The sequence below is a fragment of the Bradyrhizobium sp. 41S5 genome, from assembly GCF_011516665.3.
Taxonomy (GTDB): domain Bacteria; phylum Pseudomonadota; class Alphaproteobacteria; order Rhizobiales; family Xanthobacteraceae; genus Bradyrhizobium; species Bradyrhizobium quebecense.
Window position 1 is genome coordinate 5,304,003 of record NZ_CP083721.1, and the last position, 57,671, is coordinate 5,361,673.

At 63.0% G+C, this 57,671-nt stretch carries 49 protein-coding genes and 4 pseudogenes (1 of these 53 only partly in view); 28 read left to right on the plus strand and 25 right to left on the minus strand.

Annotation, left to right across the window (positions count from 1 at the left end; translation table 11 throughout):
• The first annotated feature begins 120 nt into the window (after positions 1-120).
• Positions 121-1,045, plus strand: a pseudogene (locus tag HAP47_RS25890) (alpha/beta hydrolase family protein).
• Between the two features lie 455 nt (positions 1,046-1,500).
• Here the strand turns inward: HAP47_RS25890 and HAP47_RS25895 are convergent.
• The 6 genes and pseudogenes from HAP47_RS25895 to HAP47_RS25920 all read right to left on the minus strand — a co-directional run bounded on the left by HAP47_RS25895 (position 1,501) and on the right by HAP47_RS25920 (position 6,416).
• Positions 1,501-1,859, minus strand: a pseudogene (locus HAP47_RS25895) (cupin domain-containing protein).
• Positions 1,860-1,917: 58 nt separating this feature from the next.
• On the minus strand, positions 1,918-2,127 hold the full coding sequence (locus HAP47_RS25900; protein ID WP_173642175.1) for a DUF2934 domain-containing protein: 210 nt from the start codon (positions 2,125-2,127) through the stop codon (positions 1,918-1,920).
• Between the two features lie 528 nt (positions 2,128-2,655).
• Positions 2,656-4,041 (minus strand): glutathione-disulfide reductase, encoded by a 1,386-nt coding sequence (gor, locus tag HAP47_RS25905; RefSeq protein WP_173642174.1) that lies wholly within the window; start codon positions 4,039-4,041, stop codon positions 2,656-2,658.
• A gap of 178 nt (positions 4,042-4,219) precedes the next feature.
• Complete coding sequence (locus HAP47_RS25910) at positions 4,220-4,753, minus strand: DUF2059 domain-containing protein (protein ID WP_173642173.1); 534 nt, start codon at positions 4,751-4,753, stop codon at positions 4,220-4,222.
• Between the two features lie 23 nt (positions 4,754-4,776).
• Positions 4,777-5,475: a ribose-5-phosphate isomerase RpiA gene (gene rpiA, locus HAP47_RS25915; RefSeq protein ID WP_173642172.1), complete on the minus strand. Its 699-nt coding sequence runs from the start codon at positions 5,473-5,475 to the stop codon at positions 4,777-4,779.
• Between the two features lie 107 nt (positions 5,476-5,582).
• Complete coding sequence (locus tag HAP47_RS25920; protein WP_173642171.1) at positions 5,583-6,416, minus strand: SDR family NAD(P)-dependent oxidoreductase; 834 nt, start codon at positions 6,414-6,416, stop codon at positions 5,583-5,585.
• Positions 6,417-6,493: 77 nt separating this feature from the next.
• Here HAP47_RS25920 and HAP47_RS25925 point away from each other — a divergent pair, with 77 nt between their 5' ends.
• From HAP47_RS25925 to HAP47_RS25950, 6 genes are all read left to right on the plus strand, one after another.
• Positions 6,494-7,174, plus strand: coding sequence for an HAD hydrolase-like protein (locus HAP47_RS25925; protein ID WP_173642170.1), 681 nt, complete (start codon positions 6,494-6,496; stop codon positions 7,172-7,174).
• A 160-nt stretch (positions 7,175-7,334) separates the two neighbouring features.
• Positions 7,335-7,820 (plus strand): hypothetical protein, encoded by a 486-nt coding sequence (locus tag HAP47_RS25930; protein WP_173642169.1) that lies wholly within the window; start codon positions 7,335-7,337, stop codon positions 7,818-7,820.
• A gap of 301 nt (positions 7,821-8,121) precedes the next feature.
• Positions 8,122-9,156, plus strand: a complete 1,035-nt coding sequence (moaA, locus tag HAP47_RS25935) for a GTP 3',8-cyclase MoaA (RefSeq protein ID WP_173642168.1) — start codon at positions 8,122-8,124, stop codon at positions 9,154-9,156.
• A 349-nt stretch (positions 9,157-9,505) separates the two neighbouring features.
• Positions 9,506-10,045, plus strand: a complete 540-nt coding sequence (locus HAP47_RS25940) for a TRAP transporter small permease subunit (RefSeq protein ID WP_097672497.1) — start codon at positions 9,506-9,508, stop codon at positions 10,043-10,045.
• Complete coding sequence (locus tag HAP47_RS25945) at positions 10,042-11,646, plus strand: TRAP transporter large permease (RefSeq protein ID WP_173642167.1); 1,605 nt, start codon at positions 10,042-10,044, stop codon at positions 11,644-11,646. The genes HAP47_RS25940 and HAP47_RS25945 overlap by 4 nt, the downstream gene beginning before the upstream one ends.
• 122 nt (positions 11,647-11,768) lie before the next feature.
• Positions 11,769-13,058 carry a M20/M25/M40 family metallo-hydrolase gene (locus tag HAP47_RS25950; protein WP_173642166.1) on the plus strand — a complete coding sequence of 430 codons (1,290 nt, stop codon included), beginning with the start codon at positions 11,769-11,771 and terminating at the stop codon, positions 13,056-13,058.
• Between the two features lie 48 nt (positions 13,059-13,106).
• On the opposite strand, the gene HAP47_RS25955 is transcribed toward HAP47_RS25950, so the two are convergent.
• Entirely contained in the window at positions 13,107-14,441 is a 1,335-nt protein-coding gene (locus tag HAP47_RS25955) for a sensor histidine kinase (RefSeq protein WP_173642165.1), read from the minus strand.
• A gap of 2 nt (positions 14,442-14,443) precedes the next feature.
• On the minus strand, positions 14,444-15,118 hold the full coding sequence (locus tag HAP47_RS25960; protein WP_173642164.1) for a response regulator transcription factor: 675 nt from the start codon (positions 15,116-15,118) through the stop codon (positions 14,444-14,446).
• 391 nt (positions 15,119-15,509) lie between these two features.
• Here HAP47_RS25960 and HAP47_RS25965 point away from each other — a divergent pair, with 391 nt between their 5' ends.
• From HAP47_RS25965 to HAP47_RS25980, 4 genes are all read left to right on the plus strand, one after another.
• Entirely contained in the window at positions 15,510-16,709 is a 1,200-nt protein-coding gene (locus HAP47_RS25965; RefSeq protein WP_231168374.1) for an efflux RND transporter periplasmic adaptor subunit, read from the plus strand.
• A 46-nt stretch (positions 16,710-16,755) separates the two neighbouring features.
• Positions 16,756-20,013, plus strand: coding sequence for an efflux RND transporter permease subunit (locus HAP47_RS25970; protein ID WP_173642163.1), 3,258 nt, complete (start codon positions 16,756-16,758; stop codon positions 20,011-20,013).
• Positions 20,013-21,608: an efflux transporter outer membrane subunit gene (locus tag HAP47_RS25975; protein ID WP_173642162.1), complete on the plus strand. Its 1,596-nt coding sequence runs from the start codon at positions 20,013-20,015 to the stop codon at positions 21,606-21,608. Before HAP47_RS25970 ends, HAP47_RS25975 begins: the two co-directional genes overlap by 1 nt.
• Positions 21,609-21,911: 303 nt before the next feature.
• Positions 21,912-22,232: a hypothetical protein gene (locus tag HAP47_RS25980; protein ID WP_173642161.1), complete on the plus strand. Its 321-nt coding sequence runs from the start codon at positions 21,912-21,914 to the stop codon at positions 22,230-22,232.
• Positions 22,233-22,282: 50 nt separating this feature from the next.
• Here HAP47_RS25980 and HAP47_RS25985 read toward each other — a convergent pair whose 3' ends face one another.
• The 6 genes from HAP47_RS25985 to HAP47_RS26010 form a co-directional block, all read right to left on the minus strand.
• Positions 22,283-22,555 (minus strand): hypothetical protein, encoded by a 273-nt coding sequence (locus HAP47_RS25985; protein WP_173642160.1) that lies wholly within the window; start codon positions 22,553-22,555, stop codon positions 22,283-22,285.
• Positions 22,556-22,695: 140 nt separating this feature from the next.
• The gene (locus tag HAP47_RS25990) at positions 22,696-23,784 is read right to left on the minus strand and encodes a TRAP transporter substrate-binding protein (RefSeq protein ID WP_173642159.1); all 1,089 of its coding nucleotides are present in this window, start codon (positions 23,782-23,784) and stop codon (positions 22,696-22,698) included.
• Positions 23,785-24,036: 252 nt separating this feature from the next.
• The gene (locus HAP47_RS25995) at positions 24,037-25,125 is read right to left on the minus strand and encodes a TRAP transporter substrate-binding protein (RefSeq protein ID WP_173642158.1); all 1,089 of its coding nucleotides are present in this window, start codon (positions 25,123-25,125) and stop codon (positions 24,037-24,039) included.
• Between the two features lie 309 nt (positions 25,126-25,434).
• Positions 25,435-25,671 carry a hypothetical protein gene (locus HAP47_RS26000; RefSeq protein WP_173642157.1) on the minus strand — a complete coding sequence of 79 codons (237 nt, stop codon included), beginning with the start codon at positions 25,669-25,671 and terminating at the stop codon, positions 25,435-25,437.
• Between the two features lie 210 nt (positions 25,672-25,881).
• On the minus strand, positions 25,882-27,012 hold the full coding sequence (locus HAP47_RS26005) for an Mrp/NBP35 family ATP-binding protein (RefSeq protein ID WP_173642156.1): 1,131 nt from the start codon (positions 27,010-27,012) through the stop codon (positions 25,882-25,884).
• Between the two features lie 56 nt (positions 27,013-27,068).
• Positions 27,069-27,506: a VOC family protein gene (locus tag HAP47_RS26010; RefSeq protein WP_173642155.1), complete on the minus strand. Its 438-nt coding sequence runs from the start codon at positions 27,504-27,506 to the stop codon at positions 27,069-27,071.
• Between the two features lie 201 nt (positions 27,507-27,707).
• Here HAP47_RS26010 and HAP47_RS26015 point away from each other — a divergent pair, with 201 nt between their 5' ends.
• Positions 27,708-28,580 carry an NAD(P)-dependent oxidoreductase gene (locus tag HAP47_RS26015; protein ID WP_173642154.1) on the plus strand — a complete coding sequence of 291 codons (873 nt, stop codon included), beginning with the start codon at positions 27,708-27,710 and terminating at the stop codon, positions 28,578-28,580.
• Positions 28,581-28,917: 337 nt separating this feature from the next.
• Here the strand turns inward: HAP47_RS26015 and HAP47_RS26020 are convergent, their stop codons facing one another.
• The gene (locus tag HAP47_RS26020; RefSeq protein ID WP_173642153.1) at positions 28,918-29,229 is read right to left on the minus strand and encodes a hypothetical protein; all 312 of its coding nucleotides are present in this window, start codon (positions 29,227-29,229) and stop codon (positions 28,918-28,920) included.
• A gap of 355 nt (positions 29,230-29,584) precedes the next feature.
• Between HAP47_RS26020 and HAP47_RS26025 the strand changes: the two genes are divergently transcribed.
• The 3 genes from HAP47_RS26025 to HAP47_RS26035 all read left to right on the plus strand — a co-directional run bounded on the left by HAP47_RS26025 (position 29,585) and on the right by HAP47_RS26035 (position 32,157).
• Positions 29,585-31,189 carry a sensor histidine kinase gene (locus tag HAP47_RS26025; protein ID WP_173642152.1) on the plus strand — a complete coding sequence of 535 codons (1,605 nt, stop codon included), beginning with the start codon at positions 29,585-29,587 and terminating at the stop codon, positions 31,187-31,189.
• 154 nt (positions 31,190-31,343) lie between these two features.
• On the plus strand, positions 31,344-31,547 hold the full coding sequence (locus tag HAP47_RS26030) for a DUF1289 domain-containing protein (protein ID WP_092125546.1): 204 nt from the start codon (positions 31,344-31,346) through the stop codon (positions 31,545-31,547).
• A gap of 25 nt (positions 31,548-31,572) precedes the next feature.
• Positions 31,573-32,157 (plus strand): TIGR02281 family clan AA aspartic protease, encoded by a 585-nt coding sequence (locus HAP47_RS26035; RefSeq protein WP_173642151.1) that lies wholly within the window; start codon positions 31,573-31,575, stop codon positions 32,155-32,157.
• Positions 32,158-32,159: 2 nt separating this feature from the next.
• Here the strand turns inward: HAP47_RS26035 and catC are convergent, their stop codons facing one another.
• Both catC and HAP47_RS26045 read right to left on the minus strand, forming a co-directional pair.
• The gene (gene catC, locus HAP47_RS26040; RefSeq protein WP_173642150.1) at positions 32,160-32,450 is read right to left on the minus strand and encodes a muconolactone Delta-isomerase; all 291 of its coding nucleotides are present in this window, start codon (positions 32,448-32,450) and stop codon (positions 32,160-32,162) included.
• Positions 32,451-32,562: 112 nt separating this feature from the next.
• Positions 32,563-34,146, minus strand: coding sequence for a 4-hydroxyphenylacetate 3-hydroxylase N-terminal domain-containing protein (locus tag HAP47_RS26045; protein WP_173642149.1), 1,584 nt, complete (start codon positions 34,144-34,146; stop codon positions 32,563-32,565).
• 275 nt (positions 34,147-34,421) lie between these two features.
• On the opposite strand from HAP47_RS26045, the gene HAP47_RS26050 reads away from it, so the two are divergent.
• From HAP47_RS26050 to HAP47_RS26070, 6 genes and pseudogenes are all read left to right on the plus strand, one after another.
• Positions 34,422-35,039 carry an FAD synthetase gene (locus HAP47_RS26050; protein WP_231168376.1) on the plus strand — a complete coding sequence of 206 codons (618 nt, stop codon included), beginning with the start codon at positions 34,422-34,424 and terminating at the stop codon, positions 35,037-35,039.
• Positions 35,036-35,560, plus strand: coding sequence for a flavin reductase family protein (locus HAP47_RS26055; protein WP_173642148.1), 525 nt, complete (start codon positions 35,036-35,038; stop codon positions 35,558-35,560). Before HAP47_RS26050 ends, HAP47_RS26055 begins: the two co-directional genes overlap by 4 nt.
• Positions 35,561-35,736: 176 nt before the next feature.
• Positions 35,737-35,850, plus strand: a pseudogene (locus HAP47_RS41635) (dioxygenase); the annotation flags it as partial.
• Positions 35,851-36,032: 182 nt separating this feature from the next.
• Positions 36,033-36,500 carry a dioxygenase family protein gene (locus HAP47_RS41640; RefSeq protein WP_371821823.1) on the plus strand — a complete coding sequence of 156 codons (468 nt, stop codon included), beginning with the start codon at positions 36,033-36,035 and terminating at the stop codon, positions 36,498-36,500.
• A 68-nt stretch (positions 36,501-36,568) separates the two neighbouring features.
• A complete protein-coding gene (locus tag HAP47_RS26065; RefSeq protein WP_173642147.1) occupies positions 36,569-37,747 on the plus strand; it encodes a muconate/chloromuconate family cycloisomerase in 1,179 nt (392 codons plus the stop codon).
• 165 nt (positions 37,748-37,912) lie between these two features.
• Positions 37,913-38,830 (plus strand): LysR family transcriptional regulator, encoded by a 918-nt coding sequence (locus HAP47_RS26070; RefSeq protein WP_231168377.1) that lies wholly within the window; start codon positions 37,913-37,915, stop codon positions 38,828-38,830.
• Between the two features lie 9 nt (positions 38,831-38,839).
• Here HAP47_RS26070 and dusA read toward each other — a convergent pair whose 3' ends face one another.
• Entirely contained in the window at positions 38,840-39,799 is a 960-nt protein-coding gene (gene dusA, locus HAP47_RS26075) for a tRNA dihydrouridine(20/20a) synthase DusA (RefSeq protein WP_231168378.1), read from the minus strand.
• Positions 39,800-39,984: 185 nt separating this feature from the next.
• Here dusA and HAP47_RS26080 point away from each other — a divergent pair, with 185 nt between their 5' ends.
• From HAP47_RS26080 to HAP47_RS26095, 4 genes and pseudogenes are all read left to right on the plus strand, one after another.
• Positions 39,985-41,082 carry a site-specific integrase gene (locus tag HAP47_RS26080; protein WP_173642145.1) on the plus strand — a complete coding sequence of 366 codons (1,098 nt, stop codon included), beginning with the start codon at positions 39,985-39,987 and terminating at the stop codon, positions 41,080-41,082.
• Between the two features lie 192 nt (positions 41,083-41,274).
• A complete protein-coding gene (locus HAP47_RS26085; protein ID WP_231168379.1) occupies positions 41,275-41,637 on the plus strand; it encodes a hypothetical protein in 363 nt (120 codons plus the stop codon).
• Between the two features lie 2 nt (positions 41,638-41,639).
• Positions 41,640-42,562: pseudogene (gene ligD, locus HAP47_RS26090) on the plus strand (non-homologous end-joining DNA ligase).
• Positions 42,563-44,372: 1,810 nt separating this feature from the next.
• The gene (locus HAP47_RS26095; protein ID WP_173642143.1) at positions 44,373-45,059 is read left to right on the plus strand and encodes a hypothetical protein; all 687 of its coding nucleotides are present in this window, start codon (positions 44,373-44,375) and stop codon (positions 45,057-45,059) included.
• A gap of 83 nt (positions 45,060-45,142) precedes the next feature.
• On the opposite strand, the gene HAP47_RS26100 is transcribed toward HAP47_RS26095, so the two are convergent.
• On the minus strand, positions 45,143-45,976 hold the full coding sequence (locus HAP47_RS26100) for a DUF1194 domain-containing protein (RefSeq protein ID WP_173642142.1): 834 nt from the start codon (positions 45,974-45,976) through the stop codon (positions 45,143-45,145).
• Between the two features lie 847 nt (positions 45,977-46,823).
• On the opposite strand from HAP47_RS26100, the gene HAP47_RS26105 reads away from it, so the two are divergent.
• Positions 46,824-48,671 carry a caspase family protein gene (locus tag HAP47_RS26105; RefSeq protein WP_210285360.1) on the plus strand — a complete coding sequence of 616 codons (1,848 nt, stop codon included), beginning with the start codon at positions 46,824-46,826 and terminating at the stop codon, positions 48,669-48,671.
• Positions 48,672-48,816: 145 nt separating this feature from the next.
• On the opposite strand, the gene HAP47_RS26110 is transcribed toward HAP47_RS26105, so the two are convergent.
• The 3 genes from HAP47_RS26110 to HAP47_RS26120 form a co-directional block, all read right to left on the minus strand.
• Entirely contained in the window at positions 48,817-49,461 is a 645-nt protein-coding gene (locus HAP47_RS26110; protein WP_173642141.1) for a DUF4384 domain-containing protein, read from the minus strand.
• Positions 49,462-49,481: 20 nt separating this feature from the next.
• On the minus strand, positions 49,482-51,260 hold the full coding sequence (locus tag HAP47_RS26115; RefSeq protein ID WP_173642140.1) for a caspase family protein: 1,779 nt from the start codon (positions 51,258-51,260) through the stop codon (positions 49,482-49,484).
• A gap of 140 nt (positions 51,261-51,400) precedes the next feature.
• The gene (locus tag HAP47_RS26120; protein WP_173642139.1) at positions 51,401-53,122 is read right to left on the minus strand and encodes a hypothetical protein; all 1,722 of its coding nucleotides are present in this window, start codon (positions 53,120-53,122) and stop codon (positions 51,401-51,403) included.
• Positions 53,123-53,277: 155 nt separating this feature from the next.
• Between HAP47_RS26120 and HAP47_RS26125 the strand changes: the two genes are divergently transcribed.
• Positions 53,278-53,559, plus strand: coding sequence for a hypothetical protein (locus tag HAP47_RS26125; RefSeq protein WP_173642138.1), 282 nt, complete (start codon positions 53,278-53,280; stop codon positions 53,557-53,559).
• Positions 53,560-53,590: 31 nt separating this feature from the next.
• The gene (locus HAP47_RS26130; RefSeq protein ID WP_210285359.1) at positions 53,591-54,619 is read left to right on the plus strand and encodes a DUF4424 domain-containing protein; all 1,029 of its coding nucleotides are present in this window, start codon (positions 53,591-53,593) and stop codon (positions 54,617-54,619) included.
• An 8-nt stretch (positions 54,620-54,627) separates the two neighbouring features.
• On the opposite strand, the gene HAP47_RS26135 is transcribed toward HAP47_RS26130, so the two are convergent.
• The 3 genes in view from HAP47_RS26135 to tagF are tightly spaced (at most 6 nt apart) and all read right to left on the minus strand, a layout consistent with a single transcriptional unit that may run on beyond the window.
• Positions 54,628-56,436, minus strand: coding sequence for a serine/threonine-protein kinase (locus HAP47_RS26135; protein WP_176396284.1), 1,809 nt, complete (start codon positions 56,434-56,436; stop codon positions 54,628-54,630).
• A complete protein-coding gene (locus HAP47_RS26140) occupies positions 56,433-57,209 on the minus strand; it encodes a PP2C family protein-serine/threonine phosphatase (protein WP_173642137.1) in 777 nt (258 codons plus the stop codon). The genes HAP47_RS26135 and HAP47_RS26140 overlap by 4 nt, the downstream gene beginning before the upstream one ends.
• A gap of 6 nt (positions 57,210-57,215) precedes the next feature.
• Positions 57,216-57,671 carry the 3' portion of a type VI secretion system-associated protein TagF gene (gene tagF / locus HAP47_RS26145; RefSeq protein ID WP_173643112.1) on the minus strand. It continues 237 nt past the right edge of the window, so 456 of the gene's 693 nt are visible here — the last part of the coding sequence; its start codon lies beyond the right edge, outside the window — the gene reads right to left on this strand; it ends in the stop codon at positions 57,216-57,218.

Genomic DNA, 57,671 nt, shown 5'->3' on the forward strand with positions numbered 1-57,671 from the left:
GACTTAATCGACGGGAAAGGTGGGCTTATACACAGCCGCCCACTCCCCCGCTAGAAGGATTCCTGCAATCCCGTCAAACTCTTGCAGGAAAATACGAACTCGCATTTGCTGGACCATACCATGAATGCCAGGGAAATTGCCGCAGCCTCCGCCGCGCTGGACGACGTTTTTAGCGACGACATCGTCGTGCCGGCTGCGGACGGCTATCCGCTCGCCGCGACGCTGTTCCTGCCGCGCGGCAGGAAGCGCCACGCCGTGCTGATCGGCGACCACCGTGCCCCGCAAGGTCTATCGCGGCTTTGCCGGCTACCTCGCCCGCCGCGGCGCGGCGGTGCTGACCTACGACTACCGCGGCACCGGCGACTCGAGGCCGATGGCGGCGACGACCGGCCTCAACAAGCCGAAGTCGCTGGCCGGCTTCAAGGCCACGATGGCGGACTGGGCCGCGCTCGACACCACCGCGGCCGTGAGCTGGATGCGCTATCGCTACCGCGACCTCCCCTTCGCCTATGTCGGCCACTCCTTCGGCGGCCAGGCGCTTGGCCTCTTGCCCAATAATGACGAGATCCCGCGCGCGCTGCTGGTCGCCTCGCAGGCCGCCACCTGGAAGCTGATGGCCTCGCCCGAACGCTACCGCGTCGTCGCCTTCATGAACGGCATCGGCCTGCCGCTGGCGCGCACGCTCGGCTATGTGCCTGGCTGGGCCGGTCTCGGCATGGACCTGCCGCGGGGCGTGTTCGAGCAATGGCGAGGCTGGGTGATGCGCGAGCGCTATCTGCTCGATGATGCCACGCTCGAGGCGCGCGAAAATTTTGCGAAGTTCAAGGGCAAGCTTCGCGCGCTCGCGATCACCGACGACACCTGGGCGACGCGGCCGGCGGTCGAGCTGTTGTGCTCCGCGTTCACGTCCATCACGCCGGAGATCATCTCGATCCGCCCCGCGGATGCCGGCGCGAAAGCGATCGGCCATTTCGGCTTCTTCCGCAGCGAACACCGCGACGCCCTGTGGCGCGGCGCCGCGGAGTGGCTCGAGGTGGAGGGGTAAGGGCCAGATTCTCCGCTGTCGTCCCTGCGAAAGCAGGGACCCATACGCCGCGGTGGATGTTGTGAAAGGGGCTCGTCGTTCCAGCATCGCGCGCCAATCAGCGTTGGTGGTTATGGGTCCCTGCTTTCGCAGGGACGACACCGAGTATGTTGCGTGGCCGGTGGACACAGACACCTGCCGCTAGGGCGTCAGGACCACACGATTTCGCCGTCCGCCTCGCACGCATGTCGTCTCGCGCATGCGAAGCGTCCACCGCATCTCACCGTAACACTCCTGACGATGCGCAGCGCCCCTCGATCGGGTGAGACGGGCCAATTGAACATCTGAGTTGGGTCAAACGCCAAGCGGAATATTTTCCGCGCGGGAACTGGACAAGGGTGATCGCATTGATTTGGCTAGGGAGTTTTGCGCTTCCGCGCACGGGAAACCCGCTAGTCTAGCGGCGTGCGCCGATCTCACACCACCTTACGCGCCGCAGCCGTCGCCGCATCGCCCGTGTTCGGCGTCCCCGTCGGCTCGATCAGCAACAGATGCACTGCACCTCTTCCCGCGCGACGGGACGATGCTCGACGCTCTTCGGCACGATGAACATCTGGCCCGGCTTCAACGTCACGGTGCGGTCGCGCAGCTCGATGTCGAGCACGCCTTTCAGGACGAGGAAGAAGTCGTCGGTGTCGTCATGCTTGTGCCAGACGAACTCGCCCTGCACCTTCACCACCATGACGTCGCAAGCGTTGAATTGAACCACCGTGCGCGGCGACCAGTGATCGGAGAATGTCGCCAGTTTCTCCGAAAGATCGATCGCGTCGCTCATGATGCCTCCGGGTCCGGGCCAGCCTGCCCGGGCTCGTTAGCTCAGTCGTGCGAGACGCTCAATGCACGCCCCTCAGCTTTTCCGGATATGGTGTCTGCCCGTCGTGCCCATTCATTCCGCAGGGCGTTTCGCCGTTGGCGGCCTTGCGCGCCAGCAGTTCCCGTTCGGCCTTGTACCAAAGCTGATCCATCATGCCCGGCGGTTCGCCGGCATCCTTCCACAATTCGTAGGCGCGGGTCCGAATCTCCTGCTCGGTCGGGCCTGTCATGGGCGGCTCCCTCAATTTGAGACATCAAACTGTTTGGAGTGGAACTGCCAGCATAGCGCAAGGTTCCAAGGCGCGCGAGATCGCCGCGCTGCCCCTCGCACCATCTGCGCACAAGCGCCGTCGCGCAGGCCATTTGCCGGAAACCGCATTTGATTTGAGCGCGCGAAGAGCGGCCCCGAGGAAACGACCCCAGTGCATATGCACGTCAACAAGGGTGCCCAATTCCCCGGCATCAAGCGCGGGCGCCGGCAGCGCGCCGGTCTTGCGGAGGCAACCTACCCCTTCCGAGGTATGAAACCTTTGCGCGCTTCTGCAGACTTAAGATTATCAGGATTTTGCCGTGACCTTCCTGGGGCTAGAGACAACGCCGCTCGCATGTATTTTAAGCGGGCGGCGTTGGGCTGTCAGGCAGGGCTTGCCCCCCGTGCGGGAACGCGACGGCGTCGCTCCGCGGATCCGCGGACCGACCGAGTATGTCCGGATATTTCGCCGCGGCGCGCTGCATCATTCCGGCGCGCCGCGTGCGCCCTACTCCGCCGCCTGGCGCACGTGGCGCGCGGTTGGGGTGCGCATCGTCACCAGCTCTTCGGAAGCGGTCGGATGCAGCGCGACGGTGGCATCGAAGTCCGCCTTGGTCGCCTTCATCTTGACGGCGATCGCAACGGCTTGCGTGATCTCGGCGGCGGCATCGCCGACGATGTGACAGCCGAGCACGCGGTCGCTCGACCCGTCGACCACGAGCTTCATCAGCACGCGGGTGTCGCGGCCGGACATCGTCGCCTTGATCGGGCGGAAATCGGTCTTGTAGATGTCGACGTGGCTGTACTGCGCCCGCGCCTCTTCTTCGGTGAGGCCGACGGTGCCGACCTCCGGCTGCGAGAACACCGCGGTCGGGATCGTCGCGTGGTCGACCTGCACGGGGCGCTTGCCGAACACGGTGTCTGCGAAGGCATGGCCCTCGCGGATTGCGACCGGGGTGAGATTGGTGCGATGGGTAACGTCGCCGACCGCGTAGATGTTGTCGACCGAGGTCTTCGACCAGCCATCGACCTGGATGCCGCCATTGGCGGGATTGATGGCGATGCCGGCGGTCTCCAGCCCGAGATTGGCGACGTTGGGATGCCGGCCGATCGCGAACATCACCTGGTCGGAGGCGATGCTCGAGCCGCTCGACAGATGCGTGGTGAAATCGCGGCCGTGCTTGTCGACCTTCGCCACCGTGCAGCCGGTGATGATGGTGATGCCGCGCTTCTCCATCTCGGTGCGGACATGCTTGCGGACGTCCTCGTCGAAGCCGCGCAGGACGTTGTCGCCGCGATAGACCACCGTGACGTCGGAGCCGAAGCCGGCGAAGATGCCGGCGAATTCCAGCGCGATGTAGCCGCCGCCCTGGATCACGATCCGCTTCGGCAGCTCCTTCAGGTGAAACGCCTCGTTGGAGGAGATCACGTGCTCGATGCCGGGAACGGCCGGCCCGTGATTGGGCGCGCCGCCGGTCGCGATCAGGATGTATTTCGCCGTCACCTTCTCGCCGGTGGCCAGGCGAACGGTGTGGGCATCCTCCAGCACCGCGCGGGTCTTGACGATCCTGGCGCCCGACTTCTCGACATTGCTGGTGTAGGCGGCCTCGAGCCGGGCGATCTCCTTGTCCTTGTTGGCGACGAGCGTCGCCCAATCGAACGAGACCTGGCCGATGCTCCAGCCGAAACCGGCCGCGTCCTCGATCTCCTGGTGAACGTGGCTGCCGATCACGAACAGCTTCTTCGGCACACAGCCGCGGATCACGCAGGTGCCGCCCATCCGGTACTCTTCGGCGACCATGACCTTCGCGCCATAGTTAGCGGCGATGCGGGCGGCCCGAACGCCGCCCGAACCACCACCGATGACAAACAGGTCGACGTCAAACTCGGCCATGGCAACCTCTCACTTCCTTCTCCCTCGCCCCGTTCTTGCGGGGTCAAGACGAGCAAAGCTCGCTCTTGGAGGGTTGGGGTGAGGGGCCGCCTCCACAAATCCGACTCGCGGAGAGTCCCCCTCACCCGGCGCTCCGCGCCGACCTCTCCCCGCACGCGGGGCGAGGTGATCAGCCCGCTTAGATGTCCTTGCCGCGCTTCTTCATCTCGGTCTTGAACTGGCCGTTGACGATCACGCCGAACTGCTGCGCCCACTGCTGCATATATTGCAGCGATCCGTTGATTGCCGTGGGCTCGGCGGTCAAAAGTTTCTGACCGAGCGGCGTCTTGTAGAACGTCACGAGGTCCTTCAGCTCCTGCTCGGTGAACTCCGAGGCGTAGATCTGCGCCATGCCGTCGCCGATCTCCTTCTCGCTGCCGGCGAACTGCTTGGCGACGACCAACGCCACCTCGTCGAGATCCTTCTGGTAGTTCAGAAACTGCTGCAGCAGACCGGTCTTGGTCTTCTCGATGATTCCCGGAACGGCGCCGGAATACATCACCGCCACGTTCTTCATCGTTAGGATTTCCTTGGCGTACCCAATCGCCGCGGGGGTCGACTGCTTGACCTTGGGCATGGGGGGCAGCTGCTGCTGCGCCATGGCCGGCGCAGCCGCGAGCGCCAGTCCAGCCGCCAGGGCCACTGCCGACAAAAGTCCCGAAAAACGCTTCATTCCAAGTCTCCTTGCTTGCGGCGTTAGCGCCGTTCAACAACCCGAATTCCCTGTGCGCCGGCCAGGACAGCGACGCTGCCAAGCCCGATGAACAGACCATGTTCAACCACGCCCGGGATCACGCTGAGCAAACCGGCAAGACGCGGCGGGTCGCCGATCCGGCCGAGATGGGCATCGACGATCCAGTGGCCGCCATCGGTGACAAAAACGTGACCGTCCTTGCCCTTACGGACGATCATCTGGCCGGATACGCCGGCCTCTGCGAACGCCCGCGCCATCGCGGCCTGGGTCGCGGCGAGCCCGAACGGGATCACCTCGACCGGCAGCGGAAAGCGGCCGAGCACCTCGACCCATTTGCTGTCGTCGGCGATCACGATCATGCGATCACTGGCGGCCGCCACGATCTTCTCGCGCAGCAGCGCGCCGCCGCCGCCCTTGATCAGATTGAGCGCGTGGTCGATCTCGTCGGCGCCGTCGACGGTGAGGTCGAGATGATCGACCTCGTCCAGCGTGGTCAGCGGGACGCCGCAGCGGATCGCGTCCGCGCGGGTCGCCTCCGAGGTCGGCACGCCGATCACCTTCATGCCGGCGCGGACCTTCTCGCCGAGCAGCTCGACGAAATGCTTGGCGGTCGACCCGGTGCCGAGCCCGAGCTTCATGCCGTCGCGCACCTCTTCGAGCGCGCGCGCCGCCGCCTGGCGTTTCAATGCGTCCATGTCCACGGCCGATAGCCCCTCGATTGTCCGTTACGGGCACGCCATCGGGCGGCCCGGCGGGCGCATATCTAGCCTCGATTCACGGGCAGGAATAGCGCCATCCGGGCACGTCTTTAGGCCGAAACGGCATCCATCGCGGCCAAAATCGCCGCAAAGCGGTCCTCGACCTCGGCCCGCATCCCGGGATGGCTGAAAACATAGAACTGGTCGTCGTGAATCGCACGCACCACCCGGGCCGCAACCACGGCCGGATCGAGACCGGCCTCGAGGCGACGCCCGATCTCGGCGATCATGGCGGCGGCCGGGCTTGCCGGATCGTACTGGCGGGGCGGTCCGTAGTGCTCCGGGCGATTGCGCCCGCTCTCCCCGATCCGGGTCCGCACATAGCTCGGACAGAGCACACTGACGCCGATCCCGAGCGGCGCGAGTTGCGCCGAAAGCCCTTCGGACAGGCTGACGACGGCGAATTTGGTCGCCGAATACGGGCTCACACCGAGCCCGGCATTCATCCCGGCCATCGAGGCGGTGTTGACGATATGGCCGCCCTGGCCGTGCGCGCGGATGTGCGGCAGGAAAGTCCTGATGCCGTGCACGACGCCCATCAGGTTGACGTCGATCACCCAGCGCCAATCATCGACCGAGATCTGGTCGATGCCGCCGCCACCTGCGACGCCGGCATTGTTGCAGACGACATGGACGTTGCCGACGGCGCGGAACGATGCCTCTGCCGCGCGATCGACGCTTGAGGGATCGGCGACGTCGCAGACCACGCCATGGACGTCGGCGCCGCCGGCCCGCAACGCATCGACGGCCTTGTCGAGCGCGCCGGTTTCGATGTCGGCGAGCATCACCTTCATGCCCTCGCGGGCGAACGCGGTTGCCATGGCGAGGCCAATTCCGCTGGCCGCACCGGTGACAAAAGCCGCTTTTCCGGCGAGTTCCCGCATCCCGGCCTCCCCAATTTCATGACGCGCCGACATCTTACTCTTGCATCGCGGCGCGCAGCCCGATAGCGAAAAGCGTGATGTCCGCCTTCTCTCCCTCCATCATCGTGTTCGATCTCGACGGCACGCTGGTCGACACTGCGCCTGACCTGATCAGCGCGCTGAATTATGTGCTCGACCGCGAAGGTCTGCGGCCGGTGCCGCTGTCGGCCGCCCGCAACATGATCGGCGCCGGCGCGCGGAAGCTGCTCGAGCGCGGGCTCGAGGTGGACGGACGCGCGGTCAGCCTCGCGGACCTCAATCGCCTGACCAAGGATTTCATCGACTATTACGCTGAACACATCGTCGACGGCTCGCGCCCGTTCGATGGGCTCGAAGCCGCACTCGATCGGCTGGAGGCCAAGGGCCATCGCTTTGCGGTCTGCACCAACAAGCTGGAATGGCTGTCGAAGCTGCTGCTCGACCGGCTTGGTTTGACGGCGCGCTTTGCCGCGATCTGCGGCCAGGACACATTCGGCGTCGCCAAGCCCGATCCGGCGTTCCTGCGCGAGACGGTTGCCCGCGCCGGAGGAAGGCTGCCCGGCGCCATCATGGTCGGCGATGCCGGTCCCGATGTCGGGGTCGCCCGGCGCGCCAGCGTCCCGGTGATCGGCGTCGATTTCGGCTACACCGACGTCCCGATGACCGAGCTGAAGCCGGACCGGCTGATCAGCCATATGCGCGATCTGCCGGACGCCGTCGCCAGCCTCGGCGCAGCATAAGATTCCCGCAACACATTGATATTACTTGGAAATATTTTGCCATGCGAATTTTCCATTAACCATCCTTTAACGAACAGACCTCCCCCTGTTGCACCTCTGTTCCGACGCTCCTATGGTCGGCCCGGGGATTGTGGCTGATTGCCGCAGTAGAGTGTGGATCATGCGTCGTATCATCGTGATTGCGGCCGCCGGGCTGAGCCTGGCCGGCTGCTCCTCCTTCTCATTGGATTCGTTCAAGCCGGCACCGCCACCAATGCAGGTGCAGCTGGATTCGGCCCCGCAAGGCGCGGACGCCGTGACCTCGATCGGGCCGGGTTGCAAGACGCCCTGCTCGGTGTCGATCCCGGCGCCGGAGGCCAACTTCACCGTCACATTCAATATGCCGAAGTTCCAGCCGGCGACCGTGCCGGTAACGGTGACCCGCTCGCCGGGCGACTTCACGAGCCCGGCCACGACCACCCTCGATCCGAGCCCGGTGTTCGCCGAGCTGCAACCTGCCGGCCCGCCGCCGCGCGGGCACAAGGCGATGCGGCCGAAGAAGAAGAAGCCGAAGCCGGCTGCCGCTGCGGCTCCTGCCGCAGCTCCGGACGCGGCGTTCCCTGCTCCGAGCGCGGCACCGCCGCCGGCCGCCGCGCCCACGCGCTGATACACAACGCTGCGCGCGTCTGATCGAGATTGCACTGCACAAGAGCCCGGCCCAAGAGCCGGGTTTTTGTATTTCGTGGAGACACATCGGCGATTGCGATCATGTATCGCGCGATCTGTCTCACCTATCGCGCGCGATCCGCTTTGCATGTTGCGGATCATCCTCAGGAACGCATTGTGACGGCGCGCCAACATGCATAGATTGTGGGCTTGGAGCCGAGTTCGGCTCCGCACGCAGGGACACATTTCAAGACTTGAGTTGAGGTCTTGGGTTAAGGTCTCGCCTTGAAGGCTCGGGTTGAATGAACGGATCCACGCAGGCGCATTCCGACACGCTGTTTCGTCCGATGATCGATCCGTTCGGCCGGACGATCCGTTACCTGCGGGTCTCCGTCACCGATCGCTGCGACCTGCGCTGCTTCTATTGCATGTCGGAAGACATGACCTTCCTGCCGAAGGCCGATCTGCTGACGCTGGAAGAGCTCGACCGCCTGTGCTCGGCCTTCGTTGCCAAGGGCGTGCGCAAGATCCGCCTCACCGGCGGCGAGCCGCTGGTCCGCCGCAATGTGATGGGCCTGGTGCGTTCGCTGTCGCGCCATCTTTCGACCGGCGCGCTCGACGAATTGACGCTGACCACCAACGGATCGCAGCTCGCACGCTTCGCGCAGGAGTTGGCCGATTGCGGCGTGCGCCGCGTCAACGTCTCGCTCGACACGCTCGACCCCGTAAAATTCCGGGCCATCACCCGCTGGGGCGACATCGACAAGGTGCTGTCGGGCATCGAGGCGGCGCGATCGGCCGGGCTTGCGGTCAAGATCAACGCGGTCGCGCTGAAGAACATGAACGAGGACGAGATTCCCGCGCTGATGGAATGGGCGCATGGCAAGGCAATGGGCCTGACCTTGATCGAGGTGATGCCGATGGGCGACATCGGCGAGGGCCGCATCGATCAGTACGTTCCGCTGTCGCTGCTGCGCGCGCGGCTCGAGAAGCATTACACGCTGACCGATCTCGCCGACGACACCGGCGGCCCTGCCCGCTATGTCCGGGTCGCCGAGACCGGCGGCAAGCTCGGCTTCATCACGCCGATGACCCACAATTTCTGCGAATCCTGCAACCGGGTGCGGATCACCTGCACCGGCACGCTGCACACGTGCCTCGGCCACGAGGACGCCTCCGACCTGCGCCGGCCGCTGCGCGCCTCCGACGACAACGATCTTCTGTCGGCGGCCATCGACCGGGCGATCGGGCTGAAGCCGAAGGGGCACGATTTCATCATCGACCGCCGCCACAACCGCCCGAGCGTCAGCCGCCACATGAGCGTAACCGGCGGCTAGTTCAAAGCCTGCTGCCGACGCCTGCGCCGGCCCCCGATTACCAAGGCGGGACAACGATTTGCCGCGCCGTCAATTTGCCCATTTTCCGATTGACGGCGTTCCACGGCGCTGATTTGGTGCCCCGGCTTTCACGCTAGCCCGGCCAGATAGGCCGCTGCCCCCTGTCGGCTGCTGCCGACGATCCGGCAGCCAAGAGCAGCCAACAACGGCGGAAGCGCATTTCGGGGGAGGACGACCGTTTTGCAACTGCTCCTGAAGGTGAGCCGTGGCTCCGTGCGCATGCGCGCGGCGGCCAGATGACGCTTGAGAAAATATTCGGCGCGCAGATCGCGCGACCGCGGAGATCGTGATGCGCCCATTGTTGGCACTGAGTCAGGCCATCGACCGACTCAACGAGAAGATCGGCACCATCTGCAATCTGCTCGTGCTGATCGCCTGCCTGGTCAGCGCCGGCAATGCCATGATCCGCTACGCGTTCAGCTACTCGTCGAACGGCTGGCTCGAGGCGCAGTGGTACATGTTCGCGATCCTCGTGATGTTCGGGGCCTCCTACACCTTCAAGCGCAACGAGCATGTCCGCGTCGAGATCCTCTATCTGATGCTGTCCGAACGTGGCCAGCTCTGGCTCGACATGATCGGCACGCTGTTCTTCCTGATCCCGGCCTGCCTGCTGCTCGCCTATCTGTCCTGGCCGTTCTTCCACCAGGCCTATGCGGTCGGCGAGATGAGCGGCAATGCCGGCGGCCTGCTGCGCTGGCCGATCAAGTTCGTTATCCCGTCCGGCTTCGTGATGCTTGCGTTACAGGGCGTCTCCGAGGTGATCAAGCGGATCGCCGCGCTGCAAGGCTATGTGACGATCGACGCGAAGTACGAGAGGCCGACGCAATGACGATTACGCTGGAGATGATGCCGCCACTGATGTTCGGCGGCCTGATCATTGCAATGCTGATCGGCTATCCGGTGGCGTTCACGCTCGCCGCGGTCGGCCTGTCGTTCGGGTTTCTCTCGATCTATCTCGGCTTCTTCGACCTCAACTTCCTGCAGGCGATCCCGGGCCGCATCTTCGGCAGCGTGCTGTCCAACGAGCTCCTGCTCGCGATCCCGTTCTTCACCTTCATGGGCGCGATATTGGAGAGATGCGGGCTCGCCGAGGACATGCTGGATTCGATGGGCCAGCTGTTCGGCCCGATCCGCGGCGGCCTTGGCTATTCCGTGATCATCGTCGGCTTCATCCTCGGCGCCATCACCGGCACGGTGGCGGCGCAGGTGATCGCCATGGCGCTGATCTCGATGCCGGTGATGATCCGCTACGGCTACAACATCCGCTACATCACGGGCGTGCTCGCGGCCTCCGGCACCATCACGCAACTTGTCCCTCCCTCTCTCGTCCTGATCGTGCTCGCCGACCAGCTCGGCAAGTCGGTCGGCGACATGTATCTCGGCGCCTGGGGGCCGTCGGTGTTCCAGATCCTGCTGTTCGCCGGCTACACCTTCCTGCTCGGCATCTTCAAGCCGAGCCATGTGCCGGCGGTGCCGATCACAGCGCGCACGCTGACCGGCTGGGCGCTGTGGAAGAAGTGCCTGCTCGGCATCATCCCCTCCGCGGTGCTGATCTTCGTCGTGCTCGGCACCATGATGATGGGCCTTGCGACCCCGACGGAAGCCGGCGCCATGGGCGCGGTCGGCGCCATCGTGCTCGCCGCGATCCACCACAAGGATTTCAGCGCGACCGGCCGCAAGGTGCTCATCGTCGGCGTGATCGCCGGCGGCGTCGGCACCATTATCGCTATGCTCTACACCGAGAACCTGCTGTTCAAGCTCGCGTTCGCCATCACCTACCTCGCGGTGGTCTGGATCTGCCTCGAGGCCGTCAAGATCCCGGACCTGCGCGACCTGATCAAGCAGGGCTACGAGACCACCATGCGCATCACCTGCATGGTCACCTTCATCCTGATCGGTTCGACCTGCTTCTCGGTGGTGTTCCTCGGCGTGTCCGGCGGCAACTGGCTCGAGCACCATCTGACCTCGCTGCCCGGCGGCGTCTGGGGCTTCCTGATCTTCATCAACCTGTTCATCTTCTTCCTGGCGTTCTTCCTCGACTTCTTCGAGATCGCCTTCATCATCCTGCCGATGATCGCACCGATCGCGCAGAAGGTGCTGGCGCCGGTGGTCGGCCCCGACGCCGCGCTGATCTGGTTCGGCGTCATGCTCTGCGTCAACATGCAGACCTCGTTCCTGCATCCGCCGTTCGGCTTCGCGCTGTTCTATCTGCGCGGCGTGGCGCCGAAGGAAGTGAAGAGCTCCGACATCTATTGGGGCGCAATGCCCTGGATCGGGTTGCAGGCGATCATGGTGGCGCTGGTGATCGCGTTCCCGGTTGTCGTCACGGGACTGCTCGACAAGCCGCTCGATGTCGACCTCAGCAAGGTCAAGATCGAGGTGCCGCAGATCGAGCTGCCGCCGCTCGATTTCGGGCAACCGAAGCAGTAGCCGGCGCCAGCTTCTTCAGCGTGCCCCGGCGGAAGCGGGGCGCGCTGGAACCGTTGACGGCGGCGTCGAGTCCTGTGAAGACGCGGGGATACGGATCGCCCTCCAACTCACAGACCGCCGCCATGCCCCAATCGCATCCCGCCCGTTCGTTCGTTCGCCCGCTCATCGTTTCCCTCAGCCTCGCATTTGCCGCTGCCGTTGCGCATGCGGCGCCGGCGGCCGACATTCGCGCACTGGCGCAACAGGAGCAGCAGCCGCTGCTCGACACCCTGCGCGACCTCGTGCAGATCGAATCCGGCAGCAAGGACATCGAAGGCCTGAACCTGATCGCCACGCGCATCGCTAGCCAGCTCAAAGAACTCGGCGGCACGGTGGACATCCTGCAGACCACCGACATCTATCGGCTGGACGATACGCCGGAGAAGATCGGCCCCGCTGTGCAGGCCGTCTTCAAGGGCACGGGCAGCGCGAAGATCATGCTGATCGCGCATATGGACACGGTGTATCTCAAGGGCATGCTGAAGGACCAACCCTTCCGCGTCGATGGCGACAAGGCTTACGGCCTCGGCATCGCCGACGACAAGCAGGGCATCGCCACCATCATCCACAGCGTGGCGCTGCTGCAGAAGCTGAACTTCAAGGATTACGGCACGCTCACGGTGCTCATCAATGGCGACGAGGAGATCTCTTCGCCCGGCTGGCGCAGCACCATCGCCCGCGTCGCCGCTGAGCAGGATGCCGTGTTCTCGTTCGAAGGCAGCGACGCCAGCGGCACGCTCCGCCTCGCCACCAGCGGCATCGGCTCGGCCTACCTCACGGTGCACGGCAAGTCGTCGCATGCGGGTGCCAGGCCTGAAGGCGGCGTGAATGCGCTCTATGAGCTGTCACACCAGGTGCTGCAGATGAAGGACCTGTCGAAGCCCGAGCAGGGCCTGAAGCTGAACTGGACCGTTTCGAAGTCCGGCACCAACCGCAACGTGATCCCCGCCGAAGCCACCGCCCAGGCCGATGCGCGCGCGCTGAAGGTGTCCGATTTCGACGAGCTCGAGAAGGCGCTGCAGGACAAGATCAAGAACCGCCTGCTGCCCGACTCCAAGGTGGACGTGAAGTTCGAGGTGCGCCGCCCGCCGCTCGAAGCCAGCGACGCCTCGCGCCGCGTGGCCGGCCAGGGCAAGTCGATCTATCAGGAACTCGGCATGCCGCTGAACGTGGCCGAGCGGGCCACGGGCGGCGGCACCGACGCTGCGTTTGCCGCCCTCAAGACCAAGGGGGCCGTGGTCGAAGGCATGGGCCTCTCGGGCTTCGGCGCCCACTCCAACGATGCCGAGTATGTGCAGATCAACAGCATCGTGCCGCGCCTGTATTTGACCACGCGCATGATCATGGACCTGTCCGACGGCAAGGTGAAATAGACAGGACAGGCAGGCCCGCGGCACCACAGGTGCCGCAGGCCGGGCCCCTCAGACGGTCGCCGGCTCCGCCTCGGCGAGCCGGAAGCTCAGCGTGAACTGGGCACCGCCGGACGGCAGGTTTTCGACCCTGATTGTCGCGTCGTGATCGTCGACGACGCCGCGGACGATCGAGAGCCCGAGCCCCGCCCCGTCCGTGCGCTGGCGCTGGCGATCGCCGCGCCAGAAACGCTGGAACACCAGGCCCTGCTCGGCTGGCGCAATCCCCGGCCCGCAGTCGCGCACCTGCACCGAACCGTCCTCGTGCACCTCGACGTCGACCGAGGTCGCGTCTGCCGTGTACTTGATAGCGTTTTCCGCCAGATTGAAAATCGCGCGCTGCAGCATCTCGGCATTGCCCTTGACCCGCACCGGACCGTCGGTGCCGCGCAGCGCGATGTCCTTCTGCTGCGCCAGCGCATAGGGCGCGATCGAGCCGACCACCTCGGCGCACACCGCGCGCAGATCCGCGGTTTCGCCGGGGTCCAGCACCAGCGTATCGAGCTCGGCGATCTCGAGCAGCTGGCTGACGATACGGCTCATTCTCTCGATGTCGGCATGCAGCTCCTTGGTCCCCCTAGCTACATCCAGCGTCTCGATCCGGGTCCTCAGGATCGCGAGCGGGGTGCGCAGCTGATGCGCCGCATCGGCGGTAAACTGGCGCTGCACGTGAAACCCGTCCTCCAGACGGTCGAAGGCCTGGTTGACGGCGGTCACCAGCGGCAGGATTTCGCTCGGAATCCCCTCCGTCGGCAGACGGATGTCGGTCCTGGCCGGTCCGATGCTCCTGGCCTCCTCCGAAGCCCGTAGCAGCGGAATCACGGCGCGGCGGAAGATCAGGATGTCGGTGGCCAGCAGGATCAGGAGGATCGGAATGGTGATCCAGCCGACCCGGCGGAAGAAGTTGGAAACGATGTCATCGATGATGACGTCGCGATGCGACAGGTCCTCGGCGACTTGGATGCGCAGCGTCTGGCCGCCGACGAGCTTGGTGGCGCTGGCGCCGGAAATCCGGTCGGCCAGGGCCGGCAGTCGCGGCGCACCGCGATGCGACGAAAACAGCAGATGGTCGTCCGCATCGTAGATGTCGTAGCGATAGCGGCCATAGGCGTCGGAATAGAGCCCCTTCAGGCTGTCCGGCAGGTTGAGCTGCACCTTGCCGGCGGAATCGACCACGAGGTTTTGGCCGAGATCGGCGGCCTGATCGCGCATCGCTTCGCGATGCAGCTGGTTGATCTCCGAGTTCAGCAACCACAGCAGCAGCAGCGGCAGGAAGATCGCGGCGACCGCGACCGCCACGATGTGCAGGAACACGATCCGCGAGGTCAGCGATGTGAAGCGGAACACCCCTATTTCTCCTCCGCCAGCAGATAGCCGACGCCGCGAATGGTGTGGATGATGATCTTGGCGTGGTGCTCGGCGAGCAGCTTGCGCAGCCGCGACACGTAGACCTCGACCGCATTCGAGGCGACCTCGCCCGACAGACCGAAGATGTGGTCCTCGACATTCTTCTTCGGCACCACCCGCCCCTGTCGCCGCAGCAGGATCTCGAGCACCGACGTTTCACGCGCGGAGAAGACGTGCGGAGCACCGTCGACGAACACCTGCTTGCTCTCGGTGTCATAGACCAGATTGGCGAGCTTCAGCGACGAGCCGAGCAGCTGGCCGGGCCGGCGCAGGATGGCTTCGAGCCGCGCCACCAGCTCTTCCAGCGCGAACGGCTTCGCCAGATAATCGTCCGCGCCGCTGCGCAGGCCGTTGACCCGATCCTGCAGGCCGTTGCGCGCGGTCAACACCAGGACCGGCAACGGGTCGGTCTTGCGGCGCAGCTCCGACAGCACCGACAGGCCATCACCGTCGGGCAGACCGAGATCGAGGATCATGGCAGCATAGGTGACGCTGCGCAGCGCATCACGCGCCTCGGCAACGCTGTGGACGATATCGGACTCATATCCCGCCGCCAGCAGCCCGCTCGCGAGCAGCCGCGAGAGCTCGAGATTGTCCTCGACGATCAGAAGGCGCATCGCAGCAGTCCTGTTTTCATTTCGATCAGTCTTCCGATTGCACACCTTGTTGCGATGCGCCAGCCAAGCGACAATTCCGCAACAGCTCGCGCGTTGAGCAATCCCGATGTGCAAACGATACGCATTTGAGCACGACGCCCGGATTGCCGCTAACCGCGCTATATTTTGGCTATGCGCGACCGCTCCTTTCCCCACGCAAAATAGATAAACAGGCCTCCGTCGCAATCAAATTCGCGCGCCGGGCGCGCTCTTGAGAAGGGCAAATGTAAGGCTGGCGTCAGCTAGCCCTGATAATCGTTCATCTGCTCTCACCGGGAGATCGACGACGGCCCGCTATACGGCAAGACCTCGTCTCTCGCGCGAGAATTTCATGCAGTATTGGCGGCGGGCGATGTCATTTCGAATGAAGTATATGGGCTTTGCGGCGATGCCGGTGCTGGCTGCGCTTCTCGCCGGCGCATGGCTCACGACGCGCGCCGATGGTGTCGTGAATGCCAAGGCCGCGCAGGAGACCGCGCCGCAGGACGTCAACGTCGAGCAGCAATACGTCGCGCTGAGCGACAAGCAGACGGCCTCCCTGAAGGTGATGGCCGCGGAGCAGCGTTCGTTCCGGACCCTGAAGAACGCAGTCGGCTCGATCGACTTCAATCAGAACATGCTGGTGCAGGCGTTTACCTCACATCCCGGCAGGATCGTCGACACGCCGCTCAATGTCGGTGACGAGGTTGCGAAGGGCGACAGGCTGTTCACGATCGACAGCCCCGATCTGCTGCAGGCCGAGTCGTCGCTGCTCGCCGCGGCCGGCGTGCTCGAACTGCAGACCAGGACGCTGGCCCGGGTCAGGCAGTTGCTGAAGACCGGCGGCGGCTCGCAAAAGGACGTCGACCAGGCGACGTCGGATCAGCAGACCGCCGAGGGCAACTACAAGGCCGGGCGCGACGCGGTGCGCATCTTCGGCAAGACCGAGGCCGAAATCGACCGCATCGTCGCCGACCGCAAGGTCGATTCCATTCTGGTGGTGCCGAGCCCGATCTCCGGCCGGATCATTGCGCGCAATGCCGCGCCGGGACTCTTTGTGCAGCCCGGCAATGCACCGGCGCCCTATTCGCTGGCCGACATCTCGACGATGTGGATGGTCGCCAATGTGATCGAGACCGATGCCCCCGCCTACCGGATCGGCCAACCGGTCGAGGTACGGGTGCCGGCCTATCCGAATGAGGCGTTTCGCGGCCGCGTGACGACGCTCGGCCTCAACATCGATCCGAACTCGCACCGCCAGCTGGTGCGTTCGGTGATCGACGATCCCCAGCACAAGCTGCGCGCCGGCATGCTGGCGAGCTTCACCATCGAAACCGAACCGCCAAAGCTGTCGGTGAGCGTTCCGCTGGACGCCATCGTGCGCGAGGGCGACGGAACGATGACGGTGTGGGTCACGAGCGACGGCCGCAAGTTCGACCGCCGCACGGTGACAATCGGAATGGAGCAGGACGGCTGGCGGCAGATCCTGAACGGCCTCGCAGCCGGCGAGAAGGTCGCCTCCACCGGCGCGATCTTCCTCAGCAACAAGTTCGCCAACGCGGCCACCGGCTAGCCCGTGCTAACCGCGCCTTCGTCCGCTCAAGAGTAAGTGCAGCACCTTGATCAAGAGCCTCCTTCAATTCGGTCTGACCCGAAGCGCCGTCATCGTGCTCGGCCTCGCCGTGTTCTGCGCCGCCGGATTCGCCGCGTTCACCAAGCTGAACATCGAGGCCTATCCGAACCCGGCGCCCGTCATCCTCGAGATCACGGCCCAGGCCGCCGGCCTCTCCGCCGAGGAGATGGAGAAGTACTACACGATCCCGATGGAGGTCGGGCTGTACTCGACGCCGGGCGTGGTCAACATCCGCTCGACCTCGTTCTACGGCCTGTCGTTCGTGCGGGTCACCTTCAAATACGGCGTCGACTATTACTTCGCGCTGTCGCAGGCCACCAACAACCTCACGCAGAACGTTCAGCTTCCCGGCAACCAGATCCCGCAGATCCAGCAGTCCAGCCTGGTTGGCGAGATCTACCGCTACCAGCTCGTCGGTCCGCCGAATTTCGGCCTGACCAACCTCAGGACGTTGCAGGATTACGTCGTCGCCCGCCGGCTGATGACGCTTCCAGGCGTGGTGCAGATCAATGCCTGGGGCGGCACCACCAAGCAGTTCAACGTCGACGCCGATCTCGCCAAGCTCGAAGCCTACAACATCACCGTGCCACAGCTGATCAGCGCGCTCGGCAACGCGAACATCAATGTCGGTGGCCGCGAAATCGCGATCGGCCAGCAATCCGTCAACATCCGCGGCATCGGCCTGATCAATTCAGGCGGCGATGACGATATCACCAAGGGCTACCGGGTCCGGGACATCGAGAACGTCGTCCTGACCCAATCCAACGGGCTGCCGATCCAGATCAAGGACGTCGCCAAGGTCTCGGTCGGCTATGTGCCGCGGCTCGGCATCGCCGGAAAGGACAGGAACGACGACGTCGCCGCGGCCATCGTCGTGATGGGACGCACCCAGCACACCAACGACATCGTGCCGAAGGTCGAGGAGGAGGTCGCCAAGATCAACAGCGACGGAACCCTGCCGGCCGGCGTCAAGGTGGTCCCCTATTACGATCGCACCTCGCTGGTCAGCGTCACGACCCACACCGTACTGCACAATCTGATGTTCGGCTGCCTGCTGGTGTTCGTGATCCAGTGGGTCTTCCTCGGCGACCTGCGCAGCGCGCTGATCGTCAGCGCCAACATCCCTTTCGCGCTGTTCTTCGCGATCATCATCCTGGTGCTGCAGGGCGAGGACGCCAATCTGCTGTCGCTCGGCGCCGTCGACTTCGGGATCATCGTCGATTCCGCCGTCATCATGATGGAGAACATCTTCCGCAACTTCCAGTCCAGTCCGGAGAACCGGCTCAGGGTGCTGCAAAACCTCGCCGAGGGATACTGGGGTGGCGATCCCACGACGAGAAACGGCCAGCCCGCGCCGGGCTGGACCGAGCGGCTGCGCATGATCTTCGTCAGCGCGTTGCAGGTCGACAAGGCGGTGTTCTTCACCGCGGCCATCACGGTGACCGCGTTTGTGCCGCTGTTCACCATGCAGGGCGTCGAAGGCCAGATCTTCGGACCGATGGCGCGAACCTACGGCTACGCGCTCGCCGGCGCGCTACTCGCGACATTCACCGTGACGCCGGTGCTGGCATCGCTGCTGCTGCCGCGGCATATCGAGGAAACCGAAACCATCATCGTGCGCTCGCTGCGCAAGGCCTACACGCCGGTGCTGCGCTGGTCGCTGACGCATCTGAGGGTCGCGGTCGCAGCCGGCATCATCTTCCTCGGACTGAGCGGCCTAGCCGCGAGCCAGCTCGGCAGCGAATTCCTGCCCGCGCTCGAGGAAGGCAATTTCTGGATCCGCGCCTCGATGCCGCCGACCATGTCGCTCGACGCAGGCACCGAACCGACCCGCAAGATGCGCGAGATCCTGTTGCGCCACCCTGAAATCGTCACGGTGGTGTCACAGCACGGGCGTCCCGACAATGGCAGCGACGCCTCCCCATTCTCCAATGTCGAGCTGTTCGCGCCGATCAAGCCGTTCGACCAGTGGCCACCCGGCCTGACCAAGGAGAAGCTGACTGAGGAACTGCAAAGGGAGCTCGACGAGGAACTGCCCGGCGTCACCTTCAATTTCTCGCAATACATCCAGGACAACGTCGAGGAGGCGCTGTCGGGCGTCAAGGGCGCGAACTCGGTCAAGATCATCGGTCCCAACCTCGCCGTGCTCGAACAGCTCGCGACCAAGGTTTCGCAGGAGATGGCCAAGATCCGCGGCGTCGCCGATCTCGGCATCTTCCATCTGGTCGGACAGCCCAACCTCAATATCAAGGTGAACCGCGAGAAGGCCGCGCGCTACGGTCTCAATACCGGCGACGTGACGACCGTCGTCCAGGCCGCGCTCGGCGGCACCAGCGCGACGACGGTGCTGGAGGGCGATCGGCAGTTCGGCGTGGTGGTGCGGCTCGATCCGAAGTTCCGCCAGAGCATCGACGAGGTGCGCGAGATCAAGGTGGCCTACCAGACGCCGTCCGGCACCAACGCCTATATTCCGCTGAGCGAGCTCGCCGACATCTCGCTCGATACCGGCGCGTCGTTCATCTATCGCGAGCGCAGCCAGCGCTACATCCCGATCAAGTTCAGCGTGCGCGGCCGCGATCTCGGCAGCACGGTGGCCGAGGCACAGACGCGCGTCGCCGAGGCGGTGCAGCTTCCGACCGGTTACCGGATGATCTGGTCCGGCGAATTCGACAATCTCGAAGCCGCCAAGGCGCGCCTGATGATCGTGGTGCCGGTGACGCTGCTGCTGATCTTCGTGCTGCTCTACAGCCTGTTCAATTCGCTGCGCGACAGCCTGCTGGCGCTCGCCGGCATACCCTTCGCGGTCGGCGGCGGCCTGATCGCGCTGTACCTCGCCGGCCTCGATTTCTCGATCTCGGCCGCGATCGGCTTCATCTCGCTGTTCGGCGTCGCCGTCATGGACGGCATCCTCAACATCACCTATTTCCGCGAATTGCGGGTCTCGGGCATGAGCATTGCGGAGGCGGTGTTCAACGGCGCCGAGCAGCGCATGCGGCCGATGCTGATGACCGCGCTGTCCGCGGGCGTCGGCCTGTTCCCCGCCGCGCTGTCGCACGGCATCGGCAGCCAGGTGCAGCGGCCGCTCGCGACCGTGGTGGTCGGCGGCATGTTCATCGGCCCCCTGCTGCTGCTGATCGTGGCGCCTGCGCTGCGCAAGATCTTCCTGTCGCGCGAGCCTGTCGCCTCGCCCGACCAGGCGGCGGCCACGGCACCGCCCGAAGCGGCGCATGAAGGGGGCGCCTGATGTCCACAACCGTTGCAAGGATTGTTGCCGCGCCCGCGCGGTGCGGAAGGCGCGCGCTGCGTCCGACGCTTGGCGTTGGCGCCGCCGCGCTGTTGCTGGCAAGCTGCGCCGTCGGCCCGAATTTCGTTCCGCCGGCCGCTCCGGATGTCGATCGCTATACACCGGAGAAGCTGGCCTCTCCGAGCTCGAGTGCCGGGGGCCCCAGCGTGCCCAAGCAGCACTTCGTCAGCGGAGAGGACGTGTCGCTGCGGTGGTGGACGGCATTTCGCTCGAAGCCGCTCGACGATTTGATCAAGATGTCGGTCGAGCACAACCCGTCCCTGCAGGCGGCCGAAGCATCGATCAGGATTGCGCAATACAACGCGCTGGCGCAGCGCGGGCTGTTCTTCCCGCAGCTCGGCGCAAACTACACACCTTCCCAGCAGCAGATTTCCGGCGCATCGGGTTCGGGCCCGGGCGGCCAGTCGCCTTCGGTATTTTCGCTTCATACCGCGCAATTGAACGTCAGCTTCGTGCCGGACATCTGGGGCCAGAATGTTCGCGCCGTCGAGAGTCTCGACGCGATCTCCGAGCAGCAACTGTTCCAGCTGGAAGCAGCCTACCTCACGCTGACGGCCAACGTCGTCACCGCGGCGATCCAGGAAGCATCGCTTCGCGGCCAGATTGCCGCGATCCAGCGCGTCGTGAAGATCGAACGCGGCATTCTGGAGATCGTGAAGAACCAGTTCAACGCCGGCGGCGCCGCCCAGGTCGACGTGCTGGCGCAGGAGGCCGCGCTGGCCCAGTCCGAGCAACTGCTGCCGCCGCTCGAAAAGCAGCTCGCCGTTCAGCGCGACCTGCTGACCTCGCTGGCCGGGCAATTCTCGGCTGACGAAATCCTGCAGAAGTTCACGCTCGACCGCCTGGCGCTTCCCGCACACCTGCCGGTGAGCCTGCCGAGCAAGATGATCGCCCAGCGTCCGGATGTCAGGGCCGCGGAAGCGCTGCTGCACTCGGCGAACGCCCAGGTCGGCGTGTCGATCGCGGCGCGGCTGCCCAACATCACGATATCAGGCAATGCCGGCGCCGCCGGCTTCAGTCTGGCCGAATTGTTTACGCCGGGAACCAGCTTCTACGTCATCGCGGCGAGTGCGACCCAGCCGCTGTTCGACGGCCTGACGCTCTACCACAAGCAGAAGGCCGCGGAGGCCGCGGTGGACCAGGCGGATGCGCTCTATCGCCAGGCCGTCGTCACGGCGATGCAGAACGTCGCCGACGCCTTGCGCAGCCTGCAGGCCGACGCGCGCGCCCTGCAGGCTGCGGTCAAGGCCGAGCTCGCCGCCAAGGCCAGCCTCGACATCATTCAGAAGCAGCTTGCTCTCGGGCAGGTCAATCAGGTGGTCGTGCTCAATGCCCAGCAGGTCTACCTGACGGCGGCAGTGGTCCGCGTGCAGGCGCAGGCGACGCGCCTCTCGGACAGCGCCGCTCTCTTCATGGCGCTTGGTGGCGGCTGGCCGACAAACTGCGCATCCGACGACTGGCGCAAATGTGCCCTGGACGATCTGCCCGCCACCGCCCCGCAGCAGGTCAGCGAAAACCGGCCGCCTGCCCGCTGACAAGCGCCGTACGAGACCACTGACTGGAGGAACCGACGAATGAAGAACATGCTCACCTTGGCGGCAATTCTCCTGGCGGTCTCTACGGGATCCGCGGCCGCACAAAGCGCGGTCGGCGGTCCCAAAAAGCCAAGCAATCTCGGCGGTCCCACCGAGCAGAAGAACCCGGTGGTTCGCACGACGCAAGGTGCCGTATCAACGCCTCCTGCGTCGCCGCCAAAGCGATCGCCAAGGAAATAGCGGCACGCTCCCGCAACTGAGTTGGCTTCCGGGATTCACGCTGATCGGCTCGATGAGACCCATATGAAAAATACAATGCGTCTGCTTCTCATCGCTGCGGCCGGTGCCATCGTTGTATCGGAAGCCTGCGCTGCGCCTGTTCAGGTCACGCGGCTGTCGCCGCAACATCCCGCAAGCATCGTTCGGGTGCGCCTCGCTTGTGACCAGAACTGCCATTGCTGGCAGACGCGCTATCAGCAGCGAAGCTATCGCCGGAAGATCGACGATCAGGAGCGACGGGATCCGAATTACTGCCCAGGCGGGGGCCATTATAACGGCCATTACCGCACCGGGCTGGGCTTCGAAAGCCGTGTTCCGGTGCGGTCATTGCCGTTTCCATTTTGATCGACGGGCTTGCACGATGATTGCCGGGCCGACGCGATCAGCGACCGCGCCTACCAGATGATGGCCGCGCATATCAGCGCCAACGGCACCGCGGCGCCGCCGATGACGACCCACCTGCGCATATCAGCGGGATCCCTGGAATACCTGAAGATCTGGGCGGCGACGAAGAGGCAGACCGCGGCGCCGAGGATGATGCGAAACAAATCCGATGGCGTGTCGTAGGCCGACCAGATGGTTTCGTTTTGCGGAGTTGCGACGCGAGCAGTGATGACCACCACAAGGGTCAGAAACAGCGTCCGCAGGATAAGACCGAGGAAACGCATATGGCGCCCTGATTCACGCTCCTGAGTAATGTTAGCACGAGTCTCGCCCAAAAGCATGCATTTGGCTGGCCCCCGCCGGCTCCAGGCAAAAAACCCCGGAGTTTTGCCCGGGGTTCTGCTTGCGGTGAAGGTCAGTGGCGTCAGGCCTGAGAGTGGCGTGCCATGAAATTGTCGTAGCCGACTTCGGCGACCTGGAACCACTGATAGCCGTTGTTGGAGAACGATGTCAGCGAGTCATAGACCTTCTTGAAGTTGGCGTTGGTCGCCGAAACCTCGGCATGCAGCTCCTTGGCGGCCTTGAAGGACGCTTCCATCACCGCAGACGGGAACGGGCGCAGCTTGGTGCCGGCCGCGAGCAGCTTCTTCAGTGCGAGCGGGTTGGCCTGGTCGTAGCGCGCCATCATCCAGTTGTTGGCGAGATGGCCGGCCTGCTCGAGCACGAACTGATAGTGCTTCGGCAGCGCGTTCCACTTGTCGAGGTTGATTATCGCCACCAGCATCGGGCCGCCTTCCCACCAGCCGGGGAAGTAATAGTTCGGCGCGACCTTGTAGAAGCCGAGCTTCTCGTCGTCGTAGGGACCGACCCACTCGGCCGCATCGATGGTGCCTTTCTCCAGCGCCGGATAAATGTCGCCCCCGGCGAGCTGCTGCGGCACCGCGCCGAGCTTTTGCATCACCCTTCCGGCAAAGCCGCCGATGCGGAATTTGAGGCCCTTGAGATCGTCGACGCTGTTGATCTCCCTGCGGAACCAACCACCCATCTGGCAGCCGGTGTTGCCGGCGAGCAGCGAGGTGACATTGTAGCTCTTGTAGAACTCGTTGAGCAGCTCCTTGCCGCCGCCCAGCATGAACCAGGCCTGGTTGAGCCGCATGTTGGGCCCGAACGGCACCGAGGAGCCGAAGGTGAAGGTCGGGTCCTTGCCGAAATAGTAATACGACGCGGTGTGTCCCATCTCGACCGTGCCGTTCTGCACGGCGTCGAGCACCTGCAGGCCCGGCACGATCTCGCCGGCGGCAAAGGTCTGGATCTGGAACTTGTTGTCGGTGGCCTCACCCACCGCCTTGGCCATCAGCTCGGCGCCGCCGTGCAGCGTGTCGAGCGACTTCGGCCAGCTCGTCGTCAGGCGCCATTTGAGCTCCGGCATCGACTGCGCGATCGCGGGAGCTGCGACCGTTGCCGCGCCTGCGACGCCCAAACCCGTAACCTTGATGAAATCTCTGCGCTTCATTTGAATCCTGCCCTGTATGATTGTGTTGTCCGAGCGTCGACTGCTTGCGATCGTCGCGCTGCGTTTCTTTGCCGTCATGACCGGTGACCGGACATGCGCCCGCCTTCGTGCCGAGGCTTCGGGCGCGAGCATGGAACATCCCCTCGGCGAATGCCAGACGCAAAAAACCCGGCCTCCTTGCGGGGGCCGGGCTACTTAAGTCGAAGCTTTGGGTGCGTTCTCTTCTCGCGTACGCTCGAAGCGCTATCTTGATCAGCCGCGGGTGCGCGAGCGGATCATGAAGCTGTCGAAGGTGTATTCGGCGACCTGCCACCACAGATACTGGTCGGAACGGTACGCCTGCATGGCGTCGATCGACTTCTTGAAGTCGGCATTCTTGGCCGAGATTTCACCCCACAGCTCGTTGGTCGCCTTGAGGCAGGCCTCGAGCACTTCGTTGGTGAACGGACGCAGCTGCGTGCCGCCGGCAACCAGCCGCTTCAGCGCCGAGGGGTTCTGCATGTCGTAGCGCGCAGCCATCCAGGTGTTGGCGTTGGCGGTCGCGTTGGTCAGGATCGCCTGGTAGCTCTTCGGCAGCGCATTCCACTTTTCGAGGTTGCAGTAGGCGTGCACGGTCGGGCCGCCTTCCCAGAAGCCCGGATAGTAGTAGTACTTGGCGACCTTCTGGAAGCCGAGCTTCTCGTCGTCATAGGGGCCGACCCACTCGGCGGCGTCGATGGTGCCCTTTTCCAGCGCCGGATAGATGTCGCCGCCGGCGAGCTGCTGCGGCACCACGCCGACCTTCTGCAGCACCTGGCCGGCGATGCCGCCGATGCGGAATTTGAGACCCGAGAGATCGGCGACCGTCTTGATCTCCTTGCGGAACCAGCCGCCCATCTGGGTGCCGGTGTTGCCGCAGGGGAAGCCGATCACGCCGAACTTCTTGAAGAACTCGTTGCCGAGCGCCTCGCCGCCGCCCTGGTACCACCAGGAGTTCTGCATGCGGGCGTTGAGGCCGAACGGCACCGACGCGTAGATCGCAAAGGTCGGGTCCTTGCCCACATAGTAGTAGGACACGGTGTGGCACATCTCGACCGTGCCGTTGGAGGTCGCGTCCAGCGCCTGCAGGCCGGGGACGATCTCACCCGCCGCGAACACCTGGATCTGGAACTTGTTGTCGGTCATTTCGGCGACGTACTTCGCCACCTGGTCGGCACCGCCATAGATGGTGTCCAGCGACTTCGGGAAGCTCGAGGTCAGGCGCCACTTGATTTCAGGCGAGGACTGCGCAATCGCCGGCGCGGCAACCGCCGTCGCGGCAGCACCGGCCGCAGAAACTTTCAAAAAATCACGACGCTTCATCGTAAGGCTTCTCCTTGAGGGGGCGTTTCCCGGTGTCCGCAAGCAATTCTCCGGCAGGACGCTTGAAGGTCTGCCGGGGCGCTCTGGGTCGGCCCTTTACCACGGAAGGCGGCCTCACGGAAACGCGACAATGGCATGACTGCACCAATTAAACGAAAGTCTGATGATGCGGGAAATCTGCCGGAAAATGCGGGCTCAGGCTGCGGCGACGACGGCTTGCCGCGGCTCGCGGACCTTGTCGCCGTCACGCGGTAAATCGCCGCGTACGGGCCGCCCGGCAGGCACTCAGCCACCGGGCTCCCGAGGCAATCAGCGCCGCGTCGCCTCTCGCGCCTTCTTGGCTTTATCGGCCAGATGCCGCCCACGTCGGATCCAGCTTTGCGCCGTCGTCTTGCTGACGCCAAAGGTCTTGGCGATCGCCATGGCGGCCTCGCCGATCGAGTGGGATTTCTTCGCAAGGTTGAACGCCATGCGGGAGGCCTCTTCGCGCTTCTCCCGCGTCAGGTGCTTACGGCGTTGTTTGTTTGCTTCGCGTGATGCTGCCATGTCGCTGGTCGCCTCACGCCCCCTCCCCGTATGTCGGCTGCCCGTGGCCGCCTTCAATTGACGGAACGGTGGTACGATTCGGCCAGTGCCGGACAAACATACAGGCCGGACGCGATTCAGCAATCATCCAACGGCGACAGGCCTGTGAAGAAAGGCCGCCGGGATCCCGGCCTTTGGGGCCCACCTTCTGACCGGGACAGCAGCGCGGGCTCAGGCGGCGGCGATGACGCCTTGCAGCTGCTCACGGACCTTGCTGCCGATCGCGCGGTAGATCGCCGCGTGCGGACCGTCCGGTTCGCTCTCGACCACCGGGTTGCCGGAATCGGAGGCGGCGCGGATGGCGATATGCAGCGGGATCTCGCCGAGGAACGGCACCCCGAGCTTCTCGGCCTCGTGGCGGGCGCCGCCATGGCCAAAGATGTCCGAGCGCGTGCCGCAATGCGGGCACTGGAAATAGCTCATGTTCTCGACAATGCCGAGCACCGGCACATTGACCTTCTTGAACATCGCCAGTCCCCGCCGCGCGTCGATCAGCGAGAGGTCCTGCGGCGTCGAGATAATGACGGCGCCCTTGAGCGGGACGTTCTGCGCCAGCGTGAGCTGGGCGTCGCCGGTGCCTGGCGGCATGTCGACGACCAGCACATCGAGCGTGCCCCAGGCGACGTCGCGCAGCATCTGGGTGATCGCCGACATCACCATCGGCCCGCGCCAGATCATCGCGGTGTCCTCTTCGACCAGGAAGCCGATCGACATGATCGACAGGCCGAAGCGCTGCAGCGGGATCATCTTCTTGTCGTCGTTGAGCTGCGGCTTCTCGCGGATGCCGGTCAGCCGCGGCACCGATGGGCCGTAGATGTCGGCGTCGAGCAGCCCGACGCGCAGGCCGATGTCGCGCAGACCGAGCGCAAGGTTGAGCGCCGTGGTCGACTTGCCGACCCCGCCCTTGCCCGAGGCAACCGCGATGACGGCTGCGATGCCGGGGATCTCGGCCTGGCGCGCCATCGGCGATTGCGCACCAGGCGGGTGCGGATGACGGTGCGCGGACGCAGGCTGGACACCGCCGGCCGGCCGCGGCGCAGGCGCCGCACCACCCGCCTTGCGCTCCGCGGTCAGCGCGATCATCGCGACGCTGACGCCGGGAATGGCGCGCACGGCGTTCTCGGCCTGCGCACGCACGCTCTCCCAGGCGCGGGCTTCCGCCGCATCGACATTGATCGAGAAGAACACCTTGCCGTCGGTGACCGTGATCGCCGACAGCACATTGGCGTTGGTCAAGGCCGTGCCGCGCGGCGACATCACCTTGGCAAGACAATCGAGAACCTGTTGCTGCGTCACGCTCACCGCGCATCTCCCGGAAAGTTCAAGAGACCTCCCATAGAGCGTTGCAGCGCAAAAGGCTACCTCGCTCCGACGTCGTCTCGCCGCTCGGCCGGCGCAGCGGAGCCGCCCTCCTTGGCGGCCTCGTAGTTTAGCTCGATCATGACCCCGTTGGGGTCGTTGACGAAGATCTGCCAGAGATCGCCGCCGGGAACCTGGCGCGAGTCGAATTCCATGCCCTTGGACTGCAGCCGTTGCCGCATCCCGTCAAAGCCCTGACTGGCAAAGGCGACGTGATGGACGACGCCCGAGTCAGGCTTTTGCGCCTCGTCGGTCGCGGAAATATCGACCAGATGCACGACGGCCTTGCCCTCGCTGTACATCCACGCACCCGGGAACGCGAAGTTCGGCCGCGCCCCCTTTTCCAGGCCCAGAATGTCCTCATAGAACCGCACCGTGGCGGCGAGATTCCGGGTCCGGATATTGAAATGATCGAGCACACCGACGCTCATGCCCATGCGAGACACTCCCTTTTTTGTGAGGTTCTTTGGTGGGCCGATCCTAGCACAAAACCGGGGTCTGCCATCCAACGAAGCCGTTGCCCTCCGCTACGCAGGGGGTATGGTGCGGCTCCTTCCATGGACGGAATGCCCTGCCCGCCGCGACGTTTTCCGGCGGTCTCGAGGGCGATCACCACGGCAAATCACAAGGTAACAAACATGGCTAAAGTCGCTTTCCTCGGTCTCGGCGTAATGGGTTTCCCGATGGCGGGACACCTCGTGAAAAAGGGCGGCCATGAGGTCACCGTTTACAACCGGACCGCGGCGAAGGCGAAGGAATGGGCCGACAAGTTCGGCGGCAAGACGGCGCCGACCCCGAAGGCCGCCGCCGAAGGCCAGGATTTCGTGATGTGCTGCGTCGGCAACGACAACGACCTGCGCGCGGTCACGATCGGCGCCGACGGCGCCTTCGCCGGCATGAAGAAGGGCGCGACCTTCGTCGATCACACCACCGCCTCCGCCGAGGTCGCCCGCGAGCTCGATGCCGCCGCCACCAAGGCCGGCTTCAAGTTCGTCGACGCGCCGGTGTCCGGCGGCCAGGCCGGCGCCGAGAACGGCGTGCTGACGGTGATGTGCGGCGGCAGCGAAGACGCCTATGCTGGCGCCGAGCCGATCATCACCGGCGCCTATGCGCGGATGTGCAAGTTGCTCGGACCGGCGGGCGCCGGCCAGCTGACCAAGATGGTCAACCAGATCTGCATCGCAGGCCTCGTGCAGGGCCTCTCCGAGGGCATCCACTTCGCCAAGAAGAGTGGTCTCGACGTCGCCGCCGTGATCGAAACCATCTCCAAGGGCGCGGCGCAGTCCTGGCAGATGGAAAACCGCTACAAGACCATGAACGAGGGCAAGTACGATTTCGGCTTCGCGGTCGAGTGGATGCGCAAGGACCTCTCGATTGCACTGGCGGAAGCCCGCCGCAACGGCGCCACCCTGCCGGCGACCGCGCTGGTCGACCAGTTCTATGCCGAGGTCGAGAAGATGGGCGGCAAGCGCTGGGATACGTCGAGCCTGCTGGCGCGGCTGCAGCGCTAACGCCTCTTCGCATACGGCCAGGTGACCCGCGCGGGCGGGTCACCTGCGATGCGGCGCCGTCTCGCGAAGGAGAATTCCCCTTTGAAGGTCGCGCTGCCAAAATATCGAAAACAACCCCATGCAAAGTAGCTGGCCGGCCGCCGGCATTCGATATGGCAACTTGACACGTCGGGCAAATCAGGGACACACTTCCATTATTCCGAAATTGTGTGGACGCCCTCAATTACGGCGACAGTGCACTCAACTTCTAGCGGTTTAGTGCACTGTCACCGTAATCCCGGTGTATCGGCTTCCCAGATGCAAACCAATACGAAAACCACGAACGATCCGACTCCTCCTAGCGGGCCAAGTCCTTCTCCTCCTTCCCCTTGATGCCAATAACCCAATGTCTACGCCGCACCTTCTTTTTCTTGCTCTTCTCCCTCTGGCAACGATTGTATTTGGGTGCCAGCAGCTCTTTTGCCATTGTCTCTTCGATGTGAGAGTAGGAGCGGCAGCCGTTGAAATCGTTATTTTCAAGCGATTTGTCACTTTCGCTATCCCCATAGCCGAGATCACAAGGTTCGATAGGGTTTCTTTTTGGCGGGCTGCCTTCAGCTGGGGCTTCAACCTGGTGAATCGGCCGTTCGGAACGTACGTTCTCCTTCACCGTACCCGAGGCTTCTTTCGGAGAATCGTGGTGACGCCAAGCGATGCTGACGAATTTTGCAATGCGTTATCGCGCAACTGGGGCGTTCGCTGACGGAAACGTAACGGCACCACTTGGGCATGGGCATCGATGAGCGCTTCTCACGGCCCGGTTCGACCTATCTTACCGATGCGCTCGGTTCGACCGACGGCTAGTTGAAGCCCCCTGCCTCGAGCGCCATCCGAATTCTCCTTGGTTAATTTAACCTCCGGTTAACGCATTTCTTTAGCTCTTTAAGGCAACGCTTAATGAATTGGCGTCACAGATAGACAATGCAAAAGGCGCGCGCGGTTCGCGCGCAGGATTTGTGTTGTTGATGAGTAATCCCGCAGAAAAGCCTGAAGTTGTACAGCTTCCGGCAGGACCCCAGGTGACGGTGCCGGTCAACAGCCGGCGCGTCGCAGCGCAGCGGGTGCGCGAGGCGCGGGATCGGTTAACGTCAACCAGTGGAACCCGCCCGGCGTTCGACGCCGAACTGCTCCGGCAATATGCCCAGACCCGGATGTCGGCTTCCTACGTCGTGATGCTGCTCGTGGTGGCAACCGGCGTCCTGTTTGGCCTCTGGATGAAGCCGATCGTGGCCGGCGCCTGGACGGTCGGCATCCTCGGCGTCCATCTCGCCATCATCCGCAGTTGCGCCCGCTTCCTCGCCGAGCCGACCTCGGTCGCGGTGACCCGCAAATGGCGCACCCGCTTCGTGCTGCTCGATCTGCTCTACGGCCTGTGCTGGACCGCGATCCTGATCCACCCCGCCGGGCGCGATCTCTCCTCCAACACGCTGATGATGTTCCTGATGCTGCTGGTGATCGCGGTCTCCAGCATGCTGGCGGCGAGCCTGCCGATCGCAGCACTCGCGGCGACCGTTCCGGTGACGGTCGGGATCGCGCTCGACCTCGTGCTCAACGGCGCATTCGACAATTACGTGCTGGCGCTGCTCGCGCTTGCCGCGGAAGGTTATTTCGCGCTGCTGGCGCATCGGCTGCATTCGACCACGCTGGCGACGCTGGAAGCCCGCGCCGAAAAGGACGCGCTGATCGGCGAACTGGAACAGGCCAAGGCGATCTCCGACGAGGCGCGGCACCGCGCCGAATCCGCCAACGTCGCCAAGTCGCGCTTCCTGGCCCAGATGAGCCACGAGCTGCGCACGCCGCTCAACGCCATCCTCGGCTTCTCCGAGGTGATGAAGAGCGAGATCTTTGGCGCGCATGCGGTGCCGGTCTACAAGGAATATTCCGCCGACATCCATAATTCCGGCGTGCACCTGCTCAATCTCATCAACGAGATCCTCGATCTGTCGCGCATCGAGGCCGGCCGTTACGAGCTGAACGAAGAGGCCGTGGCGCTGGTGCATGTCGTCGCCGACTGCCACCATCTGCTGAAGCTGCGCGCCTCCAGCCGCGGCATCACCATCCACGAGGTGTTCGAGCATGGCATGCCCCGGATCTGGGGCGACGAGCGCGCCATCCGCCAGGTCGTGCTCAACCTGCTCTCCAACTCGATCAAGTTCACCCCGCAGGGCGGCGAGATCTGGCTGAAGGTCGGCTGGACCGCGTCGGGCGGGCAATATCTGAGCGTCAAGGACACCGGAAGCGGCATCGCCGAGGACGAGATCCCGGTCGTGCTGGCCTCGTTCGGCCAGGGCTCCAACTCGATCAAGTCGGCGGAACAAGGTGCGGGCCTTGGACTGCCGATCGCCAAGAGCCTGATCGACATGCATGGCGGCACCTTCACGCTGAAATCGAAGCTGCGCATCGGCACCGAGGTGATCGTGACCTTGCCGCCGGAGCGGGTGATGAGCGCGCTGGCGCCGATGACGGAAGAGGCGCCGCCGATGCAGCCGGAGCCCGCCGAACCCTCGATGGGCGCCGACCGGAAACGTCTGCGCCGCAAGTCGATCATGACTGCCGGCACCGGATTGTAGAGCATGTCGCGAAAGATCGTGACGCGGTTTTCGTTGCCCATAGACGCAAGGCGTTCGCACCAGGACCATGCTCGCGACAAAAAGCCGGGGCGTGATGGCGCATCCCGATTCGACCGACTTGCACCGGCGGCTGAAACGGTTCAACAGTTGAAGAATGAGCTCAGAAACGCCGTGTATCGCAGTCTGCATGATCGACCCCAGGACGAAGCTCTGCTTCGGCTGTGGTCGCACGCTTCCGGAGATCGCACGCTGGCACAAGATGGACCGCGCGGAGCGGCTGTCGGTCATGGCGAATTTGCCGGCGCGGATGGCCGAGGCCGGGCTCGAGCACATGGAGCCGCGTCCGAAGCGCGCGTGACCACCGGAGCGACCGGAGCCGTACCGTGACCCGCATCCTCCTTGTCATCCTGCTCTTGATGGCAACCGCGGGCGCCGTTGTCACCTACGGCGATCCCGATCAGATCGCGCGCGCCAGACAGAATCTGACCCAGATCTTCGGCCGCAGCATCGCCGCGCCGGCCTCCGCCCCTGCCCCCGCGGTGCAGATTGCGCGCAGCCAGGGCGGCGAGTTCGCGTTCCGCGCCAAGATCAACGGCGTCAGCGCGCCGATGGTGATCGACACCGGCGCGACCTCGGTCGTGCTGACCTGGGAAACCGCCAAGGCGATCGGGCTGCCGACCGACATGCTCGAATACAATGTCGACCTGGAGACCGCCGGCGGTCACACCAAGGCGGCGCGGCTGACGCTCGATCGTCTCGCGGTCGGCAAGCTGGTCGAGAAATCGGTGCCTGCGCTGGTGGTGCAACGCGGACAGATGAAGACTAACCTGCTCGGCATGAGCTTCCTCGACCGGCTCGAAAGCTGGGGTGTCCGTTCCGATACGCTGAGCCTCACCGGATATCCTGACGTCACCGGCAGCATCAACACCACGGCCCGTCACCGGCGCCCGCGCACGGTTGTCGACTAGCCCTAGCGGTCGTCGTCGTGGATCGACGACGGATGCCGGCATAGCGGCGTGACGCGGATATCCATGAACGGAAACAGCGGCAGGCTGGACAGGATGTCGTGCAATTCCTGCGCGCCCGACACGTCGAAGATGCTGACATTGGCGTAGCGTCCGGCCACCCGCCACAGATGACGCCAGGCTCCCGTGCGCTGCAGCTCCATGGCACGGGCACGCTCGGCCTGCTTCAGCGCATCGACGTTCTCGGCCGCCAGATCGTACGGAATCCGCACGTCCATTTCGACGTGAAACAACATGATGATCAACTCTCTCTGCAAGCGATGAGGCGGTAGCGCGAAAACGGAACTGGAGCCGCCACGCGACCGCGGCGGCTCCATCGCTCTGTCTACCAGATCGTCAGCTTCGCCGTCAGCCCTGCACCAGACCGCGGCTGACCAGGTTGATGTCATCGGGATTGACGAGATCCTTCGCCGTCCACCCGGAGACGTCGTAGTCGCTCATGCAATTGCGCACGAAATCCTGCATGGCGCCGAGGTCGCCGGTGGCGCTCGCGGCCATCAGCGTCTCGACACGCAGGTTCTCGTAATTGCCCGCGTAGTTGCGCTCGTAGAGCTCGTGGCGGCCGCCGAATTCGGAGCCGACCGCGTCCCAAAGCAGCTTGAGCAGCTTGATCCGGTCGATCGCGGCGTAACCGTTGGAGCCGCGCACGAAGCGATCGAGATAGGGCCTAATCGCCTCGCTCTCGAGGTCGGCCGAGCTTGACGGCAGATAGATCAGGCCACTCGCGACATGGCGCTCGATCAGCTCCTTGATCCGCGGATAGGCCATCGGGGCGAAGACGCGATAGGCCAGCCCGTAGTTCAGGTTGGGCAGATTGTAGCCCTCGGTCCCCTGCCAGGCGATCGGCGATTTCACCATCGCATCCGAAATGCCGTGGAACAGGTTGCGCCAGGCGATCACCTCGCCCACCGCCGTCTGCACGCCGCGGAAATCCTTCGACCCGGTCGCCTCCACCGCCATCGAGAACAGGCCGGCAATGAAGTCGAGCTTGACGGCAAGCCGCGTCACGCCATGCAGTGTGAAGCGCGGGATGAAGCCCGACGCCGGGAAGAACTGGTTTATCTTGTCGACGTCGCCATAGATGAAGACGTTCTCCCAGGGCACCAGCACCTTGTCGAACACAAGGATCGAGTCGTTCTCGTCGAAGCGGCTGGACAGCGGATAGTCGAACGGCGAGCCGGTCGCGGCCGCCGTGAACTCGTAGGATGAGCGGGCGATCAGCTTGACGCCCTTGGCATCCATCGGCGCCGTGAAGATCAGCGCGAACGACTTGTCCTTGATCGGGATGCCGTAGTGCGCGATGAAATTGTAGTGCGTCAGCGCCGAGCCGGTCGCAACCACCTTCGCACCCGAGACGATCAGGCCGGCGTCGGTCTCCTTCTCGACATGCATGAAGACGTCGCGCACGTCCTCGATGGCGCGATCGCGATCGATCGGCGGATTGACGATGGCGTGATTCCAGAAGTCGAGCCGTTCCTGGGTCCGGGCATACCACTTCTTCGCGTTGCCGGCGTATTCGCCATAGAAGCCCGAATTCGCGCCCAAGGTCCCGAGGAACGCCGCCTTGTAGTCCGGCGAGCGGCCCATCCAGCCGTACGCAACCTTCTGCAATTCGGCAATCGCGTCGCGGCCCCTGATCAGGTCGTCGGCCGTTTTCGAGCCGAGGAAGAACGGGTGGGTCAGCTGTCCCGAGCCGGTGTCGGTCAGGACACCGATCTGATCCTTCTTCTCGTGAAAGCGGTCGTACCAGCGTGCCACCATCCGCGCCGAGTTGCGGAAGGCGGGATGTTGGGTGACGTTCTTGACGCGCTCGCCGTAGATGTAGATGTAGATTTCCCGGCCATCCTGGATGCTGTCCAGGAATTCCGCGCCGGTATAGACGCTGGTGGTTGACGCAGGCGCGTCGGCCCGCAGGGCAGCTGCTGTAGTCATGGGTTTCTCCTCCGCTTGTGTCGTCGGACCGGCGGGCCTTGCCACACCGGCCCGGACCATGCCGTCACGCTCTTGATCGGCGTGACATCGGCGGAAAAGCTACGCGCTCACCCGGAGCGGGCGAAAGGTATCACACCATACCGCGCGAACCGCCGCGGCTCGGGCTATGACTCAGGTGGCACGGACCGAACGGCAATGATCGTCCGGCCGACGCAACGCCGCAGCTGACGCAGCAATCGCGCAGCACGGCAAGGGAGCGAAAACCGGAGCGAACCATGGGCAAGGGTTTTGACAGCGCTGCTGTCGCTTTCCATCGCGATGGCGAATTGGCCCTCACGGCAAGCGTCGTGACCATCGGCGCGTTCGATGGCGTTCATCGCGGGCATCAGGAATTGCTCCGGCAGACCATTGCGGCAGCGCAGCGCCGCCTCGTTCCTGCGGTGGTCTACACCTTCGATCCACCGCCAAAGGTGTATTTCGGCCAGGCCGAGGCGCTGATCTCGCTGCGCGAAAAGCTCGAGCGCATCGCAACATTCGCACCGGACCACATCGTCGTCGCCGATTTCAATGAGATCTACGTCCGCCGCAGCGCAGCCGATTTCCTCGCCGAGTTGCGGCGTCTGCGACCGCGTGAAGTGATCGTCGGCGAGGACTTCCGCTTCGGGTCCTGCAAGGGCGGCACCGCGCAGCTGCTGCGGCAACATTTCGACACGCGCATCCTGTCGCCGGTGCGCTGCGGCAACGGCGAGATCGTCTCGAGCAGCCGGATCCGGAGCTTGCGGCGATCCGGCCTTGCGGCCGCCGCGGCGGCGCTGGAAAACTGGAGAGATATCGTGACCGCGCCACCAGCCAATCGCTCCGGCTTGGCCCAACTGGAGGTCGCCAACCAATGACCGCCATCGATCCGCGAGAACTGCGCAACGCCTGCGGCCAGTTCGGCACTGGCGTCACCATCATCACGACGCATTGTGAGGGCCGCGACCACGGCATGACGGCCAACGCCTTCATGTCGGTCTCGCTCGAACCGCCGCTGGTCGCGATCTCGGTCGCGAAGAGCGCCAAGATGCTCCGCAACATCCAGAAGACCGGCCGCTTTGCAGTCAGCGTCCTCGCCGAGGGAATGGAGGACCTCGCCTGGCATTTCGCCGGCAGGCCCAAGCTCGACCTCCGCGACGTCTTCGAACGCCGCGATGACCTGCCGGTCATCGCCCATGCAGCGGCATGTTTCGTGACCGATCTTGCTGATGAGATCATCGCGGGAGATCACACCATCTTCCTCGGCAAGGTGCGCGAGATGTCCCTGGAGCCCAGCAAGAAGCCGCTGCTGTTCTTCCGCGGCCGGTTCGGCGGCCTTGTCGACCCTCACCCCGCACCCGCGATGCTGGAGAATGCCGGCTACGAATTTATCTGGTGAAACCGCCAGCCGATATTCCCGAAAACGGGGATGCAAGTTTGAGCAAACTGCAAGAAAAGGAGGAAACGACCATGCTGAACGTCAACAAGGACACCATCACCGACCATGTGATCGCCGCGCTCTCGAAGGACATTCCGGATCGCAACCGTCAGATCATGACGAGCCTGATCCGCCACATGCACGCCTTCTGCAAGGAGGTCGACCTGACCTTCGCCGAGTGGTTCGCGGCCTGCGAATTCCTGCGGCGCGCCGGCGACATCTCGGACGAGAAGCGCAACGAGTTCATCCTGATCGCTGACATTCTCGGCATCGAGGTGCTGGTCGACATGCTCGACCACCGGGTCACCGATGGTGAGAGCGAGTCCACCGTGCTCGGGCCGTTCTACCGGGAGAACCCGCCGGTGCTGCCAAGGGCGCTTCCATCATCAAGAAGACGTTCGACAACGCACAGACCGTCAAGGTCAGCGGACGCATCAGCGACACCGCGGGCCGGCCGATCGAGGGCGTCACCATCGACGTCTGGGAAGACGCGCCGAACGGGCTCTACGACCTGCAAGACCCCGAACAGCCGGCCTATAATCTGCGCGGACGGTTCACCACCGACGCCAACGGCGAATACGCCTTCGTGGCGCTCCGTCCCGAGCCCTATCCGATCCCCTATGACGGCGCGGGCGGCGAGCTCCTGAAATACATGGGTCACCATCCCTGGCGTCCGGGCCACATCCACTTCATGCTCTCCAAGGACGGCTATCAATCGCTGATCTCGCAGATCTACGATTCCGAGACCAAGTATCTCGACAACGACTCGGTGTTCGCCGTGAAGCAGAGCCTGATCGGCAAGTTCGCGAAGGCTCCGGCCGGCGCCGACACCGATCTCGTTCTCGATTTCGATTTCAAGCTCAAGAAGGCGGCGGTCGAGCGCCTCGTCGCGGCCGAGTGATACCCACCACGCCCTGCCAGGCCTGGAAAGCCTGGCAGGGTTCACCTTGAACTAACCTGCGAGGACCCATGAGTCGTGCCGTAATCGAAATCGCCGAGCCCGTGGAGCCAGTGCGGAACTTCGCAAGGGACACTGCGATCCGCGGTATCCGCGCCACCATCGTGGAAGCGCCGACCCGCCGGCGGCACAAGCTTTCGAACACGGAAGTCACGCATCAGGGCTACGTTCTGGTGCGCGTGCTGCTCGACAATGGCGTGACGGGTATCGGCGAAGCCTCGACGCTCGGCGGGCCGCGCTGGGCCGAGGAGAGCGTGGAATCGATCAAGGCTGCGGTGACGAATTACCTGGCGCCGGTGCTGCTCGGGCAGCCTGCCCTCGCCTTCGAAGCCAATGGCTTGCGCATGAGCAAGGCCGCGACCCGCAATTTCGCGGCCAAGGGCGCGATCGAATCCGCCCTGCTCGACGCCGCCGGCAAGACGCTCGGCCTCCCCGCCAGCGCGCTGCTCGGTGGTGCGGTTCGCCAGCGCATGGAGGTGAGCTGGGCGCTGGCTTCGGGCGACAGCGGCCAGGAGCTGGAGGAGGCGAAGGAGAAGCTGCGGCGCCGCGAACACCGCCAGTTCAAGATCAAGTTCGGCTTCAACCGCCCACCGGCGGATCTGAAGCGCTTGCAGACGCTGCGCGCCGGTCTCGGCGACGAGGTCCGCCTGATCGTCGATGTCAACCAGGGCTGGACCGAAGCCGAATGCATCCGCTTCATGCCGGCGCTTGAGGAACTGGACGTCGCTCTGGTCGAACAGCCGGTCTCGGCGCTGCAGCTGGAAGCCATGGCGCGTGTCGCGGCGCGCACCTCCATCCCGTTGCTTGTCGACGAAGCGGCCTTCACCAAGGAGGAGATCGCCCGCGTCGCCACGATGGGGTGCGGCAGCGTCTATTCGCTGAAGCTCGTGAAGAGCGGCGGCTTGTTCGAGATGAAGCGCGCCGCGGCGGTCGCGGCCGCACACGGCCTCGAGCTCTACGGCGGCTGTCTGCTGGAGAGCAGCATCGGCGCGGCCGCGCATCTTGCCGCATTCGCCACCCTGCCCAGGCTCGAATGGGGCAGCGAGCATTTCGGCCCGCGGATCCTCATGGAAGATCTCGTCGTCACCCCGATCAGATTCGACGCGTTCGAGATCTGCGTGCCCGATGGCCCGGGCCTCGGCGTCGAGGTCGACGAGGACAAGATCCGTGCCTTCGCCCGGAAGGATTAGACAGATGGCATCGTCCCGGCGGACAATTGACAATCCATGGATGTCCGCCCAGTCTTCCCGCCGGAACAACCGTCTCGATCATGTGCCGATGACCACGCGATATCAAACCCGGCAGGCCTTTCCCGCAGCTTCCGCCGAAGCGCGCGGGCAAATATTCGACTGACCGTGACCGATCGCGACGACGTCATGGATCTCAGGCGACTGGTCTATTTCGTCGCCGTCGCCGAGGAACTGCATTTCGGACGCGCCGCATCACGGCTCGCGATCGCCCAGCCGCCGCTCAGCCGGCAGATTGCGCAGCTGGAGAGCGATCTCGGCGTCACGCTCATTGACCGGAGCCGAAGCCAGATCCGGCTGACCCAGGCCGGCAGCGTTCTGCTGGAGCGTGCACGCGATGTGCTGGAGCGGCTCGACCGGACGCACCGCGAAATCAAGCGGATCGGAGAAGGCTTTTCGGGTCACCTGCGCGTCGCCTTCGTCGGATCGGCGACCTATGGCGTGCTGCCCAACGTGATCAAGGCGTTTCGCTCGGCCTATCCCGACGTCGAGCTGGCGCTCTCGGCGATGAACAATGCCGAACAGAAACGCGCCGTGATCCAGCGCGAGATCGATATCGCGGTCGCCCGCCCCTCGCTCGACGACGAGGAATTGAAGTCGGAGCCGCTGCTGCAGGAACCGCTGATCCTCGCACTGTCCGACACCTCGCCGCTGCTCGAGCAGCAGGTCACGCGTCTGTCGGCGCTCAAGGCCGAGACGTTCGTCCTTTATCCGCGCAAGCCGCGCCCGAGCTTCGCCGACCACATCCTCAACATCTGCCTCGAAGAGGGCTTCATTCCGAAGTCGCAGGTGCTGGCGCAGGATTATCAGACCGCGATCAGCCTGGTGTCGGTTGGCGTCGGCATCGCGCTGGTGCCGCAATCCGTCTCGCAGGCGGAACGCCCCGGCGTCGCCTATCGCGCCTATGAGGGACACAATCCCGGCACCGCGCTGTCGCTGAACTACCGGCGCGACAACCGGATGCCGCACCTCTTCAACTTCCTGAAGGTCGCACACGACGTCACGCGGCGTCAGCGCAGACAATAGCCTGCGCCGTCAGGCCGCGACCGCCGCCAGGGCGCGATCGTCGACGCGTGCGATCGCCTCGCGCAGCACGTCGATCCCGGCACCCGGCCGAACGCCGTTCTCCGCGAGATGCCTGCGGAACGCGCGCGCGCCGGGCACGCCGTGGAAAGCACCGACGAAGTGGCGCGTGATCGAATGCAGCCGCGTGCCCTCGGCGAGTTGCCGCTCGATATACGGCAGCATCGCCGCGAACACGTCCTTCATCGTGGCGTGCGGCGGCGTTTCACCGAACAGCTCAGAATCGACTGTCAGCAGCCGCCACGGCTCCTGATAGGCCGCCCGCCCCAGCATCACGCCATCGACTCGCGCCAGATGCTGCTTCGCTTCGGCGAGGCTCGTGATGCCGCCGTTGATGATGATGGGCACGTTCGGCAGCACCGCCTTGAGGCGATAGACGCGATCGTAGTCGAGCGGTGGGATGTCGCGGTTCTCCTTTGGCGACAATCCGTTGAGCCAGGCCTTGCGCGCATGCACGACGAGCGCGTCCGCGCCCGCGGCAATCACGCCGCGTGCCAGCGTATCGAGCGCAACTTCCGGATCCTGGTCGTCGATGCCGATCCGGCACTTCACCGTGACAGGAACCTTCACTGCGCGCTTCATCGCCGCAACGCCCACGGCGACCAGCGCGGGCTCCGCCATCAGGCAGGCGCCGAAACGGCCGTCCTTCACCCGATCGGACGGACAGCCGACATTGAGATTGATCTCGTCATAGCCGAAATCCTCGCCGATCCGCGCGGCAGTCGCGAGATCGCGCGGATCGGAACCGCCGAGCTGCAGCGCCACCGGATGCTCGCTGGCGTCGAAGCCGAGCAGCCGCGCCCGGTCGCCGTGGATCACAGCGCCCGTGGTCAGCATCTCCGTATAGAGCCGCGCCCGCCGCGACATCAGACGATGGAAGACCCGGCAATGCCGGTCCGTCCAGTCCATCATGGGCGCCACGGAAAAGCGATAATCTTGATATTCCAAATACTTACCCTATCATTTCAACGGACTAGATCAGGAACGTGTGCGCTCTGTGTGCACTCCAAACTAGCCAAAATTGCACACGCTTGTACCGCATTTGATCTCGCGGTGCACACGTAGCGCACACGAAATCGGGGTGGAGTGCACACGCAATGCCGACCTTTACAAAACTCAAATCGGGAAGCTGGCGCGTTCAGGTCAGGAGAAAAAACGAGTATGTCGCAAACACATTCGTTCGGCGGCGCGATGCTGAAGAGTGGGCACTTAATGTGGAGCGCTCTATCGATCGCGGCACCCCAATCCGTCGTTCCCGACCTTTTGAGCAGCGTCGCATCTTTTCCGATTTGATCGCGCTGCATCTCGACGATCTTGCCGAGGTCGGCAAACCCGTCCGACGATCCAAGTCCATGGTGCTCAAGGCACTCAAAACCTCGCTTGGACGGACAAACCTCAAAGACATGACCCGGGAGAGACTGATTGAGTTCGGACGAAAGCGAGCTGCCGAAGGCGCTGGACCGGCCACCCTTGCGATAGATTTCGCATTCATCCGAACGATCCTGCTTCACGCTGCCGCCGTCCATGGGATCAACGTTTCCGTCGAGAACGTCCAACTGGCTAGAGCTGCCCTCAAGCACCTGGATCTGATCGGAAAGTCAAACGAACGAGATCGGCGCCCCACTCAGGACGAACTTGATCGGCTGATCGGATATGCCGAATCTAACCCGCAGCAGTTTCTGCCTTTGGGTAGAATTGTTCGCTTCGCTGTGGCAACGGCCATGCGGCAAGCAGAGATCTGTCGGATCGAGTGGTCTGACGTAGACATGTCGAAGCGAATAGTCAACATTCGCGACCGCAAGGATCCGCGGCGGAAGGACGGAAACCATCAAGTAGTCCCTCTCCTCAATTCAACCGGCTATGATGCCTGGCAGATTATGCTGGAGCAACGGATCCTCACGCGCGGCCTCGGACGAGTCTTTCCTTACCACTCGAAGTCCGTAGGAGCTGCGTTTCGCAGGTCCTGCAATGCCATCGAGATTGATGATCTATGCTTTCACGATTTGCGCCACGAAGGGACAAGCAGACTCTTCGAAGCGGGTTTCTCAATACAGCAGGTCGCTATGGTGACGGGCCATAAGGATTGGCGAATGTTGCGTCGCTATACAAATCTCAAGCCCGAGGATCTGCACAAGATGCAGAAAGCCGCGCAGCCCTCAATGGAGCAGTTCCTTGCAACGCTGGCGGCAAGCTAAAGGGCACGCGCGTTCGCAGGCTACCACGTCTTGTTCAATCTTCGAGATGAAGGATGATCTCGAATGATCGTCGTAGAGACGGACCACGTCGTAACGTAGGCTGAACGCGGGGTCGCTACTCGCGGTTCCTTCGTGGCGCTAGCCGCCGCGGAACGAATCAGCCGCCGCCCACTTGAATCCCGGTTCTGTTGCGTGGAGTCATTTATGCGTCGGTCTAGTTGGACACCGTCGATCCTCCCAAGCGATGATCAGACCGTTTACCTCGTCGCCGACGACTTTGGTCGCATCGGCCGCGCCTGGCGAGAAACCGACCTTGAGACCGCAGACCTTGAGACCGTCATCCAGGAGATGCTCGCCGGCGAGTACTCAAATCCCATCCGGGTGGCCGCCTTCAATACGTCGGAGCGCTGGTCAGAGGACGTCTCGGAGGACATCGCAACGGAGATCCAACGCCGATGCGATCTCCAGCTGACGGACGTTCCGTCGCACCTGCAGGCCTTCGTCGATCGCCATACCGGTGGAGATCGGCGCCAGCTCACGCTCCGTCTGGTCTAGGCATACCGCTCCAGCGCAAAAGGCCGGCGGCGATCGGCATCAAGGCGCTGTTTCCCGGCTTCATTGCGCCCGCATTGGCTACGTCCATCGACAGGGTGCCCAGCGGCGAACGCTGGGTGCATGAGATCAATTCGATGGCTATCGCGTCCAGGTTCACCTCGCCAATGAAGAGGTGAAGATCTATACCCGCCGCGGTCCTGATTGGACGAAACGATTCAAGAAAATCGCCCGCGATGCCTGGCACGTCTCAGCAGCGTCAGCGATCATCGATGGCGAGGTTGTGGTGCCTTCAGCAAGCGGCGGTACCGACTTCTCGGTCTTACAGAACGAGCTTCGCAGCAGCTCGACCAAGATCGTGTTGGTCGCCTTCGATCTTCTGTTTCTCAATGGGCGCGACCTGCGAAAGCTGCCGCTGATCGAGCGAAAGGCCGTCTTGAAAACGCTGGTCGCGGGCACGGACATCCAGTTGAGCGAAAGCTTCGATGTCGATGGCCCTGAGATGTTCGCCCACGCCTGCAAGTTGGGCCTCGAAGGCGTCGTGTCGAAGGTCAGGGACAGCGTGTATCCGACCGGCGCGCGCAGCCGCGACTGGGTCAAGAAAACCTGCGCCCAGCGCGAGACCTTGACGATCGCCGGCTTCGCGCTCGACGGCAACAAATGGGACGGCATCTATGTCGGCCGCCGCAAAGGCGACGAGCTGATCTACGCCGGCAAGGTCGACCATGGCTTCGATAAGACCTCGGCCGCCGATCTCCGGAAGCGCCTCACGCCGCTAGTCCGGAAGACGCAGCCCTGTACGAAGCGCATCGCCCACAAGGCGCTCTGGGTGGAGCCCAAGGTGGTGGCCGAGATCGAGTACCGCGCCAAATCCGCCGAGGGTAAGGTGCGGCATCCGTTCTTTCGCGGCGTGCGGGAGGACTTATGAGCCAGAGCCGCTGCATCCTTTGCGATGACACCCTGTGGGTCTGCGAGAGCCACCCGGATCAACCTTGGACCGGCAATCACGCCTGCACCTGCGGCGGCGCCGGCGCAGCGTGCTCGGCCTGCAAAAAGCCGGCTGATGGAGAAGTGCCAAAGCTGCCGCGCGGGTTCCGCAACATGTTCGACAAGCGCAATAGGCGCCGCTGAATCGCGAACGCTAATTTCCAGAAAGCCTCTCGAGAATTCCGGCAGGCGCCGAGCGCAAGTTCGCCTCCGAAGCATCATTGCGATCGTTTTAGGAACGATCGCAAATAGCCCCAGCTTTCTAGTCTGTTCTATTAAAACAGGAAGAAAACGACCACATGAGAATCGCAAAGATCGCGTTGGCGACCGCATTCATAGTTAGCTCAATTGCGACGGCATCCGCACAAGGCGGCGGTGGCGGAGGCGGCGGCGGTGGCGGAGACTCCCCGGCCGCGACCTCGGGTCAGGGCGCGTCCAGCAGTCCGAGCGCGGCAAATCCAGGCGCGACGCAGAATGATCCGAAAGAGAGGGAAGGCACGACGGGCAATAGCGGCGGCACCATGTCCAAGGACGGCGCGATGTCCAAGGAGCACATGAAGAAGTAAGCCACGCGTAGGATCGTTCGTCGGGCTTGCTCCGCGCGCAACTCGGCCACAGTGGCCTCCTCGCTGGGGCCATTTTTGCATCTGACACGGTCACGTTTCGACCTGCAATATGCCGACGAGATTCTGACAGCCGAAACCGGAAGCTTTTCCGTGCTCATCTTTGTCTTGTTGTTCATGTAGTCGGAGCAACGGAAAGACCCCCGCACGCTGAGAAGGTGACGGGGCCGCACTCCAAGGCATCACAATTAAGGTCAGGAACCTGGGCAAGGTCGACACCGACCGAAAAGGTAAATTCGACACCCTAATCAATCCTTATAGGGGCATCCGGAGTTCTCCGGTGATAACGGGTTAAGGTTCCCTAAATCCGGCCTCGTTATCGTTGAGCCCATGGATCGAGACGAACCAGGGGAATGGTTCATACCGGCGCTGAGGCGCGGTTACGCTCGACTTGCTGGCTGGATGGTGCGCGACAACAGAACGTCGGAAGCGAGCCGATTGCCAGAACCAACGCGGACGGAAGTCCCTAATAGAATGCCAGAATCGTCACGACATTTGGAGCCGCCAAGGCCTTGAGGGAGCGTGGGTTTCATGAAGGGCTTGTTGCTAGCTGCCGGCATCATTTTTGTTCTTTTCGTTACCGATCAGCATTTCAATCATGGGCAATATATGGATGCCGTTCAGCGCATCGCGAGTCAGATGAGACATTCCTTCGGAGTGTAAGGCCGCCGCCTCCGCGGCGACCCCCAAGTAACGATAAGCTATTTCCTCCGCGCACAATCGGCGCCATGGTGGCCCGATCTTGGCCGCGCGCAAAAATACTGGACTCAGATTGGCCGCCTAAACCCGCATTTTGGCAGCAGTCGGGATGAAGTTCCGGAGTCCACCGGCACGCCGGTCTCATTGGTCATGCCCGCAGGAAACTGCATTGACCTCCGACTAGATGAGCGGCCATTTCTCGGCGATCGTATCAGCTCCAATTCGAGCTCAGGCGCCCGATGATGCTGCCGAGACCCGGGACTTCATCCCCGCCAAAACGGCTCAGCATGTTCATGCCTGCGGCAATCTGACACACTGCTACAAGGCCAACCGTTGTCAATCCAGCATCGACGAATCTTTCAGCGCGCCTCGTCTGACTGCCGCTGCAAGAGGTCGCAAAGCCGCTGGAGCAGTAAATGGAGGGTCTCCATGTCCGACGCCCATACTCGCGACCCCTCGTGGAAAACCGACCTGATCTGGCACTATTTCCACAGCGTCACGACCGCGGCAAAGGCGCCCGCTGCTTATCGCAAGTTCTACAGCAACCAAGATCCCGGCGACGAATTGGACAACCGCCATCGCGTTTATGAAATGTTGGTGGACGAGCCGGTTAACACCCGTCCCATTCTGCTGGCGACCGCGGACGAGTCGATGGAAAACTACAAGAAGAGCAAGCTGCCATGGAACCAGAACAATGGCGGCTTCCTGAAGGCAGTGAGCAATGAATATTGGTGCGGTTCGATCCTCAAGATCGTATTCGTCCGCTACATGGGCTGGAAAATGGTCGAACCGACGGCGCGCGACCAGGTGAGCGCGGGTCGCGATCCCGGCAAAGCGGTGGATTGGACAATCAAGAACCTCGAAAACAAGGTGCCGGTACGAGCCTCACTCGGCGGTGCCCACTATGTCGGCATCGTCGGCCACCGCACCGCAGGAGCCGACAACAAGGTCACAGAGTTTCTCTGCCTCGACCCTTGGGCCTATGGCATCGACGGCGGCAACATGGACATGAAATATGCCGGTACAAAGACCGCGTTTCTCGGGATTAGCAAACGCGACGGTGCGATATGGACTTATAGCAACAAAGCCGTCGCCTTCGTTGAACGGCCATCCTAGGGGCGGTGGGTTGCCATCATTCTCACGCGCCCCCGCTCAGACCCGCTCGCGAATGCGGAACGGACTAAGAAATTCATAGAGATCTAGCGCCCCCAACGGTCTTGCCAAATCTTCTCTCCAATCCAGCAGGGTACGCGCGGCTCATTCTCTATAACTGGAACGACCAACCGCTCGGGCGCGCGACCCGCTACCTCAAAGACTAACTTGGTTCGAATTGCCTCTTTCATCTCGTCGCGCAACTTGATGGAGACCACAAACGAACCCGGCCCTCCAATCACGCAGTCCTCGTAGTACCAATCGAGATTATTGATATCCATGGCGTTAGTCGACGGTTCCTTGATCATGATCGGGAGGCCATTGATGGCAATGCCTTTCTCAATTGCGGCATCACGTGCAATGGTTACAGGGATGCCATTGTTATTGGGACCGTCACCAGAAATGTCGATCACGCGTCGCGATCCCAAAAACCGATTCTCGTCGAACAGCGGAACGGCGAAATTGATCGCGCCAGAGATTGATGTACGTGAACCTCTGTGCAATGGGGCTTTCATGATTTCATCCGCCACCGCTCCAGCGGATTCCGGCCCATCAATCACACGCCAAGGAATAATGACTTTCTGGTCGCTCGACGCCGACCACTCGAAGTATGTGACAGCTATCTTGCTAGTCGATCCTTGCTTGAGGGCCTGAAGAAATTCCTTTGAGGAGATCGCCTCGGCATACCCTTCGCGCTGAACGGCCAATTCGTCTAAATCCATCGAGTAAGAAACGTCAACAGCGATAACAAGCTCAAGATCCACCGATACGGAAGCTTCCCTGCCGTCGCTTCGTTGAGAGCCGAGGTCTCTCGGTCCGGCCGCGCCCGCCGAGATGACTCCTACGACGAGCATAGCTCCGATTGACATAGTCCAGCGCATCGTAACCTCCAGAACGGACCAAAGGTGACACGGATGGCGGAGCCATTCAAATCCGCCGGGACGGAGACCCGACCTCTAAGAAATGTGCGTACCGCCCTTGTCTGTCCGGTGTATCGTTCTCAAGATCGAATAATTCAAAAGAAACATACAATTCCCCAGCTGCTCCAGAGCCAATCCTTGATGAGCGCTGGCGCGTCCTTTGGCGAAATCATCACCCATTACTAGGCAAAGCTTTCTGGCTCAGGATTCTTTGAAGACATCAGCTTCCGCCGGTCCAGAGATTGACAACCGATTGCCGCGATAGATATGGAGCGAGTTGTCAAGAACATGCCGGCGCCCGAGGACATCCAGCACGCGCTGATCATTTGCGGGCTCGGCCGAGCAGGAACAGAGACGTCCGCTGGCGACAAAACGGTTGAGGCAAACCAAACGAACCGTCTCATCACTACACCGATGAGCAGCGCCACCCTCTCAAACTGAGCGGCCGTCTATGCCGGACGAGAGCGCATGGATAGATGACGGGATCGGCGTTGGTTGGCTTTGGTCTATGAGTTGATGCGCCTTATATTGGTGCGCTATCAACGGGAGGGAACTTTGCTTGGCGGGCCGGATCAGGCGCCAGCACGGTCAGCCACCCAGCCAAAAGCAGAAACCATAGCTATTTCAGTATCTTCTTTTCATCCCGGCATCGGGCCGGCTAGCCGTTAGCTTTACACTCTTCCGTGTGCCGTTGAACGTCCTGGCCACCCTGAACGACAACATTGAGAATGGATTGGACCTAAGATTGGTACTTGGGGCCAACTTCGAAAGAGCTACCATTGTTTCGGGCAGATTCTGGACGGTGGCCATGAGCTTGTACACACACTTCAGAGTTTTTGTTCTTCTTGCGGCTTCAGCCCTTCTCGCTTCGCAGCCTGCGTGGGCAACGAAGCGAGTGGCTTTGGTAGTCGGAAATTCGAACTATCAAAATGCGCCATTACTTCCGAATCCTGCCAATGATGCCACCGCTATCGCCGCGACCCTGAAGAACGCCGGGTTCGATTTGGTGGAGTCTCGTCTGAACCTGACCTCAAGCGATATGCGGCGGGCACTGAGGGATTTCGCCGATCAAGCTCGCGATGCAGACATCGCCATCGTCTACTATGCAGGTCACGGAATCGAGATCGACGGGACGAATTATCTGATTCCGACCGATGCCAGGCTTGAACGCGACACTGATATCTATGACGAGGCCTTCTCGCTCGATCGCGTCCTACTAGCAATTGAACCCGCGAAGCAGCTGCGCGTCGTGATCGTTGACGCCTGTCGCAACAATCCATTCGCCGACACGATGAAACGAACCGTCGCTTCGCGCGCGATCAGCCGCGGCCTCGCGCGGGTAGAACCCGCGGTATCCAATACGCTGATCGCATTTGCGGCCAAAGCCGGACTGACCGCGCTCGACGGCAACAGCAAGAACAGTCCATACGCGACAGCGTTGGTCAAGTATATCGCAAAGCCGGGACTCGACTTGCGTCGGGCTTTTGGCTTCGTTCGCGATGATGTTTTGCAGGCTACCGGCAATCGGCAGGAGCCATACGTTTATGGCTCGCTGGGCGGCGAAGACGTCGCGCTCGTGCCAAAGGCAGAGGAGCCGGTGCTGCCGCCGCCGGCCAACGCCTCGTCGGAGATTCGTCGTGACTACGAATTGGCCCTTCAACTCGGCAACAAGGCCGCTATGAGCGCGTTCCTCGCCCAGCATCCCGACGGATATTACGCAAATCTGGCCAAGCTTCAGCTCAATCAAATCGACGCCGAAGACGCGCGCGTTATCGCGACCAAGAAAGCGCAGGAAGCGGAGCAGCAGAAAGCTCGGCTTGCGTCCGAAGGTGCCCAGCGAGCCGAACAGGAAAAAGCGACCGCAGATTTCAAGGCCGCGGAGGATGCCCGTATCGCGGCGGAAAGGTCAAAGCAGATTGCGCAGGAACAAGCGACCGAGGCCGAACGGAAGCGGACTGCATCGCAATCCTCAACGGTCGCCATGCTTTCGCCGAATGGACCCGTAATCGACGGCGCCAAGGCGGACAATCTTGCGATCGCCGCCCCATCCCAGAATAGCGAGGGAGCGAAGGTTGCCGCCTTGAACACGGCACCGCCACAGGAGGATCTTGCCAAATCAGTCCAGAGCGAATTGAGCCGGGTCGGCTGTTTCACAGGGTCCATCGACGGTGAGTGGAACGCAGCCTCGCGTCGTTCCCTAGCCCTGTTCAACCGCCACGCCGGTACCAAACTTGACGTCAAGGTTGCGAGCCTCGATGCGCTCGATGCGATCAAGATCAAGCCGGCCCGGGTTTGCCCCCTGACCTGCGAGCACGGTTACAGGGCGGACGGCGATCAATGCCGCAAGATCACCTGCGCCGAAGGCTCGTTCCTCAATGAAGACAGCGAATGCGAGAAGCGCCGCGGAAAAAAGCCGGTGGCGAAGCGCAACATGGATGAGCGTCCCTCGCGCGCGGATCGTCCGGTACGCGATATCGCCGAGCCGCAAGCCGATGTCCCCCAAAGAAAGCAGGCGACTGCCAGGCCCGCAGGTGGCAGCGGCCAGATCGTGTGTGATGCTTATCTATGCCGCCCGGTCCGACGCGGGTGCCATCTCGATTACCGCGGCGGCGGAGGTCCCGGCGGCGGTACCGGTAATGTTGAGGTCTGCAACTAGCTAGGACGGCATGCATGGTGGCGCGTTCGAGATCGTGTGCGGGCCGCTCGGTAAAGCCGCAGGGCCAGGCATAAATCCCAGCGGCAGCCTCGGCCAAAAGAATGCGGCTCGGTCTGAGTAAACCGTAGCAACGCGATCGCCTACCTTACTTGATGGAGTATGATTTGATGTCGAACGACCAATTGTTCGGCAACAGTCTTCCGTCGCCGCTGTCCGGTATCCGCAGCTGACTGGTCCAATCTGACAGATATCTCAACGTATCGGCCGGCCCTTCAAGCTGCCGCCGAATGTCTGGCAAATCGAGCAATTGCACACGTCGCTCGCTGAGGATCGCAACGATCACAGCTGATCCGGCCGGCGGAGCGACAACATATTCAAATCCATGTTGTTCTGCCGCCGGGGTCGGAATGATAAATTGGACACCAGGCTTCACAAGATTCATGTCGCGTTCGACCGACTGCGCCAATAGCTCGGCGGTCGGAAAGATCTGTGACATCCGGCCTTGCGCATCAACATCCACCAGCATCAGATAGCCGGGCTTCCTGGCGGTTACGCGGAATGACACCTTGCCGCCAATATTCACAGTTGAACCCGGCAGGATTTCAAGCGACACGCTGGCAGCATTTGCTGGGCCGCGCGCGGCCTGCACGTGCCGGAGCAAGGGAATGTTTGTCGCCGCAGATGGAAGTGCCGATGGCGGCGGCGCGGCGCACGCGACCCCGCTTCCCCCCAGCAACAATACGAGCGCGGGCCAGGATTGCTTCCGAAAAACGAGTTTCGCTGGCGACATGGCCCACTGTCACGGCTTCGTCAAGGGGCGCTGAAAAAGCCGATTGACGCGATCCGCGCGTCCGCCGGCAGATAGCGCTCCAGACTTTTGATCATCTGCCCCGAGGCGCGGCGCCGGTTGAGCTGCATCAGGACCCTCTCCAGATCGACCATCCGCTGCTGCGAAGTCACCGCAACGATCTGCTCGGCACCGAACGGCTCGCCCACCCGCAGAGGCAGCCGCAGATTTGCCGATCGCGCCAGCGCGGCATCAGAACCCACCGGATAGAGCATTTGGATAGTTCCGTCACCGGACACGTTGAATAGCAGCACCGCTCGTGAATCGACGTCGGACAATTCGACCTCTACGGTCTGGCCGTTGCGCTGCTGTCGATCATCCGGCCAAATGCGCATCACCTGCGGCGACTGTGTCGCCATGCGCTTTAGCTCCCGAATGGCTGCAGTTCGGTTGACCACTGTCGCCAAGCCGGCAACGTCAACACCATAGGCGACCACATCGCCCCAGGCGATGACGTCATGCGACACAGGGTCCCAAATCAAGTCGGGATTATCGGTCGGTTGAACGGCCTCCACACTGGCATCCTGCGCCTTGACGCTGGCGAAATAGTTCACCTTGCCGTCAAGCGCCGCCAAACGGATCGGCGTGGTGAGGCGGAAGGGCGGCAGTGCGGCACTCGGCGCGGCCGCGCCTGCCGCGGCGACGCTGGTTGGAGCGGTTTGTGACGTGGCCGTAGCGGCCGGCGGCGCCGGGGGTTGTTTCTCGACGGGCGCGACGGCAGCAGCCTGACCCGAGGCAGCTCTCGCGGCCGTCCCCTGGATCAGCACCACGCCGCGCGTCAGTTCGAAGGCGACGTCGGTTTCCGGCCGCTGTGTCGGCGATGATACCGTCACGATGTTCTGGCGTTGATCGGACAGTTGATAGACCACCTGCCGAACATTGCTGAAAAGCTCCTTCAGAGTCACTTTACCATCGTGATTGATGTCCGCGTTGCCCTCGACTGCTCGCGCGACAGCATAACTCAGTGCGCCGCGCAGGCCATCGATCCCGGGGATCCGCACTTCCGGGGCCTTGGTGTTTCGATCGACGGCGGCAATGAATGCAGTGTGGTCGAGATCGAGTTCGGACTTTGGGTCGTCGCTGCTCGACACCGGCTTCAGTTCATCAACCAGCAGCGTGTAGCGCGGCACCTGTCGAAAGCTCATCTCTGCCGCACGCGGATCGATATCGCGCACCATTCCACCGCCGTGGCAGGTATCCGCAACGAAGATCACTTTCGCGCCACGCAATTCGAACTGGCGGATGAAATGGTTGAATTCGCTTCCGAGAATGCGCTCGACCGATCCGGGCGGCGTCGTGGCGAATTCGGGCAGCAGGAACACGTTCTCCATTCCGTCCGGTTCAGAGCCCTTGACGCGCTCCGGCTCCTGCGAGCCGTGACCTGCGATTGAGAGGAAGATGAGATCGTTGCTTTTTGTCCGCTCCACCAGTGAGCTGATCTCACGCAGCACGCTTGCCCGATCCGCCTGCGCATTGGCCAGCTCGACCACATCGCTGACGCCCATGGTCCTCAGGCTGGACACGATGTCATTGGCGTCGGCGACCGCGCCCTTCAATTTGCGGACATGCTGGTAGTCGTCGATGCCGATGACGAGCGCCCGGAGAGCCGCGCCGTCGGGATTGCTTATCGACAGTTCACCCGCCGCATGCGCGCGCTGGCGTGGCAGGCCGATCAACGCAGCAAGCAGGATGACTGCACACAGCCAACCGGCCCTTTGATCAAAGCCCTTGAGCCTTCGCATTGTGATCCACCTCGATATCAAGCAGGTCCGCCCTGGAACCGCACCGGCATGGTAGAGCGGCAGGATGCCGTCCTGATCTCCAAAACTAGCACACAGGCGGTGACTTCATGTTCATCTGTAGCCTCAGGGAGACCACAGGTTCAGCGGCGCTTGTTCGCCGTTTTGCGGGCCGTCGGCGCCTCGGTCTCCTGATAGGCGTTCGCGGAAACAGTGGTCTGATCATCTGCGAACGCGCGAAAGCGGACCGGAACGTAACCGCGTGCGAGCAGGCTTGCGAGCGGATAGACGTTGCGGCAGACCCTGCCGTTGCAGCCGCCCGTCGAGGATTCCATGACCTCCGCCTTGCGATCCGGCGTGAACCGCAGGAACAACATCACGTGGGAACCCGGCTTGTTCAGGGCGTCACCGGGCTTGAGGTCCCAGGGGTTGGTCACGGGTGCGGCGATCGCGGGGATGGCGGCGGTCGTGTAGTGGACGGAAAGTCCCCATGTGGCGCTGACGAACGCTGAGCAGTCGACGCCAGCCACATCCGGTCGTGGCTCGTTGCGGGTGCAGACATTGCCAGCAAGCGTCCCGCTTTCGATTCGCTGCCGGAAATTCGCGAGCGAACCATGGCAACCCCAGCAATAGGGCACGCCCCGTACTTCCTGGTTTACCTTGCCCTGCAGATACCACGGCCGGCGAATCCGGCTGAAGCCGGTGCATTGGCTGTCGGGATCGCTGCCGTAGTTCGCCGGTGTCAGCTTCCACTGAATGCCCTCAAAGGCGAAGGCCGTCTCGATCGCCTGCTGGCGGTTGGACGGCCGCACGGCGGCGGTCGCATTGAACTTGAAATCCGGCTGTGCCGCCGGCGCGGCCGCCGTGCGCGACGGCCTGACGTCAATGACCGACACTTTCCCCAGTGGCCGGAAGCCGACACCAACTACCTCAACACCTTCCGGCTTGGTACGCAGAAAATAGACATCGCCGTCGCCCGAGATGGTGACGAACCGGCGGGTCACAGGCGTGTTCTCCAGCGGTAACTCGTAGATGCCCTCAAGGCGTCCGTTCGCGGCATAGCGTGCCACGAATGTGGAGGCATTCTTGCCCGATGGAGGAATGTCCTCGGCCAGCACATAGAAGCGGTCACTGTTGTCGATCTCGAGAAACTCCACGGTGCCGAGCTGGTTGCGGACGCGCAGGCCGAGCTGACCTATGGTCTCGTTGGAGACCATGGTCTGGATTTCCACCCGCACGCTGTTATTCCCCTTGTCGGGAATGATATCGGCGATCACCGATCCCTTGCTGCGCGAGGCGATATACTGCCGGTCGGGCTGCCGCGTCGTCCTCACGATAGCCGCACGCGTATTCTGATCGAGCAAGTCGGTCGGGCTGCTCAACGCCTGCGAGCCCATCTGTGCGAAGGCCGAAATGGCGACCTGGTCGTCCGTTCCGCGGGATGAGACTTCCTCCAGCTGAATCACGTCTCCGCCCAGCCCGCGGGTGGACGGTCCTGGTGCTGACTTCAGCATCCTCACGCCTCCGTCCCAAACCATGATGTCGTCATTACGAACGACGAGGTCGGTGGGCTGGACATCGCTTGGCATCTTCAGGATGTCAGGAGCCGCGTTCGGCTGTTTAGGGTCGAACTGCAGAATGCGGCCGTTGATCTGATCAAGCACAAACAGGTTTCCCTGTCCGTCCGCGGTGAGCGCTTGCGGGCCTGCGAGTTCAACGTCCTGGACGGCCGGGACGATCCCGACCATGGATGCAGCCGAACCACTGGCAAAGCTTCGCACGACGGCATCGTCGGCCCTTGCCCCGCTAGTAACGATGATCGCGCCGACGATAGAAAGCCAGATCCAGCTAGATCGACGAACCATATCCGCCTCAATGTAACCGAACCGAATGCAGCGTCAGTCCGACTAATCCAAGGCTGCGCGAATGCAGCATCAATTAGTGGCGAGCAACGGCGGTCCCGTTCAACTCTTCACTGGACGGTGATAGTCCGAACTCTTTCACTTTGCAGTGCAAAATCATGGCCAGAAACAGATTTGAGCAAGTCAACGAAATCCAGCCCGACGCGATCACTCTAGTCTTGAGACGCGACGACGGGGGCGCCTCCGGGTCAATTGTGTTGCCAGCCGCCGCAAGCGGGGGACGCTTGAGCGGCGACCAGGTCAGCTCCCAACTACCTGCCCAGGATGCCTTTCGCGGCGCGATCCGTCTCGCCAATGACATGAAGCTCGCGATCGTGGTTTGCGACCCGGATGGCGTCTGGAAGCCGGAATGGGGAGATCTTTACCAGGCGATCGATTGATCCCACGCTGCGGCGCCACATGGAGGCCGGCATGGCAAATGGAGCGTTAAGCGGGCCGTCATTGAGATCGCAAGCCCTGATCATCGCCCTGTTGGCCGCAACCGGTTGGCCCGCGCAGGCGAACGACTCCGCGGCGGAATTGTCCATCGGCGGGCTGCAATTCGTTCGCACGAAGGATGTGGCCATGGCGAGCGAGGAGCTTCGTATCGGGTTGGACAGGGTCAGCGTTCGCTACCAATTCGTCAACCAGACGAGCAAGCCGGTTGCACTCACCGTCGCCTTTCCGCTGCCCGACATCGATTTGTCCGAAGCCGAGAACATCGCTTTTCCATCGAGCAACCCGGTCAACTTCGTCGAGTTCGAGACCAAGATCGACGGCAACGCGGTGCCGCTGACCATCGACCAGCGCGCCATGGTCGGCAGCAAGGATGTGACCGCCCTCCTCCGTCAATTTAAGCTGCCTTTGCTGCCGCTCGGCGATCGTGATATCCGGATCGCGGACCTGCCCGTGGCAACCCGAACCAAGCTGATCGATGGCGGCCTTCTTATGCCTGCCGGCATGAACGACAACGGTCGCCAGCAATACATGCCTGGCTGGATAACCAAGACTTCGGCCGTTCGCGAGCAAGTGTTTCCTGCGGCGCGTACCGTCATCGTCGAACATCAGTACCGCCCGAGCGTCGGTTCCAGCCCTGACACGGTCCTGCGCTCGGGTCTGCGTCGCAGCGCAGCGCTAGGTCCGGAAGTCGAGCGGTACAGGAAGGAGTATTGCGTCACGGATGCGTTCCTTGCCGAATTAGACAAGCGCGCGGGCAACAGCCAGGACAATGCGGCAAAGCTGCAGGAGCGGCGCATTTCCTACGTGCTCAAGACGGGTGCGAACTGGGCGGGTCCAATCCGGTCCTTCACGTTGACGATCGATCCGGGCGGCGACGACCGTCTGGTCAGTTTTTGTCCGGGGCGGCTTATGCCGTCATCTGCCAACAACTCGCGTCAATTCACGGCAAGCGACTTTAAGCCGGATGCCGACCTGAAGATCCTTATCATCGGCAAGTTCTGAAAAGCCGCTCAATTCGTGAGCATCACATAGCGTGCGGCCGCAGTGACGGTCAGATTGCCGCGCTGAGCTTCGCTCATCGCTTGCAGGAAGAAGGTGTCGGCCGCCATCGGTCGCGGCTGGCGCAGCGAGTCGAGAACACGCGGAGCCGCAACGACCAACAGGAGCTGCGGGCCGGTTGTGCGCGCCATCGGCAGGCTAAAAGAAAGAGAGTCGATGCCTGGCTTCAGGAGATAGGACAGGCTTTGCACGTCGCCGCGATCCGAGACCATGAGCAGTTCCACCACGCGGTTCGCAAAATTCTCCACGGTCCCGTTGAGGGTTTCGCCGGCCTTCAGTTCCGTCGCTGACAGGTTGATGCGCGGCGCATGCGCTTGATCGCTTCCAACCTGACTCAAGAATTTGACAGCCGGACATTGTGCCGGATTCACCTGCCTGACGCCGACCGAAGCCTCAAATCCCTGCTCCTTTCGAAACGCCTTGTCGAAAGTATCGAACGGAGCGGTCGAGGCGCCAAAGCCTTCAATGACGGCCGCGCTTGAGCTCACTGCAACAGGCAGGATGAAGAAGCAGTCGCCGCCGGCATATTGGGCGACATATCTGCGGATGCGCTCGGCTCGACCCGGCCCATCGGGCGACGAAGACGTCGTCACCGTCGGCTGAGACGGCAGCTTCACCGGATCCTGACGTGCTGGCTGTGGCAGAGCAGGCTCGATCCTCGGCGGCGCGGGCGTCGCGGCGAGTTTCGGAGGTGGCGGCAAGGCCGCTACGCCCGATGTCGACCAGACAAATTTATAGAAGCTGTACCCACCGCCCCCCAGAAGAAGCAGCAGGGCCGCGACGCTGGCGCCGAGCCAGACGCCGCGAGAGTTCCGCGGGGTCGATGGCGCCCGCTCCTGCTGCGGAGACGTCCCGGCTTCCGGCTTCCCCAATGGATCGAAGCCGTAGAGTGGCGCGGCGGACGGCTGAACCGAACCCGCCGGCGCCCAGTTGGCGACCTCCGCCATGGTAGGCCGCAAGGCCGGGTCTGGCTGCAGCATCCTCTCGAGCAGGGGCCTGATACGCAGATCCACTGCGCCGAGATCGGGCGCACGCCGACGTTTCTCGACCAGTTGAAACTGGCTTCCACCCATATCGAGCTTCTGTCCGGTCAAGGCATGGAACAGCACGAGACCAAAGCTGTAGACATCGGACTTCGCGGTGACATCATTGCCGTACAAGCCGACCTGTTCCGGCGAGGCGTAATTATCCTTGCCGGCGAAGCCGGAGCCAATAATGGTCTTGTCACCCATCTGGGTGGACCGAGCGATACCAAAGTCGATGATCTTCGCTCGCCTGACATCGTCGAGCGGCACGATAATGTTGTCTGGTGAGACGTCGCGATGGACAATGCCGTGTTCGTGAGCGGCCTGCAGGCCCGATGCGACACGCTGCATCAACTTGATCAGCGCTTCGAAGGTCAGCGGCCCATCGTCGAGCATGTTCGACAGCGACCGCCCATTCACGAATTCCATCGCGAGATACGGGCGCTGCAGCACGGGTTCGACCGTGAAAAGGAAGTAGCGAACGATCGCTTCATGCGGAAGGTTGTGAAGTGCTGCCGCCTCTCGGCGGAACAGCGCAAGTGCCGCCTCGTTGTCGACCATGTCGGGCAACAACATCTTGACGGCAACTGGCGATCCGGTCTGGATCTCGCGGCATCGGTAGACTTCCCCCATGCCGCCTGCCCCGATCATCGCTTCGATCTCGTAAATGCCGTTGAGCCGGGTGCCGGCCGGCACACCGCGGTAGGACGATCGAAACAGATCGTTCGCGGTCATGATCGCGGCTCCCGATCGAACGGCGTCCTCGTGGGCTCTGAGGATCGTGGCGCGAGCAGCCGCACGATCACGATCGTCACGTTGTCGAGCCCACCGCGATCTAGCGCAAGCGCAAGCATATCGTCGCAGGCTGTCTGCGCAAGGCGAGTGGCCGCGTGCTGCTGAATCTCGACATCCTGCACGTGTCGGGTCAAGCCGTCGCTGCAAATCACGAAGACGTCTTCCGGTTCGGCCTGACCGGTCACCACCTCGAACTCAGGGTCGGCGACAACGCCGACAGCCCGGGTGATGGCATTGTTCGGCCAATCCTGGATCTCTTCGCGCGATAGAGCACCGCCGGCGATCAGTTCCTCCAACTCGCTATGATCATGCGACACCTGTGTAATGCCGCGATGATTGATCAGGTACACCCGGCTGTCTCCCGCCCAAATGCAGGCATAATGGCCGTCGCGTACCAGCAAGACCGCCGTTGTGGTCCCGACAGTGGCACCCTGCCTTGCCTGGCTGAGTGCCAAAATCTGCTGATTGGCGCTAAACAGACGCGCCTCGCACTGCGCCAACAGGTCCGCCGCGGAGGCAGGCGCGGCGATCGCATCAAGCGACTGTACCACGATGAGGCTGGCAAGATCGCCCGCCTCATGACCGCCCATGCCGTCAGCGACGGCCCATAGGCCGATGTCGGTTCTTACCAGGCAAGAATCCTCGTTCCGCGCCCGCACCCGTCCGGCATGAGTGACGCTACCGACATCGAACAGGGATGGGACGTGTACCATCGCTCGTCATCCCGTCCCGGCTACCGCGCGGCCAACGTCACCGGTCAGCAGCGTGGAGTAGTGAAACGGATCCGGCAATCCGCGGCAACAGAGTGCGATCGGCGGGAACCCTTCGCCTCCGGCAGTCCACCAGAAACTAGCCGCGGCATAGATTTGAGGGTTCGCGCCGCAGAGCATGCCGAACGACTCGGCAAACCCATCGACCGGTCCCAACGTCGCGTCGGTCAGCGACACGATTGACGGTCCAGCAGTCCCCGACATCCGCAGACGCGGAAGCGCGAGACGATCCAGCGCATTAGAGATCTGTTCGAACGTCGCAGCCCGATCCAGGGTCGACAGCAGGAATGTCTCCACTTGCCCAAACCACTCGTCCTGTGGATCGATGCTCGGCGGCGATAGCGCGGCGACATCATCCAACACCGCATGCAACGTCAACGGATAGTATCGCCCCACCCCGTCAAG

Bases quoted from the DNA above. Each gene is read 5' to 3' on its own strand.
- HAP47_RS25900 (WP_173642175.1), bottom strand. From the start codon at position 2,127: ATGACAGGCCCGACCGAGCAGGAGATTCGGACCCGCGCCTACGAATTG.
- gor (WP_173642174.1), bottom strand. From the start codon at position 4,041: ATGGCCGAGTTTGACGTCGACCTGTTTGTCATCGGTGGTGGTTCGGGC.
- HAP47_RS25910 (WP_173642173.1), bottom strand. From the start codon at position 4,753: ATGAAGCGTTTTTCGGGACTTTTGTCGGCAGTGGCCCTGGCGGCTGGA.
- HAP47_RS25920 (WP_173642171.1), bottom strand. From the start codon at position 6,416: ATGCGGGAACTCGCCGGAAAAGCGGCTTTTGTCACCGGTGCGGCCAGC.
- HAP47_RS25925 (WP_173642170.1), top strand. From the start codon at position 6,494: ATGTCCGCCTTCTCTCCCTCCATCATCGTGTTCGATCTCGACGGCACG.
- HAP47_RS25930 (WP_173642169.1), top strand. From the start codon at position 7,335: ATGCGTCGTATCATCGTGATTGCGGCCGCCGGGCTGAGCCTGGCCGGC.
- moaA (WP_173642168.1), top strand. From the start codon at position 8,122: ATGAACGGATCCACGCAGGCGCATTCCGACACGCTGTTTCGTCCGATG.
- HAP47_RS25940 (WP_097672497.1), top strand. From the start codon at position 9,506: ATGCGCCCATTGTTGGCACTGAGTCAGGCCATCGACCGACTCAACGAG.
- HAP47_RS25945 (WP_173642167.1), top strand. From the start codon at position 10,042: ATGACGATTACGCTGGAGATGATGCCGCCACTGATGTTCGGCGGCCTG.
- HAP47_RS25950 (WP_173642166.1), top strand. From the start codon at position 11,769: ATGCCCCAATCGCATCCCGCCCGTTCGTTCGTTCGCCCGCTCATCGTT.
- HAP47_RS25960 (WP_173642164.1), bottom strand. From the start codon at position 15,118: ATGCGCCTTCTGATCGTCGAGGACAATCTCGAGCTCTCGCGGCTGCTC.
- HAP47_RS25965 (WP_231168374.1), top strand. From the start codon at position 15,510: ATGTCATTTCGAATGAAGTATATGGGCTTTGCGGCGATGCCGGTGCTG.
- HAP47_RS25975 (WP_173642162.1), top strand. From the start codon at position 20,013: ATGTCCACAACCGTTGCAAGGATTGTTGCCGCGCCCGCGCGGTGCGGA.
- HAP47_RS25980 (WP_173642161.1), top strand. From the start codon at position 21,912: ATGAAAAATACAATGCGTCTGCTTCTCATCGCTGCGGCCGGTGCCATC.
- HAP47_RS25985 (WP_173642160.1), bottom strand. From the start codon at position 22,555: ATGCGTTTCCTCGGTCTTATCCTGCGGACGCTGTTTCTGACCCTTGTG.
- HAP47_RS25990 (WP_173642159.1), bottom strand. From the start codon at position 23,784: ATGAAGCGCAGAGATTTCATCAAGGTTACGGGTTTGGGCGTCGCAGGC.
- HAP47_RS25995 (WP_173642158.1), bottom strand. From the start codon at position 25,125: ATGAAGCGTCGTGATTTTTTGAAAGTTTCTGCGGCCGGTGCTGCCGCG.
- HAP47_RS26000 (WP_173642157.1), bottom strand. From the start codon at position 25,671: ATGGCAGCATCACGCGAAGCAAACAAACAACGCCGTAAGCACCTGACG.
- HAP47_RS26010 (WP_173642155.1), bottom strand. From the start codon at position 27,506: ATGGGCATGAGCGTCGGTGTGCTCGATCATTTCAATATCCGGACCCGG.
- HAP47_RS26015 (WP_173642154.1), top strand. From the start codon at position 27,708: ATGGCTAAAGTCGCTTTCCTCGGTCTCGGCGTAATGGGTTTCCCGATG.
- HAP47_RS26025 (WP_173642152.1), top strand. From the start codon at position 29,585: ATGAGTAATCCCGCAGAAAAGCCTGAAGTTGTACAGCTTCCGGCAGGA.
- HAP47_RS26030 (WP_092125546.1), top strand. From the start codon at position 31,344: ATGAGCTCAGAAACGCCGTGTATCGCAGTCTGCATGATCGACCCCAGG.
- catC (WP_173642150.1), bottom strand. From the start codon at position 32,450: ATGTTGTTTCACGTCGAAATGGACGTGCGGATTCCGTACGATCTGGCG.
- HAP47_RS26045 (WP_173642149.1), bottom strand. From the start codon at position 34,146: ATGACTACAGCAGCTGCCCTGCGGGCCGACGCGCCTGCGTCAACCACC.
- HAP47_RS26050 (WP_231168376.1), top strand. From the start codon at position 34,422: ATGGGCAAGGGTTTTGACAGCGCTGCTGTCGCTTTCCATCGCGATGGC.
- HAP47_RS26055 (WP_173642148.1), top strand. From the start codon at position 35,036: ATGACCGCCATCGATCCGCGAGAACTGCGCAACGCCTGCGGCCAGTTC.
- HAP47_RS26065 (WP_173642147.1), top strand. From the start codon at position 36,569: ATGAGTCGTGCCGTAATCGAAATCGCCGAGCCCGTGGAGCCAGTGCGG.
- dusA (WP_231168378.1), bottom strand. From the start codon at position 39,799: ATGATGGACTGGACGGACCGGCATTGCCGGGTCTTCCATCGTCTGATG.
- HAP47_RS26080 (WP_173642145.1), top strand. From the start codon at position 39,985: ATGCCGACCTTTACAAAACTCAAATCGGGAAGCTGGCGCGTTCAGGTC.
- HAP47_RS26095 (WP_173642143.1), top strand. From the start codon at position 44,373: ATGTCCGACGCCCATACTCGCGACCCCTCGTGGAAAACCGACCTGATC.
- HAP47_RS26100 (WP_173642142.1), bottom strand. From the start codon at position 45,976: ATGCGCTGGACTATGTCAATCGGAGCTATGCTCGTCGTAGGAGTCATC.
- HAP47_RS26105 (WP_210285360.1), top strand. From the start codon at position 46,824: ATGAGCTTGTACACACACTTCAGAGTTTTTGTTCTTCTTGCGGCTTCA.
- HAP47_RS26110 (WP_173642141.1), bottom strand. From the start codon at position 49,461: ATGTCGCCAGCGAAACTCGTTTTTCGGAAGCAATCCTGGCCCGCGCTC.
- HAP47_RS26115 (WP_173642140.1), bottom strand. From the start codon at position 51,260: ATGCGAAGGCTCAAGGGCTTTGATCAAAGGGCCGGTTGGCTGTGTGCA.
- HAP47_RS26120 (WP_173642139.1), bottom strand. From the start codon at position 53,122: ATGGTTCGTCGATCTAGCTGGATCTGGCTTTCTATCGTCGGCGCGATC.
- HAP47_RS26125 (WP_173642138.1), top strand. From the start codon at position 53,278: ATGGCCAGAAACAGATTTGAGCAAGTCAACGAAATCCAGCCCGACGCG.
- HAP47_RS26130 (WP_210285359.1), top strand. From the start codon at position 53,591: ATGGCAAATGGAGCGTTAAGCGGGCCGTCATTGAGATCGCAAGCCCTG.
- HAP47_RS26135 (WP_176396284.1), bottom strand. From the start codon at position 56,436: ATGACCGCGAACGATCTGTTTCGATCGTCCTACCGCGGTGTGCCGGCC.
- HAP47_RS26140 (WP_173642137.1), bottom strand. From the start codon at position 57,209: ATGGTACACGTCCCATCCCTGTTCGATGTCGGTAGCGTCACTCATGCC.